The organism is Pseudomonas sp. IT-P12, assembly GCF_949767465.1.
In the GTDB taxonomy this organism is placed as follows: Bacteria; Pseudomonadota; Gammaproteobacteria; order Pseudomonadales; family Pseudomonadaceae; genus Aquipseudomonas.
In genome coordinates this window covers 114241-169188 of record NZ_CATKPY010000011.1, presented here as the reverse complement: position 1 = coordinate 169188, position 54948 = coordinate 114241, and the positions used below count along the sequence as shown (strand labels likewise).

At 61.2% G+C, this 54948-nt stretch carries 57 protein-coding genes and 1 pseudogene (1 of these 58 only partly in view); 35 read left to right on the top strand and 23 right to left on the bottom strand.

What is annotated here, in order from left to right; translation table 11 throughout:
• The 3 genes from ACM6IM_RS04045 to ACM6IM_RS04035 form a co-directional block, all read left to right on the top strand.
• Positions 1-762: the 3' portion of an NAD(P)/FAD-dependent oxidoreductase gene (locus ACM6IM_RS04045; protein ID WP_192303278.1), read on the top strand. It extends 444 nt beyond the left edge of the window; only the last 762 of its 1206 coding nucleotides appear in the window; its start codon lies beyond the left edge, outside the window; its stop codon occupies positions 760-762.
• 92 nt (positions 763-854) lie between these two features.
• Complete coding sequence (locus ACM6IM_RS04040) at positions 855-1115, top strand: transmembrane sensor/regulator PpyR (protein ID WP_414864262.1); 261 nt, start codon at positions 855-857, stop codon at positions 1113-1115.
• Positions 1116-1330: 215 nt separating this feature from the next.
• Positions 1331-2002 (top strand): class I SAM-dependent methyltransferase, encoded by a 672-nt coding sequence (locus ACM6IM_RS04035; protein WP_414864261.1) that lies wholly within the window; start codon positions 1331-1333, stop codon positions 2000-2002.
• Between the two features lie 39 nt (positions 2003-2041).
• Here ACM6IM_RS04035 and ACM6IM_RS04030 read toward each other — a convergent pair whose 3' ends face one another.
• The gene (locus ACM6IM_RS04030) at positions 2042-2866 is read right to left on the bottom strand and encodes an alpha/beta fold hydrolase (protein WP_414864260.1); all 825 of its coding nucleotides are present in this window, start codon (positions 2864-2866) and stop codon (positions 2042-2044) included.
• Positions 2867-3079: 213 nt separating this feature from the next.
• On the opposite strand from ACM6IM_RS04030, the gene ACM6IM_RS04025 reads away from it, so the two are divergent.
• Positions 3080-3490 (top strand): helix-turn-helix domain-containing protein, encoded by a 411-nt coding sequence (locus ACM6IM_RS04025; protein WP_414864259.1) that lies wholly within the window; start codon positions 3080-3082, stop codon positions 3488-3490.
• 10 nt (positions 3491-3500) lie between these two features.
• Here ACM6IM_RS04025 and ACM6IM_RS04020 read toward each other — a convergent pair whose 3' ends face one another.
• The 5 genes from ACM6IM_RS04020 to ACM6IM_RS04000 form a co-directional block, all read right to left on the bottom strand.
• Positions 3501-4448, bottom strand: coding sequence for a helix-turn-helix domain-containing protein (locus ACM6IM_RS04020; RefSeq protein ID WP_414864258.1), 948 nt, complete (start codon positions 4446-4448; stop codon positions 3501-3503).
• A gap of 133 nt (positions 4449-4581) precedes the next feature.
• The gene (locus ACM6IM_RS04015) at positions 4582-5142 is read right to left on the bottom strand and encodes a cysteine hydrolase family protein (protein WP_201190119.1); all 561 of its coding nucleotides are present in this window, start codon (positions 5140-5142) and stop codon (positions 4582-4584) included.
• Positions 5143-5217: 75 nt separating this feature from the next.
• Positions 5218-6681, bottom strand: a complete 1464-nt coding sequence (locus tag ACM6IM_RS04010) for a catalase (RefSeq protein ID WP_414864257.1) — start codon at positions 6679-6681, stop codon at positions 5218-5220.
• A gap of 156 nt (positions 6682-6837) precedes the next feature.
• On the bottom strand, positions 6838-8193 hold the full coding sequence (locus ACM6IM_RS04005; protein ID WP_414864256.1) for a dicarboxylate/amino acid:cation symporter: 1356 nt from the start codon (positions 8191-8193) through the stop codon (positions 6838-6840).
• A 109-nt stretch (positions 8194-8302) separates the two neighbouring features.
• Complete coding sequence (locus ACM6IM_RS04000; protein ID WP_414864255.1) at positions 8303-9358, bottom strand: tartrate dehydrogenase; 1056 nt, start codon at positions 9356-9358, stop codon at positions 8303-8305.
• A 136-nt stretch (positions 9359-9494) separates the two neighbouring features.
• Between ACM6IM_RS04000 and ACM6IM_RS03995 the strand changes: the two genes are divergently transcribed.
• On the top strand, positions 9495-10418 hold the full coding sequence (locus ACM6IM_RS03995) for a LysR family transcriptional regulator (protein ID WP_414864254.1): 924 nt from the start codon (positions 9495-9497) through the stop codon (positions 10416-10418).
• A gap of 182 nt (positions 10419-10600) precedes the next feature.
• Positions 10601-12727, top strand: coding sequence for a TonB-dependent receptor family protein (locus tag ACM6IM_RS03990; RefSeq protein ID WP_414864253.1), 2127 nt, complete (start codon positions 10601-10603; stop codon positions 12725-12727).
• 32 nt (positions 12728-12759) lie between these two features.
• Here the strand turns inward: ACM6IM_RS03990 and ACM6IM_RS03985 are convergent, their stop codons facing one another.
• Positions 12760-12921 carry a DUF2986 domain-containing protein gene (locus ACM6IM_RS03985; RefSeq protein WP_414864252.1) on the bottom strand — a complete coding sequence of 54 codons (162 nt, stop codon included), beginning with the start codon at positions 12919-12921 and terminating at the stop codon, positions 12760-12762.
• Between the two features lie 385 nt (positions 12922-13306).
• On the opposite strand from ACM6IM_RS03985, the gene ACM6IM_RS03980 reads away from it, so the two are divergent.
• Entirely contained in the window at positions 13307-13546 is a 240-nt protein-coding gene (locus ACM6IM_RS03980; protein WP_414864251.1) for a hypothetical protein, read from the top strand.
• A 60-nt stretch (positions 13547-13606) separates the two neighbouring features.
• Here the strand turns inward: ACM6IM_RS03980 and ACM6IM_RS03975 are convergent, their stop codons facing one another.
• Positions 13607-14533 carry a Gfo/Idh/MocA family protein gene (locus ACM6IM_RS03975; protein ID WP_414864250.1) on the bottom strand — a complete coding sequence of 309 codons (927 nt, stop codon included), beginning with the start codon at positions 14531-14533 and terminating at the stop codon, positions 13607-13609.
• A 215-nt stretch (positions 14534-14748) separates the two neighbouring features.
• Between ACM6IM_RS03975 and ACM6IM_RS03970 the strand changes: the two genes are divergently transcribed.
• Positions 14749-15849 carry an acyltransferase family protein gene (locus ACM6IM_RS03970; protein ID WP_414864249.1) on the top strand — a complete coding sequence of 367 codons (1101 nt, stop codon included), beginning with the start codon at positions 14749-14751 and terminating at the stop codon, positions 15847-15849.
• Between the two features lie 18 nt (positions 15850-15867).
• On the opposite strand, the pseudogene ACM6IM_RS03965 reads toward ACM6IM_RS03970, so the two are convergent.
• A pseudogene (locus tag ACM6IM_RS03965) lies at positions 15868-16305 on the bottom strand (winged helix-turn-helix transcriptional regulator); the annotation flags it as partial.
• A gap of 128 nt (positions 16306-16433) precedes the next feature.
• Here ACM6IM_RS03965 and ACM6IM_RS03960 point away from each other — a divergent pair.
• Positions 16434-17675, top strand: a complete 1242-nt coding sequence (locus ACM6IM_RS03960; RefSeq protein WP_414864248.1) for an MFS transporter — start codon at positions 16434-16436, stop codon at positions 17673-17675.
• Entirely contained in the window at positions 17672-18562 is an 891-nt protein-coding gene (locus ACM6IM_RS03955; RefSeq protein WP_414864247.1) for an EamA family transporter, read from the top strand. The genes ACM6IM_RS03960 and ACM6IM_RS03955 overlap by 4 nt, the downstream gene beginning before the upstream one ends.
• Before the next feature lie 77 nt (positions 18563-18639).
• Here the strand turns inward: ACM6IM_RS03955 and ACM6IM_RS03950 are convergent, their stop codons facing one another.
• Positions 18640-19152, bottom strand: a complete 513-nt coding sequence (locus ACM6IM_RS03950) for a nuclear transport factor 2 family protein (RefSeq protein ID WP_414864246.1) — start codon at positions 19150-19152, stop codon at positions 18640-18642.
• A 21-nt stretch (positions 19153-19173) separates the two neighbouring features.
• Positions 19174-20244: an aldo/keto reductase gene (locus ACM6IM_RS03945; protein ID WP_192303317.1), complete on the bottom strand. Its 1071-nt coding sequence runs from the start codon at positions 20242-20244 to the stop codon at positions 19174-19176.
• Positions 20245-20393: 149 nt separating this feature from the next.
• Here ACM6IM_RS03945 and ACM6IM_RS03940 point away from each other — a divergent pair, with 149 nt between their 5' ends.
• On the top strand, positions 20394-21278 hold the full coding sequence (locus ACM6IM_RS03940; protein ID WP_414864245.1) for an AraC family transcriptional regulator: 885 nt from the start codon (positions 20394-20396) through the stop codon (positions 21276-21278).
• Here the strand turns inward: ACM6IM_RS03940 and ACM6IM_RS03935 are convergent.
• The 3 genes from ACM6IM_RS03935 to kdgD form a co-directional block, all read right to left on the bottom strand.
• The gene (locus tag ACM6IM_RS03935) at positions 21275-21646 is read right to left on the bottom strand and encodes a hypothetical protein (RefSeq protein WP_414864244.1); all 372 of its coding nucleotides are present in this window, start codon (positions 21644-21646) and stop codon (positions 21275-21277) included. The two genes, ACM6IM_RS03940 and ACM6IM_RS03935, sit on opposite strands and share 4 nt — an antisense overlap.
• Positions 21647-21663: 17 nt before the next feature.
• Positions 21664-21804: a hypothetical protein gene (locus ACM6IM_RS03930; RefSeq protein ID WP_414864243.1), complete on the bottom strand. Its 141-nt coding sequence runs from the start codon at positions 21802-21804 to the stop codon at positions 21664-21666.
• Positions 21805-21993: 189 nt separating this feature from the next.
• On the bottom strand, positions 21994-22902 hold the full coding sequence (gene kdgD / locus ACM6IM_RS03925) for a 5-dehydro-4-deoxyglucarate dehydratase (RefSeq protein ID WP_414864242.1): 909 nt from the start codon (positions 22900-22902) through the stop codon (positions 21994-21996).
• Positions 22903-23261: 359 nt separating this feature from the next.
• On the opposite strand from kdgD, the gene ACM6IM_RS03920 reads away from it, so the two are divergent.
• The 5 genes from ACM6IM_RS03920 to ACM6IM_RS03900 all read left to right on the top strand — a co-directional run bounded on the left by ACM6IM_RS03920 (position 23262) and on the right by ACM6IM_RS03900 (position 27798).
• The gene (locus ACM6IM_RS03920) at positions 23262-23768 is read left to right on the top strand and encodes a TRAP transporter small permease (RefSeq protein WP_192303327.1); all 507 of its coding nucleotides are present in this window, start codon (positions 23262-23264) and stop codon (positions 23766-23768) included.
• A complete protein-coding gene (locus tag ACM6IM_RS03915; protein ID WP_192303328.1) occupies positions 23768-25051 on the top strand; it encodes a TRAP transporter large permease subunit in 1284 nt (427 codons plus the stop codon). Before ACM6IM_RS03920 ends, ACM6IM_RS03915 begins: the two co-directional genes overlap by 1 nt.
• Positions 25052-25076: 25 nt before the next feature.
• Positions 25077-26075 (top strand): TRAP transporter substrate-binding protein, encoded by a 999-nt coding sequence (locus ACM6IM_RS03910; RefSeq protein WP_414864241.1) that lies wholly within the window; start codon positions 25077-25079, stop codon positions 26073-26075.
• Positions 26076-26156: 81 nt separating this feature from the next.
• The gene (locus ACM6IM_RS03905) at positions 26157-26960 is read left to right on the top strand and encodes a carbon-nitrogen hydrolase family protein (protein WP_192303332.1); all 804 of its coding nucleotides are present in this window, start codon (positions 26157-26159) and stop codon (positions 26958-26960) included.
• A 37-nt stretch (positions 26961-26997) separates the two neighbouring features.
• Entirely contained in the window at positions 26998-27798 is an 801-nt protein-coding gene (locus tag ACM6IM_RS03900) for an HpcH/HpaI aldolase family protein (RefSeq protein ID WP_414864240.1), read from the top strand.
• Between the two features lie 84 nt (positions 27799-27882).
• On the opposite strand, the gene ACM6IM_RS03895 is transcribed toward ACM6IM_RS03900, so the two are convergent.
• The gene (locus ACM6IM_RS03895) at positions 27883-28782 is read right to left on the bottom strand and encodes a LysR family transcriptional regulator (protein WP_414864239.1); all 900 of its coding nucleotides are present in this window, start codon (positions 28780-28782) and stop codon (positions 27883-27885) included.
• 112 nt (positions 28783-28894) lie between these two features.
• On the opposite strand from ACM6IM_RS03895, the gene ACM6IM_RS03890 reads away from it, so the two are divergent.
• From ACM6IM_RS03890 to ACM6IM_RS03875, 4 genes are all read left to right on the top strand, one after another.
• Positions 28895-29566, top strand: a complete 672-nt coding sequence (locus ACM6IM_RS03890) for an RraA family protein (protein ID WP_414864238.1) — start codon at positions 28895-28897, stop codon at positions 29564-29566.
• Between the two features lie 71 nt (positions 29567-29637).
• A complete protein-coding gene (locus ACM6IM_RS03885; RefSeq protein WP_414864237.1) occupies positions 29638-30693 on the top strand; it encodes a TRAP transporter substrate-binding protein in 1056 nt (351 codons plus the stop codon).
• 66 nt (positions 30694-30759) lie between these two features.
• Positions 30760-31377: a TRAP transporter small permease subunit gene (locus ACM6IM_RS03880; RefSeq protein WP_414864236.1), complete on the top strand. Its 618-nt coding sequence runs from the start codon at positions 30760-30762 to the stop codon at positions 31375-31377.
• The gene (locus ACM6IM_RS03875; protein WP_414864235.1) at positions 31378-32658 is read left to right on the top strand and encodes a TRAP transporter large permease; all 1281 of its coding nucleotides are present in this window, start codon (positions 31378-31380) and stop codon (positions 32656-32658) included. It abuts the gene before it with no gap.
• Positions 32659-32788: 130 nt separating this feature from the next.
• Here the strand turns inward: ACM6IM_RS03875 and ACM6IM_RS03870 are convergent, their stop codons facing one another.
• Positions 32789-33994 (bottom strand): MFS transporter, encoded by a 1206-nt coding sequence (locus ACM6IM_RS03870; RefSeq protein ID WP_414864234.1) that lies wholly within the window; start codon positions 33992-33994, stop codon positions 32789-32791.
• A gap of 107 nt (positions 33995-34101) precedes the next feature.
• On the opposite strand from ACM6IM_RS03870, the gene ACM6IM_RS03865 reads away from it, so the two are divergent.
• Complete coding sequence (locus ACM6IM_RS03865; RefSeq protein ID WP_414864233.1) at positions 34102-34746, top strand: TetR/AcrR family transcriptional regulator; 645 nt, start codon at positions 34102-34104, stop codon at positions 34744-34746.
• Between the two features lie 5 nt (positions 34747-34751).
• Here the strand turns inward: ACM6IM_RS03865 and ACM6IM_RS03860 are convergent, their stop codons facing one another.
• From ACM6IM_RS03860 to ACM6IM_RS03845, 4 genes are all read right to left on the bottom strand, one after another.
• Entirely contained in the window at positions 34752-35387 is a 636-nt protein-coding gene (locus ACM6IM_RS03860) for a helix-turn-helix domain-containing protein (protein WP_414864232.1), read from the bottom strand.
• On the bottom strand, positions 35384-35716 hold the full coding sequence (locus tag ACM6IM_RS03855) for a type II toxin-antitoxin system HigB family toxin (protein WP_201190150.1): 333 nt from the start codon (positions 35714-35716) through the stop codon (positions 35384-35386). The genes ACM6IM_RS03860 and ACM6IM_RS03855 overlap by 4 nt, the downstream gene beginning before the upstream one ends.
• Before the next feature lie 194 nt (positions 35717-35910).
• Positions 35911-37113 carry a GGDEF domain-containing protein gene (locus tag ACM6IM_RS03850; RefSeq protein ID WP_414864231.1) on the bottom strand — a complete coding sequence of 401 codons (1203 nt, stop codon included), beginning with the start codon at positions 37111-37113 and terminating at the stop codon, positions 35911-35913.
• Between the two features lie 339 nt (positions 37114-37452).
• Positions 37453-38823, bottom strand: a complete 1371-nt coding sequence (locus ACM6IM_RS03845; protein WP_414864230.1) for a PLP-dependent aminotransferase family protein — start codon at positions 38821-38823, stop codon at positions 37453-37455.
• 133 nt (positions 38824-38956) lie between these two features.
• On the opposite strand from ACM6IM_RS03845, the gene ACM6IM_RS03840 reads away from it, so the two are divergent.
• From ACM6IM_RS03840 to ACM6IM_RS03810, 7 genes are all read left to right on the top strand, one after another.
• Positions 38957-40243 carry a hydroxymethylglutaryl-CoA reductase, degradative gene (locus ACM6IM_RS03840; protein ID WP_414864229.1) on the top strand — a complete coding sequence of 429 codons (1287 nt, stop codon included), beginning with the start codon at positions 38957-38959 and terminating at the stop codon, positions 40241-40243.
• On the top strand, positions 40243-41160 hold the full coding sequence (locus tag ACM6IM_RS03835) for a hydroxymethylglutaryl-CoA lyase (RefSeq protein ID WP_414864228.1): 918 nt from the start codon (positions 40243-40245) through the stop codon (positions 41158-41160). The genes ACM6IM_RS03840 and ACM6IM_RS03835 overlap by 1 nt, the downstream gene beginning before the upstream one ends.
• Positions 41161-41224: 64 nt before the next feature.
• Complete coding sequence (locus ACM6IM_RS03830; protein WP_371048240.1) at positions 41225-41701, top strand: hypothetical protein; 477 nt, start codon at positions 41225-41227, stop codon at positions 41699-41701.
• Positions 41698-43086 carry a tripartite tricarboxylate transporter permease gene (locus ACM6IM_RS03825; RefSeq protein ID WP_414864227.1) on the top strand — a complete coding sequence of 463 codons (1389 nt, stop codon included), beginning with the start codon at positions 41698-41700 and terminating at the stop codon, positions 43084-43086. The genes ACM6IM_RS03830 and ACM6IM_RS03825 overlap by 4 nt, the downstream gene beginning before the upstream one ends.
• The gene (locus ACM6IM_RS03820) at positions 43086-44147 is read left to right on the top strand and encodes an SMP-30/gluconolactonase/LRE family protein (RefSeq protein WP_414864226.1); all 1062 of its coding nucleotides are present in this window, start codon (positions 43086-43088) and stop codon (positions 44145-44147) included. Before ACM6IM_RS03825 ends, ACM6IM_RS03820 begins: the two co-directional genes overlap by 1 nt.
• Before the next feature lie 372 nt (positions 44148-44519).
• Positions 44520-45353, top strand: a complete 834-nt coding sequence (locus tag ACM6IM_RS03815; protein ID WP_414864225.1) for an oxidoreductase — start codon at positions 44520-44522, stop codon at positions 45351-45353.
• Positions 45354-45391: 38 nt separating this feature from the next.
• On the top strand, positions 45392-46300 hold the full coding sequence (locus ACM6IM_RS03810; protein ID WP_414864827.1) for an AraC family transcriptional regulator N-terminal domain-containing protein: 909 nt from the start codon (positions 45392-45394) through the stop codon (positions 46298-46300).
• Positions 46301-46373: 73 nt separating this feature from the next.
• Here the strand turns inward: ACM6IM_RS03810 and ACM6IM_RS03805 are convergent, their stop codons facing one another.
• Positions 46374-46808 (bottom strand): GFA family protein, encoded by a 435-nt coding sequence (locus ACM6IM_RS03805; protein WP_414864224.1) that lies wholly within the window; start codon positions 46806-46808, stop codon positions 46374-46376.
• A 105-nt stretch (positions 46809-46913) separates the two neighbouring features.
• Here ACM6IM_RS03805 and ACM6IM_RS03800 point away from each other — a divergent pair, with 105 nt between their 5' ends.
• The 4 genes from ACM6IM_RS03800 to ACM6IM_RS03785 all read left to right on the top strand — a co-directional run bounded on the left by ACM6IM_RS03800 (position 46914) and on the right by ACM6IM_RS03785 (position 49719).
• Complete coding sequence (locus ACM6IM_RS03800; RefSeq protein WP_414864223.1) at positions 46914-47792, top strand: LysR family transcriptional regulator; 879 nt, start codon at positions 46914-46916, stop codon at positions 47790-47792.
• 232 nt (positions 47793-48024) lie between these two features.
• Entirely contained in the window at positions 48025-48501 is a 477-nt protein-coding gene (locus ACM6IM_RS03795; protein WP_414864222.1) for a hemerythrin domain-containing protein, read from the top strand.
• Between the two features lie 291 nt (positions 48502-48792).
• A complete protein-coding gene (gene alaE / locus ACM6IM_RS03790) occupies positions 48793-49266 on the top strand; it encodes an L-alanine exporter AlaE (protein WP_414864221.1) in 474 nt (157 codons plus the stop codon).
• Positions 49267-49383: 117 nt separating this feature from the next.
• Positions 49384-49719 carry a hypothetical protein gene (locus ACM6IM_RS03785; RefSeq protein WP_201190176.1) on the top strand — a complete coding sequence of 112 codons (336 nt, stop codon included), beginning with the start codon at positions 49384-49386 and terminating at the stop codon, positions 49717-49719.
• Between the two features lie 199 nt (positions 49720-49918).
• Here the strand turns inward: ACM6IM_RS03785 and ACM6IM_RS03780 are convergent, their stop codons facing one another.
• Entirely contained in the window at positions 49919-51919 is a 2001-nt protein-coding gene (locus ACM6IM_RS03780) for a peptidase U32 family protein (protein WP_414864220.1), read from the bottom strand.
• Between the two features lie 181 nt (positions 51920-52100).
• Between ACM6IM_RS03780 and ACM6IM_RS03775 the strand changes: the two genes are divergently transcribed.
• From ACM6IM_RS03775 to ACM6IM_RS03765, 3 genes are read left to right on the top strand one after another with little or no spacing between them, the layout of a single operon-like run.
• On the top strand, positions 52101-52841 hold the full coding sequence (locus tag ACM6IM_RS03775; protein ID WP_201190180.1) for an AzlC family ABC transporter permease: 741 nt from the start codon (positions 52101-52103) through the stop codon (positions 52839-52841).
• On the top strand, positions 52838-53164 hold the full coding sequence (locus tag ACM6IM_RS03770) for an AzlD domain-containing protein (protein ID WP_414864219.1): 327 nt from the start codon (positions 52838-52840) through the stop codon (positions 53162-53164). The genes ACM6IM_RS03775 and ACM6IM_RS03770 overlap by 4 nt, the downstream gene beginning before the upstream one ends.
• A 41-nt stretch (positions 53165-53205) precedes the next feature.
• Positions 53206-54072, top strand: coding sequence for a hypothetical protein (locus ACM6IM_RS03765; RefSeq protein ID WP_414864218.1), 867 nt, complete (start codon positions 53206-53208; stop codon positions 54070-54072).
• Here the strand turns inward: ACM6IM_RS03765 and ACM6IM_RS03760 are convergent.
• Positions 54069-54842: an SDR family oxidoreductase gene (locus ACM6IM_RS03760; protein ID WP_414864217.1), complete on the bottom strand. Its 774-nt coding sequence runs from the start codon at positions 54840-54842 to the stop codon at positions 54069-54071. The two genes, ACM6IM_RS03765 and ACM6IM_RS03760, sit on opposite strands and share 4 nt — an antisense overlap.
• Between the last annotated feature and the right edge of the window lie 106 nt (positions 54843-54948).

Genomic DNA, 54948 nt, shown 5'->3' with positions numbered 1-54948 from the left:
CCAAGCACCCCGGCGCGCAACACCGTCGTCGTCTGCGGCGGTGGCTTCACCGGGATCGAAACCGCTACCGAAATGCCGGCGCGCCTGCGTGCCGCGCTGGGCGACGACACGCCGATCCGCGTGATTGTGGTCGACCGCGCCCCAACCCCGGGTGCGTCGCTGGGCGACGGTATCGGCCCATCGCTGATCGAAGCCTCGGAACACCTGGGTGTCGAGTGGGTGCTCAACGCCTCGGTCGCAGCAGTGGACGCCGGTGGCGTGACACTGGCCGACGGCCAGCGCATCGAATCCAACACCGTGATCTGGACCGTAGGGTTCCGCGCCAGCCCGCTCACCGAACAAGTGACCGGCACCCGTGACCCGCAGGGTCGCCTGCACGTTGACGGCAACCTCAAGGTGCTCGGCCATGCCGACGTCTATGCCGCCGGCGACACCGCGTACGCCGCCACCGATGACCTGGGCAACTACGCCGCCATGTCCTGCCAGCACGCCATCGCGCTGGGCCGTTATGCCGGCAACAACGTCGCGGCGGATCTGCTGGGCGTCGAACCGACTCCTTACAGCCAGCCCAAGTACGTGACCTGCCTGGACCTGGGCGCCTGGGGCGCAGTATTCACCGAAGGCTGGGACCGCCAGGTGAAGCTGGTCAGGAAAGAAGCCAAGGACCTCAAGACCCAGATCAACACCGTGTGGATCTACCCACCGGCGGCTGATCGCGCCACGGCACTGGCGGCGGCCGACCCATCGATTCCAGTGGCCTGAGTCGCCAGGCGTGCTCACGGCACAGGGAGCCCTTCGCGTCCCTGGCCGTGCGCACTCGATGTGCTGGACCGTGCAGTACCAGGGGGTTCGACATGTTTGGTTTTTTCGACGATCCGCATCGCGTGTTGAAGTTATCCCATCTGTTGCTGGTTGGCGGGCTGTTCATGTTGATCGCCGGGATAATGCTGGCGTACGGACTGGATGCCTACCTGAATCTGCCACAGTTGGTCTGCGCCCACGCCTTGACCATTCTCGGCCCGACCGCCATCAAGCTGGGCTACGTGATGCGCCTGCTGTCCCTCAATCGGTTGCGCCTGGAAGGGCTCGTCGCCGGCAGCGGTGCCACTGCTTGATGTAAAGGCTGTTGCCGATCCGGTTCGCGCGCTCCTTGCTGAACCCACACTTCCCAAAAGCCCGCCACGCGTTTTTTGTGGCGGGCTTTTTTTGCGCGCGGGCGTTCTCCCGTGGGAGCGAACCCTGCGCGCGATGCTCGGCGCCCACGGATATCCGCGATCCTGCGAGGATTCCTGTCCTATCCTGTGTTCAACACCCGCTATTGGACATCGTCATGAGCACCCCCGAAGCCGCCCTTCTGCACAGCTGGCAGCGCAACGCCCGAGCCTGGATCGAGGCGGTGCGCGGCGGCGCCATCGACAGCCGCATTCAGGTCACCGACCAGGCCATCCTGCTGGCCATCATGGGTCGACAGCCCGCGCGAGTACTCGACCTCGGCTGTGGTGAAGGCTGGCTGTTGCGGGTGCTGGCCGAACGCGGCATCACGGCAGTGGGTGTGGACGGCGACGCCACGCTGGTTGAGGCGGCCAGGGCGGCGGGATCCGCCACGGTACACCTGGCAACGTACGAGCAGTTGGTGGAAGCCCGCGTAGACGTCGGCCGTGATTACGAGCTGATCTGCGCCAATTTCGCCTTGCTGCACCAGGACATCATCCCGTTGCTCGCGGCCATGAACGCCCTGCTCACGCCAGACGCAACGCTGGTGATCCAGACGCTGCACCCATGGGTAGCCGCCGACGGCGATTACCAGGATGGCTGGCGAGAAGAAACCTTCGCCGGTTTCAAGGGACAATGGCAACCCATGCCCTGGTACATGCGCACCCTGTCCAGCTGGATCAATGCGCTGGACATGGCCGGTTTCAGGTTGGTGGGCCTGCAGGAACCGCAACACCCGCAAAGCGCCATGCCGCAGTCATTGTTGCTGATGGCCGGACAACAACGATGAACGCCATGGCGCCCTGCAGGTAAGGAGAACGCCCGCGCCTCAGGACCTTACGAAGGCCAGCAAGTCGGCATTGAGCCGTTCCTTGTGCGTGTCGGTAATGCCGTGCGGCGCCCCCTCATAGACGATCAGCTTGCTGTGCTTGATCAGCTTTGCCGACGCACGGCCGGCGGCGTCGATGGGGACGATCTGATCATCGTCACCGTGGATGATCAGGGTCGGCACGTCGAACCTGGCGAGATCGTCCCTGAAGTCGGTTTCGGAAAACGCCTTGATACTGTCGAAGGTGTTCTTGTGCCCCCCGCGCATGCCCTGCAACCACCAGGCATCGATCACCCCTTGCGACGGCGTGGCGCCCGGGCGGTTGTAGCCAAAGAACGGGCCACTGGGGATGTCGATGAACAGCTGCGAGCGGTCAGCCAGCAACCCTGCGCGAATCTCGTCGAACACCGACACCGGCAGCCCACCGGGATTGGTCTCGGTCTTGACCATCAGGGGCGGCACCGCCGATATGAGGCCGATCTGCCTGACGCGGGCAGTCCCGTGACGCCCGACGTACCGGGCGACCTCACCGCCCCCCGTGGAAAACCCGAACAAGGTTGCATCCCTGACATCCAGGTGTTCGAGCAATTGCGCCAGGTCGTCGGCGTAGTGATCCATGTCGTTGCCGTCCCACGGTTGGCTGGAGCGCCCGTGACCCCGTCGGTCATGGGCAATACAGCGACAGCCGTTGGCGGCCAGGTGATACATCTGGGATTCCCAGCTGTCGGCATCGAGCGGCCAGCCATGGCTGAAGACCACAACCGGGCCCTTGCCCCAATCCTTGTAATAGATGTCTACGCCGTCTTTGGTGGTGAAGGTACTCATGGTTTGTGTACTCCTGAGCTTTCGCGATGACCGCAGGTTGAACAGCATGGGTAAATCGATCAGGACGAACTACGTAAATCCGGCAGGCTGGAAGATGGCATGAGTAAATGGCAGTCCTGTGTCCGACGTTGATGAATTTGCCTGTTTTACGTAGTGCGGCCGCCCCGTTAGAGGGAACCTTGATGACCTGACCGAGCCTGAAAGCAGGTGGAAATGAAAAAGTCCCCGGTCCCGCCGTCGAGTCCAGATTGCGCGCCAGCCGCCGCGCCGGGTCGCTGGCAGCGAGCAAAGCGCCGGGCCAATATCGCCAAGGTGCTGGAGCTGCTGCAACGTTACGACGAACAACCGGTGCGGCTCTGCGAGTTGTGCCGCCAGGCCCACGTCAGCGAACGCACGTTGCGCTCGATCTTCAACGAGGTGTTCGGTATCGGGCCCAATCGCTATTTGCATGTACGCCGTCTGCACCGCGTGCGGGCGGCGCTTTCGATTGCCAACCCGAATACCGAGACGGTCAATCGTATTGCCCTGCGCTTCGGCTTTTCCGACCCAGGCCGCATGGCGGCCGATTACCACCGGCTGTTTGGCGAATACCCCAGCACCACCCTGATGCGCTCACGGTTTTGAACCCGGCCGCTCAGAGGTGCGTCAACGCCTTGGCCGCTTTCAGCGATTGTGCCGGCAGCAGCCCGAAGTACTGGCGATACAGGCTGGCGAACCGACCGAAATCCCACACGCCGAAGCGTGCACAGATCGTGGTGATCGTGTCTTGCGGACCGGCGTGACGGATGGCGTTCCGAATACCATGCAAGCGACGGATCATCAGGTACCGATGCGGGCTCATGCCCAGGTATTCATTGAAGACATTACGCACCGTGCGTTCCGAAGAGCAGGTCGCCCGACAGATGTCTTCGATGTAAACGGCCTGGGTCTCCAGCGTGTCCAGCAGCTCAAGGGCACGCCGCAGGATCTCCTTGTGATCGCGATGGTGTCGCGGTGCGGCCGGCAGCGGATCAACGGGCAAGAGCATGCGGAACACCACATCCATCACCTCCTGGCGCGCAGCCTCCTCGCCGCTTTCGGCGTGCAGACCTTCAGGTGCATTGGCGTCGATATGGAACAGGCGACGGGCCAGCCACAACAGCGGACCGAGGTGACGCCGGGCATTGCTGACCATGTTGCGATGCAACACGGAAAAATCGAATTCATCTTCACGCACCGCGGCCCAGCGCAACACCCGTTCGCACGACATCGCCACCGTCAGCCAGCTGGCCGGGCTTTTCGCGTTGATGTGAAACATGGCATTGGGCACCATCCAGCCTATTCGTCGGCGATTGAAGGCATGACCATCCACGGCCGTGAATTCATGGCCGGTCAACGGCAGGAAAATATTGAAGTAACCGGGCAGGCCGATGCCGGTGTACACCGTCCCGGCGCCCTCGCGACCGCTCATCAGTGCCACGCCGTTCAGGTCGACCACGTTGAGTTGCCAGTCACGCTGTTGCCGCGTACGCAGCACGTAGCGGCCCTGTACCCCGTACAACGCTTCTTCGAATTCATCGAAATCCGGACAGACCAGCCGCATCGGCGCACCTCACTGATCTCGAACAGTTGCAGGCAGCCTCCTTGCCGGATGAGTCCAGGCCAATGAGGATAGACCACGAATACGGCCGGTGATGGACAGCCGTGACCGTCCATCGCCCGCCTCCTCCCGTGCTTTAACGTTCCAGGTACTCGGAAGTGGAAATGACCGGTGCGTAACCGAAACTCAGTGCCGCCATGAACGCCGCATGCACTTGCGCGGCGGGCACCTTGACCCCGTTGAACTCAAGGTCGAGCGTCGCGCAGGCATCGTGCAGCACCGTGGTGGTGTAGCCGAAGTCCACTGCGGCGCGTGTCATGCCATCCACGCACATGTGGCTCATATTGCCGACCACCACCACTTCGTTGATTTCATGCCGGTCGAGAATGGCCTTGAGTTCGGTTTCGCGAAACGAATTGATGTAATGCTTGAGCACCACCGGCTCATCGCTGCGGTTCCTCGCGCTGTCGTGGATTTGCGCGCCTTCGCTGCCCGGGCGGAAGAATGGCGCATTTTCGTCTTTGAACTCATGACGGATGTGCACCACCAGGTCCCCTTTTTCGCGGAACCGGTCAATCACCCGCGCGGCTTGCGCGGCAGCGGCCTCGACGTTGGAAAGTGTCCATCTGCCTCCTGGAAAATAGTCGTTCTGAATATCAACGACCACCAGGGCCTTCTTGTTCGAACCAGTGCTCATGATCTTGCTCCCACTGAGGTTGCCGAATGAGACGGCCGGTGGCCGGGTCCTTCCGATCCGTCGTACGCCCCGGATTCAATTGCTCGTCAGGGCTGGCACCTGCACTTGCAGGCCCAGCGCTCTGGCCACACCGGCACCGTAGGCCGGATCGGCCCTGGAGCAGTTGGCGATATGCCGATGCTTGATCATCGCCGGTGCATCGCCCATCGCCCGCGCGGTGTTGTCGAACAGCAACTGCTGTTGAGCCGGGGTCATCAGGCGAAACAGGTTGCCGGGTTGTTCGTAGTGATCTTCGATAACGCTCTGATCCCAGTGACCGGCGTCGCCTTCAAGCGGCAATGCCGGTTCGTGCAGCTGCCGATGGTCCTGCCACTCTCCGAAACTGTTGGGGTAGTAGGACAACGTCGAGCCCAGGTTACCGTCGGTGCGCATGGCGCCGTCACGGTGATAGCTGTGGAAAGGACAGCGTGGGGCGTTGACCGGGATGTGATTGAAGTTCACCCCGAGGCGATAACGCTGGGCATCGCCATAGGAAAACAAGCGTGCCTGGAGCATCTTGTCCGGCGAAAAACTCACGCCCGGAACGACATTGGCTGGAGAGAACGCGGCCTGTTCGACTTCGGCGAAATGATTATCGGGATTGCGCTCCAGTTGCAGGATACCCACTTCCTGAAGCGGGAAATCGGCATGCGGCCAGACCTTGGTCAGGTCGAACGGATTATGCCGATGCGCACGCGCCTGGTCTTCGGTCATGGTCTGGATGCACAACTTCCAGCTTGGAAATTCCTGGCGTTCGATGCATTCATAGAGATCACGCAGGTGGCTTTCCCGGTCATTGCCGACCATCTGCGCCGCTTCACCGTCGCTCAGGTTGGTAATTGCCTGCTGGCACACAAAATGAAACTTGGTCCAGACCCGTTCGTTGCGCTCGTTGATCAGGCTGAAGGTATGGCTGCCGAAACCGTGCATGTGCCGGTAACTGGCGGGAATGCCCCGGTCACTCATGACGATCGTCACCTGGTGCAACGCTTCAGGCAGCAGCGTCCAGAAATCCCAGTTGTTGGTCGCCGAACGCAGCCCGGTGCGCGGGTCGCGCTTGACCACGTGGTTGAGGTCGGGAAACCGCAGAGGGTCGCGGAAGAAAAACACCGGCGTGTTGTTGCCGACGATGTCCCAGTTGCCCTCATCGGTGTACAGCTTCACGGCGAAGCCACGGATATCGCGCTCGGCATCGGCGGCACCGCGCTCTCCCGCCACGGTGGAAAAACGCACGAAGGCCGGCGTCTGTTTACCGACCTCGGCAAACAGGCTGGCCTTGCAATAGCGACGGATGTCAGCGGTGACGGTGAAGGTGCCGTAAGCGCCCGCACCCTTGGCATGCATGCGCCGTTCGGGAATCACTTCCCGGTCGAAATGAGCCAGTTTTTCCAGCAGCCAGATGTCCTGCAACAACGCCGGCCCACGCGGCCCGGCGGTCTGGCTGTTGAGGTTGTCGACCACCGGGGCACCGGTGGCATGGGTGAGATTCTTGTCGTTCATCAGGGCGACCTCTCGAGGCACTTGCGCAACCACTCGTCTCGATCACCCGCAGCAAAGGCTGGGTGACCGCCCGCATGATCTGTAAATGCCCCGTCGAGGACTACGTAAAAACGGCAAATTGTCCGGACGTCCGGCTGAGCAGTACCTTCGATTCCCCTAGGCCCGGGAGGCCTTTTTCAGGTTTGGCAGCCCTGGCCCGTCTTCCACTGCCGAATGAGCAAACACACGCTCGACCTGAACCGCCACGTTTTTCGGCGCTTCGATGTCACCCTTGAGCGCGCGATTCAATTTGCCGGTGTCCAGCGCCCCGACCCATTTGGCAATGGCCAGGGTGCCGACGCCATTGCCGATGGTGTTGGTGATCGCTCGCGCTTCCGACATGAATCGGTCGACCCCTAGCAGCAAGACCATGCCCGCCACCGGAATGGTGCCCAGTGACGACAGGGTCGCCGCCAGAATGATGAACCCCGAGCCCGTGACGCCCGCCGAGCCCTTGGACGTGAACATCAGTACCGCCAGCACGATCAGTTGATCGGTCAGGGTCAACGGCGTGTTGGTCGCCTGGGCGATGAAGATCGCGGCGATGGTGTAGTAGATCGCCTGCCCGTCCGGATTGAAGGTCAGGCCCGAGGGAATGATCATGCCGGCGACAGGTTTGGACACCCCGGCCTTTTCCATCTTGGCAATCATCTGCGGCAGTACCGACTCCGAAGAGCTGGTGCCCAGGACAGTGAACAGCTCTTCCTTGATGAACTTCAGGAACTTCCACAGGCTGAACCCGCTGTAGCGGCATATCGGCCCCAGCACGAAGATCACGAACACGGCGCAGGTCAGGTACACGCAGGCCATCAGCTTGCCGAGCGAGAACAGCGAACCGAAACCATATTTGCCGATGGTGAACGCAATGGCCCCGAATGCGCCGATCGGAGCCAGGCGCATGACCATGTTGACGATGCGAAACATGCCCTGCATCAGGCTATCCAGCGTATCGACGAACGCTTTGCCGCGGGGGCCGACATGCGCCAGGGCGATGCCCAGCAGAATGGAAAACAGCAGGATCTGCAGGACGTTGCCCTTGGCGAAGGCATCGACGATGGTGTCCGGGATGATGTTCATGACGAAATCCATGAACGATGCGTGCTTCACCGCCGACGTGTAGGTGGCCAGACTGGAGGTATCGAGGGTGGCGACGTCGATGTTCATGCCAGCGCCGGGTTTGAACACATCGACCACCACCAGGCCGACCACCAGTGCCAGGGTCGACACCACTTCGAAATAGAGCAGCGCGCGGAAGCCGACGCGCCCCAGTTCCTTCATGTTTTCCATGCGGGCGATGCCCGTGACCACGGTCAGGAAGATGACCGGGGCGAGGAGCATCTTGATCAGTTTGATGAAAGCATCGCCCAGGGGTTTGAGCGCAGCGCCGGTTTCGGGAACGAACACGCCGACGACCGCGCCAAGGATGACGGCGATCAGTACTTGTACATAGAGTTTGCCAAATATTCTTTTCATGACAGGGCCCTGATTTTTTATTGTTGTCAGGAAATGCCCTGGGGTCAGGTCAGGTGACCTGCCCCCCGGGCGTTGTGCCGCAGTACTACTTTGAATCGCTGGTGCAGGATCAGCGGTTGATCAACGCGATGACCGCCTCCGTGATCTGGCGTGTGGTGGCGTTGCCGCCGAGATCAGGGGTATGCAAACCGCTCTCGGTGACGGCTTCGATTGCCGACATCAACTGCTTGGCCGCTGTTTTTTCGCCGAGGTGTTCAAGCATCATGGCCGCCGTCCAGAACGTTGCGATCGGGTTGGCAACGCCTTTGCCGGTGATGTCGAAAGCCGAACCGTGGATCGGCTCGAACATCGACGGGAACTTGCGTGACGGGTTGAGGTTGGCGGTCGGCGCGATCCCCAGGCTGCCGGACAGCGCTGCCGCCAAGTCGGAGAGGATATCGGCGTGCAGGTTGGTGGCCACGATCACGTCCAGGGTCGATGGCTTGAGCACCATGCGCGTCGTCACCGCGTCGACCAGCTCCTTGTCGATCCTGACGTCCGGAAAATCCTTGGCCACTTCGTAGAAAATTTCGTCCCACAGCACCATGCCATGCCGCTGGGCGTTGGACTTGGTCACCAGGGTCAGGTGCTTGCGCGGACGGCTTTGCGCCAGCTCGAAAGCGAAGCGGTGGATGCGTTCGACCCCGGCACGGGTGAACACCGAGACTTCAGTGGCGACCTCCTCCGGCAGGCCACGGTGCACCCTGCCGCCGTTGCCGGAGTACTCGCCTTCGGAGTTTTCCCTCACGACCACCCAATCGATCTGATCGCCGTTGTGCAGCGGGCTTTTCACCCCCGGCAGCACCCGTGCCGGACGCACGTTGGCGTATTGGTCGAAACCCTGGCAGATCGGCAGGCGCAAGCCCCAGAGGGAAATATGATCCGGTACGTTGAGCGCGCCCACCGCACCAAAGAAGATGGCGTCGAAGGTTTTCAGCTCCTCCAGGCCGCCCTCGGGAATGTAGTCGCCGTTTTTGAGGTAGTTGTCCGAGTTCCAGTCAAAGTGCTTGAAATCCAGCTGGAAGCCGGTTTTTCTCGACAAGGCCTCCAGCACCTCAACACCGGCGGCGATCACTTCGACACCGATGCCGTCACCTGGAACCGCTGCAATTCTGTATGCGCTCATGCTCAACTCCACTCTCTTGATGTTCTTGTTTTGCCTGTCGAACGGACTGTTCAAGCAGGGGGTGAGCGGAGTATATGTAGTGAATAATTAGGTGTGAGTTACTCAAAATCACTACATAAATAACTTTGAGTTACGAATGAGCCAGACCCTGGATTTGTCTTTTTTTTATCTGTTGGCCAACAAGGGCAGCCTCGCCGCGACCGCCCGGGAGCTGGGCATCACGCCTCCGGCCGTGAGCAAGCGCCTCAGCGCGCTGGAGGCTCGACTGGGCATCCGCCTGGTCAATCGCACCACGCGCTCGATGAGCCTGACCGCTGAAGGCGAACTGCTTTTCTCCCATGCCGCACGCATCCTGACGCAGATCGATGAGGTCGAGCAGTTGATCAACAGCACTCGGGCCACCCCCAAGGGACTGATCCGGGTCAACGCTTCCCTGGGCTTTGGTCGTCGCTACATCGGCCCTGCCCTCGGCGCATTCTTCGCACAGTACCCGGAGGTTGAAGTCCAGCTGGAAATCAGCGATCACCCCCTGGACCTGGCGACGCACGGATTCGACCTGGGCATCCGGTTTGGCACGCTGCCGGATGCGGCCTTGCATGCCCGCAAGATCGCGTCCAACCGCCGCCTGTTGTGCGCCTCGCCGCTCTACCTTGAAAAGCACGGAGTGCCGCAGCGGCTGACGGACCTGCAACAACACAACTGCATCTTTCTGCGACAAAACGAAACGCCCTACGGCGTGTGGAGCTTCACCAACGGTGGCCGCACGCAAAACGTCAAGGTGCGCGGTGCGCTGGGTTGCAATGACGGTGAGGTGGCGCTGAACTGGGCGCTGGAGGGGCACGGCATTTTGTTGCGCGCCGAATGGGACATCGCCCGCTATGTACGCAGTGGCCGCCTGCGCCTGGTCCTGGAAGACCAGACACCGACCCGCGCCGATGTCTACGCGGTGTACCCGCAACAGCTGTACCTTTCCGCGCGGGTACGCCGTCTGATCGACTTTCTGGTCGACCGTTTCAAGCACATCGATCATCTGGATGAAACGGCCGGTCTCCACGACTGAAACGCACAGGCCTCGACGCACGCCGGCAAACCCGCGAAAGCCGGTTGCTGGGGTTTTTCCTGAGAAGCGCGGAACGGCAAAGCCCCGCTCCTGCAAAAAAACAAAATTCCCATGTGTTTCCTTCGTTCCTCCCTGCGTCGCAGTTCTTCATGGCCTATTCCCGGACGTCTGGAGTTCTCTCAATGCCCTCGCCCAAATCCCTGCCCGCTGCGTTGCTGGGCCTGGCGCTCGTGTGTCCAACCCTGGCCGAGGCCCAGGGACTGGAATTGGCAGAAGTGCTGATCGGGGCCGAAGAACCGGGCAGCGAAGATCAATCCATCGAAGACGCCAACGCCCGGCTTGCCGAGGTGCCGGGCGGCACCAACGTGGTGGACCTGCGTCGTCCCCTGCAAGGCCGGGTGGCCAGCAACCAGGACGTGCTGGCCTATCAGCCGGGGGTCTACGCGCAGTCGGCGGGCAATGAAGGGGTGAAGATTTCGATCCGTGGTTCAGGGATCAACCGCGCACCGGGCGCCCACGCTTCAGGGCTGTACACGATGCTCGATGGCCTGCCGCTGACCGGCCCGGGCGGCACACCCTATGAATTGCTCGAACCGCTATGGCTCGATCACGTGGAAGTGTTGCGCGGTGCCAACGGCTTCGACCGCGGAGCCCTGGCGCTGGGCGGCGCCATCGATTACGTCAGTCACACCGGCTACACCGCGCCCCGCTTGCAAGTGCGCTACGCCATGGGCAGCCACGGCTATCAACAGCGTCAGGTCAGCTCCGGGCAGGTGCTTGGCGATTTCGACTACTACCTGTCTTTGACCGACTCGCGCGCCGACGGTTATCAGGATCACACCGCCAGCGAAAGCCAGGGGATCATCGCCAACGTCGGGTATCGCTTCAATCCGAACCTGGAGACGCGCTTCTACCTGCGCTACCGCCAGACCGACAACGAACTCGCCGGACGGGTCACCCAGCAAGCCATCGAACATGATCCGCGAGCGGCGAACCCCGCCTACGTCGCGCGCGATGACCGTCGCAAGCAGCCGGGCAGCACCTTCATCGGCAACAAGACCACGTTTTATCTCGATGACGACTCAAGCATCCAGACCGGCCTGGCCTATCACGACTACCCGATGGACCTGCGCGAAGGCCCCAACCGCCTGAAGGTTGCCTACACCGACGTCAGCGGCACCTTCGACTACAAGCGTCGCGACACGCTCTGGGGGCTGGAAAGCCACAGTACGGTGGGCCTGCGCGTGACCAAGCACCTGCCCAACGCCGGGGCCAGCGAGCAGGTGCGCATCCCCGGTGGCAACACCGCCGGCTACGCGCCCGGCACGCACATGCGCAACTTTACCTATCAGGGTTCGGACACCGTCCTGCATGCGGGCAATGACCTGGAAATCGCCGAGGACCTGTGGCTGACCACGGGCCTGGCCGCCATCTATACCCGTCGCGAAAGCGCGGTGACCTACCCCGACGGTGGTGGCAAGACCAGCCTGGGGGATTGGGACTACGCCCCGCGCCTGGGGCTGCGCTACCAACTGACGCCCGACCTGCAGGTGTTCGGCAACCTCAGTCGCTCGGTCGAAGGACCGCATCCGTGGTCGCTGATCTACAGCGCCAACCAGCGCTTCCCGGCCGGCAGCGGCCCCGCCACCGGAACCCAGCGCGATCCGGTCGAACTGCAAAATCAGACCGCCACCACCCTGGAACTGGGTGGCCGCGGCGACAGTGGCATCGGACAATGGAGCCTGGCCTGGTACTACGCGCAGGTACGCCACGAGTTGCTCTCGGTGCTGCCGGATGCGAACGCCACCACGCCCTACGAACTCAACGCCAGCCCCACGGTGCACCAGGGGGTGGAAGCCAGCCTGCAAAGCACCTTGTGGTCGCCAGACGACGGCGGCAAGCTGAGCCTGCGCCAGAGCTACACCTTCAGCGATTTCCATTACCGCGACGATGACCGCTTCGGCGACAACCGCCTGCCCGGCCTGCCAATGCACTACTACCAGGGCGAACTGCGCTACGACTGGCCGCAAGGGTTCTTTGCAGCGGTCAACACCCAGTGGGTGTCCAGGGTCGCAGTCGATTACGCCAACAGCTATTACGCCGACCCTTACGCCATTTTCGGCGCCACCCTGGGCTACAACGCGCCCAAGGACGATTGGCAGACCTGGCTGGACATCCGCAACCTGACCGACAAACGCTACGCCGCCACCGTGACGCCGGGCTACGACGACAAAGGCCTGGACGCCGCGCGATCCACGCCGGGCGAAGGTCTGGCGGCCTATGTCGGGGTGTCGTGGAGCTGGCGCTGAAGCCTTCGGCTCAACCCATGCAGCGGGCGTGATCAGGCCTCGGACGTCAAACTCGGGGCGTCTGGGGTCTCAGCCTCCAGCTTCAAGCGGTCAGCCTTGCTGATGTACCTGGGCTTGTTCTTCGGCGCCAACTTGGCATTGGCCTTTTTGGCGTGGGCTTCCAGCAGCTGTTTGATCTTTTTACGGCGATTCATCTTGTCCACTCGGTTTTGCCGACGTTGCGAGCCGGCGGGTGAACCCGCATTGTCCCGCGTTATTCAAACTTGCACAGCCCCTTTCCAAATACATCCTTGGCGCTCGCGTGGGGCCAGCCAGGAAATTGCAGGTTTTCGGAGCGGTGGGTGATGCCCACGTCAGCGAGCTGGCGTGGAAACTGACAATGCAGACGGCGTCACCGGGCTTGACGCTGAACCGCAGCGGCTTTTTCTGCTCGGCGGTCATGAGGATACATCGGCACCCACGGCCGCCCCTGAAGCAGAACTTGCGTTTCATCATCCCGCGGATTATTTCTAGCAGGACTTGCGCGCCGTCACCGCGAACGCACAGCCCATAAAACCAAGATTTCATGAGGAACGCTGCTTGAGAACCTTTGACTTGATCCGCGATGCCGTTTTACCTGAATACCGTGATCGGGTGGCCGAGTACCTGGTCCAGTACGAAACCATCCTGGTGCACGAGCGTGCGCCCGATCCCGAGCTCGTCCAGGCCGCTGCTCAGCAGTTACGCGGTTATCTGCGCGGCTTGAACACCACCCGGGTGTTAGGCATGGCGGATTGGGAGGAGCTGGATCGTCGGGTGATCAACACCTGGCTCGAATGACCGGCCCGACCGGCGCCGCAGCAGGTTGCAACCTGCCGCAGCGTTGACCCCCGGCGGCGACTAATCGTAGAACGGTTCAACGAGGGTGCGACTGCCGACAAAAAAGCTGTCGGCCACCAGTCGCAGTGGCTGCAGGTCCAGGTCGCTGGCCTTGTCGGCGATCAGTTGATGAAAATGCCGGTACACCGCCGCATATTCCCCCTCTTCCGACACGGCCTGGCGCACGCCGTCGATGCTTAACAACGCCCCCCCGTTATCCAGGCGCAGAGTGCCTTCGCTGCAGCGGACCTCGATGCTCCAGAGCTCATCGTGGCCGTGGTCGAAATCGAACTCGGCACGCACATCGAGCTGGCGCGCATCGGACATCCTGATCGAAGCGGCAATCGGCGATTGGCAGTTATTTGGCACCCGCAGCTCGGCAGAGGCGACGAACAGCGGCAGCGCCAACAGGTGGGTGGCAATCGACAAGGCATTGATACCGGGATCGAAAACGCCCAGGCCGCCAGGCTGCCAGATCCATGTCTGGCCGGGGTGCCATTTGCGCACATCTTCCTTCCAGTCGATCTGCACACTGTTCAAGGTACGGCCAGCCAGCCAGTCACGGGCGGCCTGGATGCCGGGCGCATACCGCGAGTGCCAGGCGAACAAGGCGCTGATCCCCTGTTCGCCGGCCTGATCGGCCAATGCCATCGCTTCACCCAGCGTGGCACAGGGCGGTTTTTCAACCAGCACATGCTTGCCCGCCGCCAGCGCCTGCTGCACCAGCGCGAAGCGGCCCTGCGGCGGGGTGCAAAAGGCAATCGCATCGACAGGCGGGCCATTTTCCAGCAACTCACCCAGCGACTTGAAGTTCTCTACCCCGGCGCAGGGCTGACCCTGCGTTGCGACGGACACCAGCTGGAACGCGGGGTTGGCCTTGATCGCCGGCACGTGTTGATCCTGGGCGATCTTGCCGTAACCCACCAGGCCGAGACGGATCGGTTGCATCAAATGACTCCTTGTTGTTTGTCTTGTTTGGATCGGCGAACGGGCAAGATACGTCTGTATCGCGGGGAAGTCATGGGTGGCGTGCTGCCCCTGAGACAAAAATGTCGCCGGCCGGGTTCGCCGGCTTGACAGGCGCCGGCAGATGCTAAGCTTTCGGCACAGTGGTCGCATTACTGAATGATCGGTATCCGTGGCAAGCGAAGGGAGTAGCGGGAATGAATGTAATCACCACTGACGACAGGCATCGCCTTGCCCTGGTTGACGCGTTGCGATGCTTTGCGGCCTTTTGGGTGGTGCTGTTCCATCTGTCCGAAGGCAGCCACATCCCGACGCTGCTTGCGACCATCCCCTCCTGGTTGAAATATGCAGTCTTCGATGCCGGTCACCTGGGCGTCCCGGTCTTTTTCGTGCTGAGCGGCATCGTCATGGCGACTACCACGTCTCGGGTGACGATGAACAATGTCAACGCTGCACATTTCGTCGCGCGCCGGCTGATTCGCCTGGCACCGCCCTACTATGCCGCCATTGCACTGGGGGTGGCCGTGATTGCCACCAAGCGCCTGTTCGGCCAACCGGCAATCGAGATGCCAGGCGTCACGGACATTCTGGCGCACCTGGTGTTTCTCCAGGATATCCTCGGCATCAAGAACATCATCACGGTGTTCTGGACCCTGTGTATCGAGGTCCAGTTCTACATCGCCTTTGCCCTGCTGCTGTGGCTCGCCGATCAGGCCGCCGGCAGCGAAGTGTTCAAGTCGCGCAACCATTTCATCTGGGCCAGTGCACTGCTGGCGCTGCTCTGGCCCACCGAGATCATTCACTCGATCGGCTGGAAAGGCGGGTTCATCGCATTCTGGTACAGCTTCATGGCTGGCGTGCTGTGCGCACAGACCCTTTCCGGCACGGCGCAAAGCCGCTTCGTCGCCATGGCCTATTGCGCACTGATATTGCTGATCGGCGTGGTTGGCGACGACTCATTTGCAATGGCGGCTGGATTGACCGGCCTGGCGTTTTGCCTGCTGATCAATCGCTCCGTCACGCTGGGCTTCCTGACCAGCTACCCCGTGCAAAAAATGGCGCTGATTTCCTACAGCCTGTACTTGTTCCATGCCCCGGTGACGGGCACCTTCATGCGCATTTACCGGCGTTTCATGCCGGCCGGGCTGGCTTCGGACGCGCTGGCGACGGTCCTGATCATCGCCAGTTGCATCGCCTTCGCCGCGATCGCCTACGTCCTGTTCGAACGCCCCGCCATCGCCTGGAGCCGACGCATCAAGTTCAGACGCACGGACGCCGCGGTGCTCAATCAATTGTAATCCCGTCCACGGCTCAGACCTCAGGCGATGACAGTCGGACGGCCCGAGCTTCTGGCCGCTGGCGGAACGAACCTCAATCGGCATCAACGGCTCACCCCGCTCATCGTCCAGCAGCAGGGAGCGCGTCTCGTGGGGCTCGAACAGAAAACGCTCGCCCCACTGTCGCAGGCTGACGACAATCGGAAAGATCTCCCGGCCCTGTTCCGTCAGGACGTACTCCTTGTAGGCGCTGCCATCCGACGCCGGTCGAACCTCGAACACCCCCACCTCGACCAGCGCTTTCAATCGCGCGGTCAGAATATTCCTGGCCACCCCCAGGTTCTTTTGAAATTCGCTGAACCGGCGAATGTCATCGAATGCGTCGCGAACGATCATCAGCGACCAGCGATCGCCAATGGCCTCCAGCGCTCGGGCCACCGGGCATTCACGGGCGGAGGGTGAAGCCTCTTCGATCATCGTCTTTCCCCTTTTTTTGATCGGCCCAGGCCAATCTCTTCGACCAATGTGGTTGCAATTTGAAACTTGATTGAGCAACATCCGAATCAAGTTTTGATTTGAAACCAGTTTACCCCAGGGAGATTCACATGACAGCCGATGCCGACTGCACCCGCCAACCATTCGTCCGGCATGCCGGCGACTCTGTGGGGCTTTGCCCGTCGCTCACCCTGCTGTTTTCCGTCACCTGCGCGCTGGCGGTCGCCAACGTTTACTTCGCCCAACCCCTGCTCGACTCCATGGCCCGCAGCCTGGGCGTCAGCCCTTCCCTGATCGGGATGGTGGTGACGGCGACCCAGGTGGGTTATGCGCTGGGTTTGTTGTTCATCGTGCCATTGGGCGACTTGCTGAACCGCAAATGGCTGATACTGACGCAAGTGCTGCTGTCTGCGCTGGCGCTCATCGCGGTCGGTGCCGCGTGGCAATGGTGGGTGCTGTTGGCCGCCATGATCGTCGTCGGCGTGCTGGCCGTGGTAGTGCAGGTGCTGGTGGCCTACGCCGCCGTGCTGGCGACACCGGCACAACGTGGCCAGGCCGTGGGAACCGTCACCAGCGGCATTGTCCTGGGCATTTTGCTGGCCCGGTTGAGCGCCGGGATGATCGCGGACCTGGCGGGCTGGCGCACCGTCTATTTCGTTTCCTCGGGGTTGATGCTGACCCTCGCCATCGTGTTCTGCAGGGTCCTGCCATCCACCGCAGCGCCGCGCAATCACTCCAGCTACACAGGGCTTATCCGCTCACTGTTCATGCTGTTTCTGACCGACCCGATCCTGCGGATCAGAGGTTTGCTGGCCCTGCTGATCTTCGCCGCTTTTTCCGTGCTCTGGACCGCCATGGTGCTGCCCTTGAGCGCCCCACCGCTGTCGCTGTCTCATACGGCCATCGGCCTGTTTGGCCTGGCCGGCATCGCCGGTGCGCTGGCAGCCCGGCGCTCCGGTCGATGGGCTGATCAGGGACATGGGCAACGGGTCACCGGGTGTTCGCTGGCCATCCTGACGCTGTCCTGGTTGCCCATTGCGCTGGCCGAGACGTCGTTGCTCGCGCTGGTCTTCGGCGTGATCCTGCTCGACTTCGCGGTACAAGCGGTGCACGTCACCAACCAGAGCCTGATTTTCGCGGCGCGGCCCGACGCGCACAGTCGCATGGTCGGCGCCTACATGTGCTTTTACTCGGTGGGCAGCGCACTCGGCGCCGCCGCCGCGACCCAGGTGTACGCGCTTTGGGGTTGGCCTGCGGTCAGCCTGCTGGGCGCCTCGATCAGCGCAACGGCACTCGTGCTGTGGTTTTTCACCGTACATTCCTCAACGACCGATCAAGGACCATCAGCATGAAGACGCGGCACCTGCTGCTCGCCATTTCGATCACCGCCATCTGGGGCCTGAACTTCTCGGTGATCAAGCTGGGGCTGGGTACGGTCGACCCCCTGATTCTTGCCGGCCTGCGCTTTACCCTCTGCGCACTTCCCGCGATCTTTTTCATCCCCAGACCCGACGTGCAATGGCGCTACATCGTGGGTTACGGACTGATCTTCGGTATCGGGCTCTGGGGTGTGGTCAACCTGGGCATCAAGGCTGGACTTTCAGCAGGCATCGCCTCGCTGGTGCTGCAGTTCAGCGCGTTTTTCACCCTTCTGCTCGGCGCGTGGGTCTTCAAGGAAGCGATCTCCCGCTATCAACTGGCAGGCATGGGCCTCGCACTGTGCGGCTTGTTGAGCATTCTCTCCATTGTCGATGGAACCGTCACCAGCGCCGGGTTGATCCTCGTGCTGCTCGGCGCACTGGCCTGGAGTGCGGCCAATATGATCAACAAAAAGGCTCGAACCACACAGGTATTCGCGTTCCTGGTGTGGTCCAGCGCGTTTTCGCCGATCCCGCTGTTTGCGCTTGAGTACGCGGTGAACGGTTCGACAGGCTACAGCGCACTGGTCAATCAACTGGACAGTCGCGCCATCCTGTCGATCCTGTTCCAGGTCTACCCCAACACCTTGTTCGGCTATTGGGTGTGGAACTCGCTGCTCAAACGATACCCGGTGTCCACCGTCGCCCCCTTGTCCTTGCTGGTGCCGGTGTTCGGCTTGCTCGGCTCGGTGGTGATGTTCGACGAGCACCTGTCGCTCAACAAACTCGTTGCCGTGGCGCTCATCGTCTCGGGGCTGGGTGTCGGCCTGTACGGCCAGCGGTTGCTGAACGCGATGCTCAGGCATCGCTGCCCGTCTTGAAGTCACGGCTCGGCTTTCCTTTGTCGAACCACTGACCTCGGACAACGCGCGGGGTTCACCGATAGCCTGCCGCCTGATTACTCCCGCGCAGGCTCGGGAATACGCCGCAACACATCATCGTACGGCGCCAGATCGAGAAACGCCGTGGCCTCGAAGACCTTGCCGTCGCGCATGTGGAAGACCCAGGCATAACTGTTGTTGTAGGCCTGGCCATCACGCGCTGTGCCGACACCCTCCCATTGGATCACCACGTGATCGCCATCCGCCCAGACCTGCTTGCGCACCGGTCGCACCGGGCTCGATAAACGCGAGACAAACGGCCGCACGGCTTGCTCGACGAAAGCATCGACGCCTCGATAAACGCCGGCACTGGGGCTGGAACCCTTGATGGTCCAGACCACGTCCTGGGTCAATAGGTCGCTGAAGAACGTGGTGCCGCCTGCGGCCCAGCGGTCGAAGGCTTCGCTGACCTGTTTTTTGTTGCGTGCTTCGACGGCGGAATTGGCATGGATCGCGCCGGACCAAAGCCCCATGCCCACCAGCACGGCGAGGGCTAACCAACGCGTCTTTTGAAAAAGTGATGAGTACATGAACATGATCTCCTCTGCAGATCACACCCGGGGCTGCAACCGGGTGCCGCCGAATATCAATTGTTGAACCATCGGGCGCGACACAAATCGACCGGGGAAAACAGGATCAGGCGCACTGGCGTCAGTCAATTGAGCGATGTGCTCGTCTTCCAGTTGCAGGCTCAATGCCCCCAGATTGTCCTCCGCCTGCGCCAGCGTCCTGGCCCCCATCACGGGTGCGACAACCGCCGGATTGAGCAGCGTCCACGCCAGGGCTACCTGGGAAGGTGTCGCGCCAAGTTGGGCGGCGACGTTCGTCACCACGCTGGCGATCTGCAGTGAGCGTTCATTCATATGGCCCGAAGAGCTGATCACGCCTTTGCGTGTCGAGGAGACGCCTGCTTCGCTGGCCTGGCTCAAATCATCGCGGCTGTATTTGCCGGTCAGGATGCCGCCGCCCAGCGGCGACCACGGCAAGACGCCCAGGCCCATGGCTTCGGCCATCGGTATCAATTCGTGTTCGACACTGCGTTCCACCAGGCTGTACTCGATCTGCAACGCCACCAGAGGCGCCCAGCCACGCAGGGTTGCGAGGGTTTGCAGTTCTGCGACTTTCCATGCCGGGGTGTTACAGATCCCGAGATAAAGCACCTTGCCAGCGCGCACCAGGTCATCCAGGGCGCGCATGACTTCCTCGGCACCGGTGGTGAAATCCCAGGCATGCAGGTACAGCAGTTCGACACGGTCGGTGTCCAGTTGCTTCAGGCTGGTCTCCACCGAACGCATCAGGTTCATGCGGTGATTGCCGCCCGAGTTGGGATCGCTTGGGTCACGAGCCATGGTGTACTTGGTCGACACCACCAGACGGTCACGCTTGCCCTTGAGGAATTGGCCAAGCATGCGCTCGGAGGCGCCGCCGGTATAGTTGACGGCGGTGTCGACCAGATTGCCGCCCCGATCGACATAGGCATCAAAAATCTGCCGCGCCTGCGCTTCATCCGAACCCCAGCCCCAGTCGGCACCAAAGGTCATGGTGCCAAGGGCAAGCGGCGAAACGCGCATACCTGATCGTCCGAGCAGGCGGTAGTGGTCGAGCGCTGTGATTGTGGGCATGATGGCCTCCTTACAGAAGTGGGGTCTGACCTGTAGGAAAGAGTCTGCCCGCCAGGGTGCGCTCACTCGTAGACGGATCGTCCTGGGTTCTTGCACGATTATCCGGGTGAATGGGTTGCGCATTTCTTTCGACAATCAACGGGGTACACATGGACGCTCTGCAAAGCCTGATCGACCTGATCAGTCGCCATGCGGCGACTGACGGCATCCACGACACGCCGATTGCCGGCGTCAGCCTGGTTCGCTCAGGCCAGCCCACGGTGCCCATGCCCGTCGTGTACGAACCCACACTGTGCCTGATTGCCCAGGGCCGCAAACACGTGGTGGCCGGCAGCGCATCGTATGTCTACGATGCCGCCACTTATCTGGTGGCCTCCGTGGGCATCCCCGTGATGGGCTCGGTCATCGAGGCGAGCGAGCAGGCGCCCTATCTGTGCCTGGTCCTCGACCTGGACATGAGCGCCTTGAGTGACCTCGCCCTGCGACACCCCACTCCCGATGAAACCCGCGATTTGCCCGTGTCGGGCATCGAACTCAACACGATCACCCCGCCCTTGCTGGATGCCGCCGTCCGGCTCGTCGGCCTGCTGGATACGCCGGCTGACATCGGCGAACTGGCGCCGCTGATCATTCGCGAGATGTTGTACCGCCTGCTCATCGGCAACAGTAACGGCGTCATCCGGCAGATGGCCAGGGCAGACAGTCGCCTTAGCCAGATCGCCAGGTCCATAGCGTGGTTACGCAGCCATTACCACGAAAGTTGCAGGATCGAGGACATGGCCGACATCGCCGGCATGAGCCGTTCCACCTTTCACGAGCACTTCAAAGCCGTCACCGCCATGACCCCGCTGGAATTTCGCAGCCAGTTGCGGTTGCAGGAAGCGCGACGTTTGATGGTGGCGCAGGCCTTCGATGCCGCAGGAGCCGGGTACCGTGTGGGCTACGAAAGCCCCTCTCAGTTCAGCCGCGACTACGGGCGAATGTTTGGCTTGCCGCCAGGCAAGGATGCCGAGCGGCTGCGGCGAATGACCTAGCGATCGCTTCGGGTCGGCAGGGTCCAGTCGCCCGGCCTCTTGTCATGAATCGACGGCTCCCGCGAGTGGCCTTCGTAGCCGAACGACACCAGATACACCGCCAGTGCAAACGCTGCCAATGCGGCGCGGCCGAGTGGATGTGCATCCCTGGACAAGCCGCCACCCGCCGCTAACTGGACCGTTCCCCCTCGCAGATAGGCAAACACGACCTGGCCGAAATAGGCCTGCAAGAGCAGGACGGTCCAGAAGCTCTGCCAGTGCCCGGTGAAACGATAAAAGGCGTTCACCAGTGAGGCGGCAATCATCAATGCCAGTATCCAATACCGATGCTGCCTCAGGAACATCAGGGCATTGTTCTCCATTTCCATGAAACGCTGCCCTCGCTTCAACGCTTTGAACGCTGTGACCACCCGATCACCATGAAGACCAGCCCGATGATCCAGAAACCCGGGTTCGCAGTCGCGATGCCGATTGCGAAAAACGGTATTCCGATGACAAACATTGGCTGTTTGAATGCGTTTTCCATGACTCAACCACTCCCTTGAACATTGACCTCAGTAAACCACGAAACGATGTGCCGATCCCGTCGGCAAACAAAACGCCGCGCAGGAACAGGATTCCTGCGCGGCGTCGCACTGTCCAGTGATCAAGGGGTCAAGGGATCAAGGGATCAAGGGATCAAGGGATCAAGGGATCAAGGGATCATCGAGGGTGATTACTTGCCGTGCTTATCAATCAGCGCAGCGAGCATTTCGTACTCTTGTGCAGTGAGATCGGTCAGCGGTGTGCGGACCGGGCCTGCGTCATAACCGACAATTTTTGCACCGGCCTTGACGATACTGACGGCATAGCCCGCCTTGCGGTTGCGGATATCGAGGTACGGCAGGAAGAAATCATCGATCATTTTGCCAACGGCCATGTGATCGTCCCGGGCAATCGCCTGGTAGAAATTGGTAGCCAGTTGCGGCACGAAGTTGAACACCGCCGACGAGTAAACCGGAACGCCCAGCGCCTTGTAGGCAGCGGCGTACACCTCTGCCGTCGGCAGGCCGCCCAGGTACGAGAAGCGATCACCGAGGCGGCGACGGATCGACACCATCAACTCGACATCGCCCAGACCGTCCTTGTAGCCGATCAGGTTCTCGCAGCGCTCGGCCAATTGCTCAAGCAACGGAGCGGTCAGGCGGCAGACATTGCGGTTGTAGACCACCACGCCAATCTTCACCGACTTGCACACGGCTTCGACGTGGGCCGCGACGCCCTCCTGACTGGCCTCGGTCAGGTAGTGAGGGAGCAGCAGCAAGCCCTTGGCGCCCAGACGCTCGGCCTCCTGCGCGTATTCGATCGCCTGGCGCGTCGAGCCGCCGACACCCGCCAGAATCGGCACGCTGCTGGCGCAGGTATCGACGGCGGTCTTGATCACGGCGCTGTATTCGTCCGCGGCCAGGGAGAAGAACTCGCCGGTGCCGCCCGCCGCAAACAACGCACTGGTGCCGTAGGGCGCCAACCATTCCAGGCGTCGCGCATAACTGGCCGCGTTGAATTCGCCTTGCGCGTCGAAATCGGTCAGCGGAAAAGACAGAAGCCCGGAAGACAGGACAGATTGAAGCTCGGAAGGAGTCATCGTGTTTTCACCTTTTTTATTATCAAGGAATAGCAATTGAATTTATACGACATCATACAACTGCACTTAAAACAATCCCCGTGACGTTTAAAGTTGGATAAACAACCTTCAACTTTACAGTGATCAATATCCTTTATCTGACCAATAAGAAGTTTGACTCAGGCAAAACACTGAATCGCGTTGACATCAATCGGACGAAAAGAAAGACTCACTTCAAGTCATACGACGACGTATAACTAATAATAAAAGGTGGTCAAACTTATGCTCCGTTCGCATTTGATTGCAGCGCGCTCCTGGCGGTTCAGCGGGCCATTGCACCCAACGATTCCCCTGCACTTCGTCAACCGGGTGCACGCCTCATGAACTCATTCCTGAATCTCTATTTCCTGGCGCTCAAAACACTGATCGTGGCCTGCCTGGTGTGCATTACCGGGTTGATCTTCACCAACGTCGTTCTGCGTTATGGCTTCAACTCCGGTCTGTTCTTCAGCGAAGAAATTTCCCGGCTGGCATTCGTCTGGCTGGTCTTCGCCGGCTCTCAACTCATGCTGCATGAGAACGGTCATATCGGCGTCGATATCCTGACCAGCCGTGTCTCGGCCAAAGTCGCCAGACACCTGCTGACCCTGACTTACCTGGTCATGCTGTTCGCCACCTGGCTGTTCCTCCAGGGCAGTTGGAAACAGACACTGATCAACCTGAATGTGGGCGCCCCTTCCACAGGCATTTCCATGGGCCTGTTCTATGGTGCCGGCCTGGTGTTTTCGATCCTGAGCAGCCTTCTGTTGTGCGTTCAACTGTTCAAACACCTGACCACTGCGACGGGCGAGCAGCTGCCTTCCACCACACATGGGGTACTCAAGTAATGGCCCTGGGCGTATTTGTCGGCGTGCTCATGGCCGCCATCCTCATCGGCGTTCCGATCGCCTATGCACTGATCCTCTGCGGCGTGGCACTGATGTGGCTGCTCGGGCTGTTCGACGGCCAGATCATCGCGCAGAACATCATTAACTCGGCGGGCAGTTTCCCGCTGCTGGCCATTCCCCTGTTCATCATTGCCGGCGAGGTCATGAACAGCGGCGGTCTGTCCAAGCGCATCATCAACCTGGCCATTTCCCTGGTCGGTCACCTGCGTGGCGGCCTCGGCTACGTCACCATTTTCGCCGGCGTCCTGCTGTCCAGCCTGTCCGGTTCGGCATTGGCCGACGCCGCGTCGCTGACGGCGCTGCTGCTGCCGATGATGGTGATTGCCGGTTACAACCGTAACCGCTCCGGCGGCCTGATCGCTTCGGTGTCGGTGCTGGGCTCGATCATTCCACCGAGCATCGGCTTTGTGGTCCTGGGGGTCGCTTCGGGCCTGTCGATCACCAAGCTGTTCCTGGCAGGCATCGCCCCGGGGTTGATGATCGCCCTGGCGCTGGTCGTCGCCTGGTGGCTGGTGTCGCGTCGGGACAACGATGTGCAACTGAGCCCCAAGGCGTCCGGCAAGACACGCATGAAAGCCTTCGTCGACAGCACCTGGGCGTTGATGTTGCCGGTGATTATCGTCGCCGGCCTGCGCTTCGGCGTGGTGACGCCGACCGAAGCCGGTGCCGTGGCGAGCGTCTATGCGTTGCTGGTGTCGTCGCTGATCTACCGCGAACTGAGCCTCAAATCCCTCGGTGAACTGTTGCTGCGCGCCGGCAAGACCACCGCCGCCGTGATGTTCCTGGTCGCCGCCGCTTCGATACCGGCCTGGATGATCACCATTGCCGATATCCCGGGGCAAATCATCGACCTCATTCAGCCGGTCATGGACAACCCGAAACTGCTGATCGTGGTGTTGATGCTGCTGATCCTGGTGATCTCCATGGTCATGGACCTGACCCCCACCATCCTGCTCCTGGCGCCGATCCTCGTGCCCGTGGTCACCGCAGCGAACATCGACCCGATCTACTTCGGTGTGCTGTTCATGATCAATTGCTCCATCGGCCTGATAACGCCGCCCGTGGGCACGGTGCTCAACGTGGTGTGCGGCATCGGCAAGATGCGCTACGAGGCGCTGCTCAAGGGGACCTTCCCGTTCCTGATCGCTGAAATCATCGTGCTGTTCCTGCTGGTGATGTTCCCCGATCTGGTCACCGTCCCCGCCCAATGGTTCGCCCACTAAAACTCCAACAAGAACAGGAATGACCATGAAGACACGTCTGACCGTATTGGCTGCCCTGCTGCTGGCCAGCAGCCTGAGTTTCGCCGCCGAGTACAACAGCCGCACCCTCAAGTTCGCGGCAACCAGCCCGAAAGGCACGCCACCGGCCATCGGCATGGAGCTGTTTGCCAAGAAAATCAACGAACGCAGCGGCGGCAAGATCAAGGTTCGCACCTTCCCCAACGGCGTGCTCGGGGGCGACGTACAGGTGCTGTCGTCGTTGCAGGGCGGCGTGGTGGAAATGATGACCTGGAATGCCGGGCTGATGCTCAATCACGTGACCGATTTCGGCATTCTCGATTTCCCCTTCATCTACACCGACACCGCCAAGGTCGACGCCATGCTCGATGGCGAAGTCGGCAAGATGCTGATCGACCAGTTGCCGCAGAAAAACCTGGTCGGCCTGGCATTTTGGGAGTTGGGCGTACGCAACCTGACCAACAATGTACGGCCCGTGCAGAAGCTGGAAGACATCGCCGGCCTGAAGATTCGCGCACAGCAGTCCCCGCTGTTCCTTGATGTGTGGTCGGCACTCGGCGCCAACCCCACGCCCCTGCCCTTCACCGAAGTGCATACCGCCCTCGAGACCGGCACCGTGGATGGCCAGGAAAACCCGGCGGCACTGATCCTCGCCTCCAAATTCAATGAAGTGCAGAAGTTCCTGAGCCTGACGCACCACAACTACAACCCGCAGATCGTCCTGATCAGCAAACCCTTCTGGGACACACTCAATGAGGACGAGAAAGCGTTGCTGACCGAGGTCGCGATGGAAGTGCGCCTTGAGCAGCGCAGGATTTCCCGCGAGGCCGACAGCCAGGCGATTGCCGAACTCGGGAGTTCCGGCATGAAAGTCAACGAACTGCCCCCCGAAGAGGTCGCGCGAATCCAGCAGAAAATCCGCCCGGTGATCGAAAAGTACGCGGCGCAGATCAATCCCGAACTGGTCAAGAAAGTCTACCAGGCCGTGGACTACGTACCGGAGTGACCCCAGCCAGTCACGCAGCCGGCCAGGGCTGGCTGCGACCTGTGGCAGCCGCCTGCCTACCCATCAAGAGGAACCTGTTTCATGAAAATTTCCGTCGCACAGATCCACCCGGTTGCCGGCAACCCGGCGCAAACCATCGAAAAAGTTGCCGGGCTCACCCGTCAGGCCGCCAGTGAAGGGTCGCGCCTGATCGCGTTTGCCGAATGCCTGTTGACCGGTGGTGCCTTCGACAGCCGTGAAGACCTTGAAAAAAGCGCCATCAGCGTCGATGCACTCGCTCCCCTGCTGAAGGTCACGGCAGAAACCGGGATCTACCTGGTCGTGGGCTTTTACGAAAGACACGCCGACTCGATTTTCAATACCGCTGCGCTGATCGGCCCCAAAGGCATCGTTGGCCTGCACCGCAAGCGCCATTTGCCGTTCATGATCGGCGATCGCTTCACCGACCGCCCGGACGAATGGACCGCACCGGTATTCGAGACCGACATCGGTCGCATCGGCCTGGCGATCTGCTACGAAATCCGATTCCCCGAGGTCATCCGCACCCTGGCCCTGGAAGGCGCCGACATCGTCGTGCTGCCCGCTGCCTGGCCTGAGCAGGCACGCATGCTGCCAGACATTTTCAGCACCGTGCGCGCGGCCGAAAATATCGTCTATTTCGTGGCGCCCAACCGTAATGACATGGACGGTGGCATGCAGTTTATCGGCATGAGCCACATCATCGAACCCTCGGGCAAAACCCTGACGCGGGCAGGCGAAGAAGACGGTGTGTTCAGCGTCGAGATCGACCTGGAGAAGGCGCGCAACAAGTCGTTGATCCGCGACCCGGGCGTGTTCGAGATCCACCCCTTCCGCGACCGCCTGCCAGAGACCTATCGCCTCTGATGGCGACAGCCAATCCTCACGCTTTCAGGTAATTGCAATGCACAACAAGATCAGCTCATTGAAGGATCGGATGGCCAAGGGTCCGACGTTCGGAATGAACATCTACAGCACCGCCGGCATGGCCATCGAAGTGGCGGGAAACTGGGGCCTGGACTTTGTCTTCATCGATGCCGAGCACACGGCGCTGGGTGTCGACAAAGACATGGAGAAACTGATTCTGGCTGCTCACTACGCGGGCATCCATGGCTTGGTTCGCGTGCGCGGCACCCTCGAGTGGGACATCCGCAAGTCGCTGGAAATGGGCGCTTCGGGGATCATCGTTCCGCAGGTCCACAACGCTGCACAAATGCGCGATATTGTGCGCTACAGCAAGTTTCCGCCGTTCGGACGCCGTGGGGGCGACAGTTCGGTCCGCTCCGCGAACCATGCCGGACCGGGCTTCGACTGGGCCCGGTACACCCAGGAGGAAAACGCCCGCAGCGTCATTGTGCCAATGGCCGAAAGCTACGAGTTCTTCGACAACATCGACGAAATCCTCGATGTCGACGGCATCGATGCCGTGCATTTCGGTCCCGCCGATTACTCGCTGTCTCGCCAGTTGCCGGTGGACTATCGACTGGGCAATCCCGAAGTTCGCGACCGCCTGGCGCTGCTGATCGAGAAATGCCATGCGCGTTCGATTCAGGTCATGGTGCCCTGCTTCCCGGCCGACACCGAAACAGCGAGGCGTCTTCTGGAAATGGGCAGTGACATGTTGCTGATGGGCAGTGATCTGTCCTGGCTCAACCAGGCGGGACAACAGATCGCTGCCATCCAGAAGAGCGTTCAGGCCCCCTGAGCGGTTTCCCGACAGACACAGGTAAATGGAACAGGTAATAGCCGATCAATTAACTTGCTTCGGCTTTTACTTCCAGCGCGAACATCAACTTACCAGGAAATTCTGTCGCATTAAAGTTGCTCGCGTCAGTGCAACTAACTGCTCCAGTTCGACATCGGGTCTTTCCGTTAAATAAGACAAACAGAATCGAGCCGGTTCTATCGGTGGATTGCACGGTAATACTTTGAGCAAATCAACGGCCAACATATCCCGTATCAATGGAACGGGAAGAATACCGATGGCATGCCCGGCCGATATCATCTTGGCGATAAAGGCCAGGGAGTTGCTGGAATGGAAAGCCTCGGACACCCCGCCACCCTCTTTCAGCCACCGCTCCACCACGGAATACAAGGTCGAAGGTGCCGAATGCGTCACGATCGGATAGGCACACGCCTGCTCCGGCAGAAACGAATCCCCTTCGATATCCAGGTGCGCGGCCGCCACCCACTGAAAAGTCATCCAGCCCAGAAAGATATCGGTCACTTCATCCCGCGTCATTGGATTGGTCAGCAGCGCCAGATCCAGCTCGTGATCATTGAGCTTGCGATTGAGCTCGGCCCCTACGTCAATGGTGATTTCCAGGGTGATTTCAGGGAAGTGCGCCTTGATCTCGGCAATGACCGCTGTCAACCCGACCATGGCTGAACACTCGTCGGCGCCCACACGCAACCGGCGATTCTGCTTTTGTTTAGCGGCAAACTGCTCCAGCCGGATGCTGTTGTTCAGCGCCAACTCCGCATGTTGCAGGGCAATCAATCCGTCGGCGGTGATGGTCATGCGCTGCTTGCTGCGGTCAAAAAGCTTCACGCTCAGCAAGGACTCCATCTCCCGGATGCGAGAGGAAATGGCCGGCTGGGTCAGGTGAAGGTGTCGAGAGGCGGCATGCACCCCTCCCAATCGGGCCGTCCAATAGAAAGCCTCGATCTGCATCAAGGTAATTCTCATGATAAAAATTGTCCCGCCACTGAGTCGTTTATTTTTATTATCCCGTAAAAAACACGCTTGTTAGGATGGACTCAATGTAACAGACATTCCTCCAGGACAAGTCAATTCCGGCATGTATATTATCCAGGAACTACCACAGCAAATCGCCACGGAAGAACTTGAAGTTCTTCTCGCGGCAGAACCGGCAACCATTGGCCACTTCATAACCCAAGGCATTGTAAGCAGCAATATAAAAGCGCACTTGCAGGATGTCAGGGCGGTGGGCACGGCGATCACCGTGAGAATGCCAGGTGCCGACGGCGGTATCCTGCATCACGCCATGGGCTGCGCCAGGCCCGGGGACTTCCTTATCGTGGATCGCTGCGGCGAACGGGTCACCGCCGCCATGGGTGGGGCCATGGCCTACGCCGCCAAACAGGCTGGAATTGCCGGGATCGTCATCGACGGTTTCGTCACTGACCTGGGTGAACTGCGCGCCTACGGTGTCCCCGTCTGGTCCTGGGGCGCGAGCGCCATTACCACCCGGGTCAAGGGCGAAGAAGGCGAATTCTGTACGACGATCCAGTGTGGCGGTGTCGTGGTAAATCCCGGGGACGCCGTGGTCGCCGATGAAAACGGCATCGTGGTGATCACCCCGGGGCAGGTGCTCACCCTGGCACGACGGGCCATCGAATTTCAGGAGCGGGAAAAAACCACCCTGGCGCGCCTGGCCAACGGCGAGAAATTCCCGGACGTCGTGGGCTCCAGGGCGATCATCGACGCCGCCATCCATGGTCGGTCCTGAACAATAAAACATCCGCTTCAGTGCTTTCCGTTTCTGCCATGTAGCCTGCTCTAAACAATAAAAGGACTAGCATGAAACCGCATCAGATTGCGCCCTGGATCGTCGCCATGCTCAGTGGCCTGATCGGGCCCGCCGCCCTGGCGGACACCGTGCCACCGACCCACTTCAATGTGATCGGTGGTGGCAGTCACAACTACACCTACCGCGCCGTGGAGAAACCGTTCTGGAACACCACGCTGCCCGCCAGTTCTGGCGGGATGCTGACGGCCAGCGTCAGGGGCCTGTCCGAAAGCGGCCTCAAAGGTGCAGAGATGGTGCGCCTGATCCGCGCCGGCGCGGTTGAAATCGGCATGGGGGTTTTCGCGTTCGTCGCTGGCGATGACCCGTTTTTCGAAGGCATCGACCTGCCGGGCATGGCGGTCGATATCGAAACCGCCCGTCGAGTCTCGACAGCTTTCAAACCGGTATTGGCCGAACGCATGGCCGAGCGTCATGGCGTCAAGCTGCTGGCGACTGTCCCCTATACGGCGCAAGTGTTTTTCTGCCGTGAGCCCATCACGTCACTGGATGACCTCAAGGGACGCAAGATTCGCGTGCGCGGACGCAACATGTCCGACATGGTCAAGGCACTCGGTGGCGCCCCCATGACGCTGCCATTCGCCGAGGTGGTGACCGCGATGCAGACCGGGGTGATCGATTGTGCGGTATCGGGCATCGGCTCAGGCAATGCTGCCCGTTGGTACGACATCGCCAACCACCTCTATAACCTGCCGGTGGATTGGTCGATCGGTTTCTATGCCATCGGCCTGAAACGCTGGCAGGCACTGCCCGAGCCGGTGCAACGCCTGCTCGAACAGCAATCCCGGGTACTGGAAGATCGGCTGTGGGAAGAAACCGCCCGAGAGAACCGCTCGGCCCTGGCCTGTAACATCGGCGCGCCCGATTGCCAGATTCATCGACCCGCAAACATGCAGGCCCGCGCGCCGACGCCCGCCGAAAGACAGGTTCTGCAAAATGCCGTGCTGACCATCGCCAACAACTGGGGCAAACGCTGTGGCGTGCCGTGCGTCGAGCGCTGGAATGCCACAGCCGGTGCGGCCCTGGACGTGAAGCTGCAAACACCCTGATGGCGCTTGCGAGATGAACCCTGCCGCGCGCCCTGAACTCACCCCGTTTGCGGAGACTTACCGCTGATGAAACCCACCGAATCTTCTGCCATCAGGTTTGTGAACAGCGTCGCTCGGCTCAGCGCCTGGGTCGGGGGTGTCGCACTGATGGGCACTGCGTTGATGATCGGCGTCGACCTGATCCTGCGCAAAACCATCGGCGTATCCATGGGCGGTGCCGATGAAATAGCCGGGTACGTTCTGGCCATTGTCAGCACCTGGGCCTTTCCCATCGCCCTGTTGAAACGCTCCCACATCCGCGTCGATATCCTCTACTCGCGCCTGTCGCTGAAAAGCAGAGCCTGGCTGGACCTGCTGGCCCTGGGCGGTATGGCCCTGTTCGTCGGCACCTTGCTGTTCCACGCATCCGGCGTGCTGGGGAACACCCTCAAGTTCCACTCAACCTCGACCACCCCGCTACAGGTCCCGTTGTGGCTGCCGCAATCCATCTGGCTGGCGGGCTACCTGTTCTTTGCCGTGACCATCGTGGTGCTGGCCTGCACCAGCCTCAGCCGTTTGCGTCGACAGCGATGGGCGTCGATCAGCGGTCTGATCGGCATCAATTCCGTCGAAGAAGATATCCAGGAAGAAATCCACCGTCCCGTGCCGGGGCTCACGCCTTCCCCTGCCAATGGAGAACACTGAATGCTGGTCTTTACCCTCTTCACACTGCTCTTCCTGCTGGGCTTGAGCGTGGCCGCAGCGGTCAGTGTCGGCCTGCTGGGCATGTCGTTGTCGGAGCTGTTTTCGACGCTGCCCCTGAGCAACGCCATGGGCGAAATTGCCTGGAGTACCAGTGCCGAGTTCCTGCTGGTGGCCATTCCGCTTTACATCCTGATGGGCGAGTTGCTGGTGTGCTCAGGCGTTGCCGGGCGCATGTATGGCGCGGTCTCCAAGTGGCTTTCGTGGCTGCCGGGGGGCCTGATGAACGCGAACATCGGCGCCTCGGCATTGTTTTCGGCAACCAGTGGCTCCAGCGTGGCAACCGCCGCCACCATCTCGACCCTGGCCCTGCCGGAGCAGGAGCGAAAAGGCTACCCGGCGCCGCTGTTCCTCGGTTCGGTTGCCGCTGGCGGCACGCTTGGCATCTTGATTCCGCCGTCGATCAACATGATTCTATTCGCACTGATCGCCAACCTGTCGGTGCCCAAGCTCTACTTGGCCGCGACCATTCCGGGGATTCTGCTGAGCTTGATGTTCATGGCGATGATCGTCATCGCCTGCCTGTTCCGACCGGAACTGGGCGGCAAAAAGGAACACGCCACCTGGGCTGAACGGCGGGAGAGCATCGCTGACCTGTTACCCCCTTTGGCCATTTTCGTGCTGGTGGTCGGCGCTATCTACAGCGGCTTCGCGACCGCCAGTGAGTCGGCGGCGCTAGGGGTGATCGCAGCGTTTTCTCTGGGGCTGTGGCGACGTGCCTTCACCTGGCAAAGCCTGAGACAAGCCTTTGAATCCACGTTGCGCACCACCGGGATGATCCTGTTCATCACCCTGTCGGCGTTCTTCCTCAATTTCGTGCTGTCGTCCATCGGGCTGACCTCAACCCTGGTCAGTTTCGTGACCGACCTCAACATGTCGCCGATGGGCACGCTGCTGGCCATCATCCTGTTCTACATCATCCTCGGCTGCTTCATGGATACGCTGGCCATGTTGATCACCACGGCACCGCTGGTGGTGCCGGTCATCGTGGCGCTGGGTTTCGATCCACTGTGGTTCGGCGTGATCCTCATCATTCTTTGCGAAATGGGTCAGATCACTCCGCCGTTCGGCATGAACCTGTTCGTGGTGCAGAGCATCCGTAACAAGGGCAACTTCCTCGACGTGGTGTACGGCGCGCTGCCATTTTGTGTCGTATTGCTGCTTTTGATCGCCCTGCTGATCGCGTTTCCGCAAATTGCGCTCTGGCTGCCGAGTGTTGCCTGAGGATGGCTGAACACCGTCAGGTCCCGATGGCCAGCCAAGGCAGGCTCGTCATCGGTCCCTTCCCTTCACGGATGCGACGCAGAACACGCCAGCGCTTTTCGAACTGGATGCCGGTCGAATGACTGGAGCCTCAATGCCCGACGACCACCTGGCCGTGCCTTCGCTCCCCTCGCGGAAAACCGTGCACATGCGCTCGGGAGGCAATGGCCAGGCTGACCAACAGCAGCAACATCAACACCCAGGGGAAGGAACCTGCGCCCCACTGGTCGAGCAGTACACCGCCCATCAGGCCACCCGCGGCGATAGCGCTGTTCCACACCACCACATTCATCGAGAGCGCCACATCCGCGCCCTCTCCGGCAGCATCAGCCAGCGCAGTTTGCAGAAGGGTCGCGGCCCCGCCGAAGGTCAGCCCCCAGATCAAGACACCGGCATAAATGGCGGCCGCAGAACCTGAGAAAAAGCCGAAAAAAATCGAAACGGCGGCAAAGGTGGCGAGGCTGGCAAGCACCGACGTGCGCAGATGCCGATCGACCAGGCGGCCCGTTATCCAGATCCCCGCCAACGCCGCCACGCCGAACACCAGCAGCACCAGGTCGACGTCACCGGCCAGCCCGGCCGTGGCAACGAAAGGCGCAATGTAGGTGTAAAGGATGTTGTGTGCCAGCATCCAGGTCACCACCACGCCCAACACCGAACGCACGCCCGGGGTGAACAGCACCTGACGCAAGACCTTGCGCTGTGAGGATGACTGTCCCGGATAATCAGGCACCTTGATCAAGACCCAGGCGATCAGGAGCAGGGTCAAACCGGACATCACGCCAAAGGCCATGCGCCATCCCATGATCCCGCCCAGCCAGGTGCCGAGCGGCACACCGAGCGACAAGGCTACAGGGGTTCCGACCATCGCTACCGCCAGCGCCCGGCCCTGCAATGATGGGCTGACCATGCGTCGGGCATAGCCTGCAATCAGGCTCCAGGCCAGGCCTGCAGAAACACCGGCGAAGAACCGGGCAACCAGCGTCAGCCAATAGTTCGAGGACAACGCGGTGAAGGAGTTGAACACCAGGAAGCCGACAATCGTCAGCAGCAAGACCCTGCGGCGCCGCCAGGTCTGCGTGGCAATGGTCAGCGGAATCGCGGCCAACAACGAACCCAATGCATAGACTGTCACCATCTGTCCTGCCAGTGACGGCGAGATGCCCAGACCGGTACCGATCCCGGGCAGCAAACCTGCGGGCAATGTCTCCGTGACGATGCAGATGAATCCTGTCATCGCCAGCGCCAGCAATGCCCCGAGTGGCAGCCTTTCCCCTTGCTGTTTTACCTCAGTCATCCGAACCTCCAATTAATATATCGATCGGTACAAATATAGGAGCCAGACACCAGCTGGTCAACAACTTATGTATCGATTAGTATTTATGTAGTGGAGAGGAGGTTTTCATGGCACAGATGGGACGTCCGCGCACGTTTGACCGTGACGTGGCAATCACTCAGGCAATGCATTTGTTCTGGGAGCACGGCTATGACGCCACCTCGCTCAGCCAGCTCAAGGCCCATATCGGCGGTGGCATTACCGCCCCCAGCTTTTATGCTGCCTTCGGCTCCAAGCAAGCCCTGTTCGGCGAGGTGATGGAGCGCTACCTGAGCACCCATGGCAGGGTGACGGAAAGCCTGTTCGACACTGCCCTGCCGCCCAGGGAGGCCATCGAACTCACCCTGCGGCGCTCAGCACAAATGCAGTGCGAAGAGGATCACCCAAAGGGCTGTCTGGTGGCCTTGGGGATGATGAGCAGTTGTTCGGACGAGAGCCGAGTCATCTCACAGCCACTTTCACAGGCAAGAGCCTTGAACCGCGCGGGGATGGTCGCCTGTATCGAGCGTGCAATGGCTTCGCAGGAACTGCCGGCAACGATCGAGCCACAAGCATTGGCCACGGTGTTCGACAGCTTTCTGCTGGGGCTTTCGCCCCTGGCGCGCGATGGCGTGCCGCATGCGACGCTCGATGCGGCGGTGACGCAGATCATGGGGGTCTGGGACAGCTTGCGAATCGATGAACGCATCGACCGGGGCGCTTCAGGCGAATAGTTGCCCTAGCCCTTGGCCGAGTTTTTACCTGTTTGCCTGCGCCCTTTGGCAGCGGCGGTTTTGTATTCGCCGCTGCCCTCTTCCAGCGCGCATTCGGCCAGCGCACTGCCACGAGCGCGGTAGGAATCCAAGGCTTTGTCGAGCGCCGGGCGAGGTGTTTTTTTATCGGTCGACTTTGCAGGGGCCGAGGCGAGAAAAGCACTTGGCTCCATCGCAAATCGCTCGGCCAGCGCGTACGCCATCTTGTGACTGATCGGGCGATCCCCACCGAGCACCTTGGAGACGGCGGTTTTATCGCCGATCTCGGGGAGGTCGGAGCCGGTGAGCCCGAGCGTCGACATGAGGTCCTTGATCAATTGCACAGGCGTGCACGTGGCCTCGAAAACAGCATTCGAATCGCGAAACTGCTCGGAGTCTCGCTGGTAAGCCAGCAATTCTTCCTCCAGCTCGACGAGAATCTTCTCCTCGACCTTGCTCAGCTCACGTCCGTCGGTAAGCTCGTCAAGCAGGCCGGTGGCTCGCTCGTAATCGGCGGGCGTCTTGATGCCGTGCACAAACTCACCGCGCAGGCGCTCCACGACCGCGTGCAATTCGCCGAGCGTGGCGATCATGCTTTGAAAATCGTCTCGGGTTGGGTTCATCGTTTTACCCCTTTGTTTCGCGCATACCAAACGTTGGCGACGTCGTACTCGGCATGCGTGTAGACGTGTTTGACGTAGAACTTCTGCCGGGTGTAGTTGACCCCGCCTATCACCCTGAGAGCGTTACCGCCGACGTCGATCACCACCCAGTTCATTGCAGCTCTCGGCTTGAACAGGTCGACGCCGTGGGCACCGAAGAGTCTTTGCAGGTCCGAGAACTGTCGCGGCCGCGCCACCTTCAGCAAGCGCAGGCAGCGATCAAGACCGGCCTTGTCGTTCGGGTACAGGATCCCGGCGTCGGCAAATCGTGATGGCGTGAGTATATCCATGGGCGTCCTTGTCTTGGGCCGATGCTACGCCAGTTGTGTTTTTTAACAACTGCTATTCGTCGGCAGCAATGGGTTGGGGTCATGCGGGTCAGCCTGCAAAACCCGTCCCTTCACAGTTTATCCGGGGCTGGCGGGCTGTCCTGCCTCCATCACTGCCAACCTGTATCCTGTTGTTTTTTTTACCAGGAACCCCTTCATCCACTCAGGGTTTGCGACCTGTCGCGGGTACGGGCGTCGCTGCGCTGAAACCCCGCAGGCGCCATTCGCAACGTGTTACGCCCCAGATCCTTGGCTTCGTACAGTGCCGCGTCCGCCCTGGCCAGCAGGCTGGCTGTGGTGTCTCTTTCCCCCGGCACGACGCAGCACACCCCGATGCTGATACGCAGCTCGATACGGGTCTCGCCATACCTTGCCGGCGAGTCCACCAGGGAAGCGCGCACGTCATCGAGCACCGCCACGGCGCCTTCGGGCCCCGTGTCGGGCAACAACAGCAGGAACTCCTCACCGCCATAACGACCGATACTGTCCGATTGACGAAGGCGCCGGGTGAGGTGGTTGACGCAATGACAAATCACTTCATCGCCCGCAAGATGGCCATGCACGTCGTTGATCTGCTTGAAATGGTCGATGTCGACCATCGCCACCGCCAGGAACGAACCCTCCCGGCGCGAGCGTTCCAGCTCCCTGGAGAACTGCTCGAGGATCGCCCGACGATTGAGAATGCCCGTCAGGACATCGCGCAGCGCCAGGCGCTGAAGCATTGACTCACTGCGCTCCTTGGACAACAGCACCAGGCCGAGAGAAATCATCATCGCGGTAAAGGTGCCGATGCTCACCGAGATGGTTTGCTTGAGGTTGCTGACGTCATAGCGCATCTCGGCCGCGCCGCCGCCAAGGATGGCCACGACCCGCATGCCCAGGCCGATCAGGCTGATGCTGGAGCCGATGATCAACAACATGCGCGCACGGCCCCGGGCGGGAATGAAGCAACACGTCCAATAGATGATCAAGGTGCATTGCACCATCAACACAAGCGTGGCGGCGAGCATGCGCGGTTCCAGGGTGTCGATCAGGCCGACCATCGACACCAGCATCAGCACCATCGGCGCGAACACCCGCCACCAGGGCACCGGCAACTCGACAATCCTGAACAGGCTGGCGCCATAAAAGGCCAGGGCCACCGAGAGCAAGGTGTTGGCAGCGCCATAGGTCAACCACAACGGCGCATGTCCATAGAGGGTGTAACCGACATAGGCCAACGCATGCGCCAACAAGCCCGAGCCGATGGTGAGCAAACCGTCGCGCCGATTGAACTGGCCGACCAGGATCAGACAAAACGCCATGATCGTCGCCACCAAAGCGACACAGGCAAACAGTGTGGGGGTATGGGCAATCATGGCGTCTCACTGGGCGCGGTCGAGAAACTCTGACCGCAAGTCTAGTTGAGCAGGGCCAATTCCGGGCTGTTGATTCGCCTGACCGCCCCAGGAGGTTTGCCCCGATCCCTCCCGGCACACTCCCCGCCCCTCGACGACCTGTCCTCTCCCTGCTTGAACCTATCAGACCCCAATCCCGATTCCCCGGTCAACCACGTGCCAGGTTGGCGCCGCTGACGGACTGCAAGACCTGGCATGCCGGCGTCCGGACAGTTTCCTGCCAGGAGGAAGCGCTCATGATCACAGCGTGACGAACAGAGCAGATGTCCACAGCCGGGAACGCCCTGGCACTCCAGGCCATCAACCTCTCAACACCGCTTTCAACAACGGGTCATTCAGATAAGCCACATTCAGCCGCGTCCACGGACTGATGCGCGACTGCTCGGGGGAGAAGATGTGCCCGGGGGCAATCATGAATCCCTTGGGCAGCAACTGGCGGGTCAGTTCCCTGGCATCATCGATGTGCGTGAACTTCGCCCACAGATACAGGCTCTGCTCCGGTCGAGAGAACACCTCTGCGCCTATCTCGTCCAGCACTTGCAAACCTGTAACGGTCGCGCTGCGCAGCCGCTCCTGCAACCGTACGAGATGGCGCAGGAAATGCCCCTCGCCAAGAATCACATCGACGGTGCGCTCGCAGAACTCCGAGGTGCTGGTGTGCAGCAGCATCTTCACATCGCCCAATTCGTCGATGACGTCCTTGCTTCCGGCGATGAAGCCCACCCTGAGCGCTGCCGAGACCGACTTGGAAAAACTGCCGACGTAGAGTGAGCGCTTCAACTGGTCCAACGCGGACACCTTGATGGCCGATGCCGATTTGAAATCGCCCAGCGCGTCGTCATCCACCAGGATGAACTGATGCGCTTCGGCCAGTTGAACCAGGCGATGTGCCTTGCCCGGAGAAATGTCAGAGCCGGTCGGGTTATGCCCCACCGACTGGATGAAAAACAGTTTGGGCTTGTGTTCGCGCAGCAAGCGCTCCAACACCTCGATGTCGGGGCCATCCGGCAGTCTCGGGACGGCGAGCATCCGCGCGCCCTGCAACTGCAACTTGCCAAAGAGCGGGTAATAGCCCGGGTCTTCCACCAGTACGCAATCGCCGAAGCCGATGAAGCGGCGGATGATCAAGTCGAGCGCGTGGTTGGCCCCATGGGTGGTGACGATCTGGCGTGGACTGGCGGTGATCGAATAGCTCGCCAGCTTCTGCGCCAAGTGTTGCCGCAAGCCGGCATTGCCCAGACGATTGCCGTAGCGAAACAGCGTTGTGACACCGGTGCGCATGATCTGGCGGGTGAATTTGTCCAGGCGCATGTCCATCAGCCAGTCCACGGGCGGAAACCCTTCGCCCAGCGGCGAGTGCCCCGGCTCGCGAACGAACTGCTGACGCATCAACCAGATCGTGTCCATCGCCCGCGCATAGGGGGGTGGCTCTTCCGGCTCGGGCTGGTTGCAGGCGCCTCGCTTGACGAAGAAACCCTGGCCATGCCGCGCCTCGACCAGCCCCTGGGACGCCAGCGCTTCGTACGCATTGATCACGGTATTTTTCGAATGCCCCAGCAAGCGCATGCATTCGCGCAACGAAGGCAAGCGGTCGCCTTCGCGGTAGGTACCGTTATCGATCTGCTCGACCAGTGTGGCCGTCAGTTGCTGGGCCAGCGTCAGGCGCACCATGGCTCATCGTCCCGAGTGATTTGAAGACAAGGGTACAGCTTGGGTACTGTCTGTCCAAACTGTACCTTCTTTGCAGGCACAGAGCGCATTAGGGTGACGCTATTCGAAAACAATAAACGTCACAGGATCACCCATGAGTATCGATTCGCGCCTCCCGAACTTCCGCAGCCTTTCCCCTGCCCAACGCCTTGAACACCTGCAGCAACTGCTCCAGCTACCCGGCGAAGACGTTGCCTTGCTGAGCGATGCCGGCGCCCTGCCGCTGGAAATCGCCGATGGCATGATCGAGAACGTGATCGGCACATTCGAACTGCCCTATGCGGTGGCAAGCAACTTCCAGATCAATGGCCGCGACGTGATCGTGCCGTTGGTGGTCGAGGAGCCTTCAGTGGTCGCCGCGGCCTCCTTCATGGCAAAACTGGCCCGCGATGCCGGCGGTTTCATGACGTCCAGCAGCCTGCCGCTGATGCGCGCCCAGGTGCAGATCGTCGATATTGCCGACCCTTACAACGCGCGCCTGAGCCTGATGCGCCGCAAGGAGGAAATCATCGAGCTGGCCAACCGCAAGGACCAGCTGCTCAACAAACTGGGAGGTGGTTGCCGGGACATCGAAGTCCACACCTTCGCCCAGAGCCCACGGGGACCGATGCTGGTCGCGCACCTGATCGTCGACGTTCGCGATGCCATGGGCGCCAACACGGTCAATACCATGGCCGAAGCCGTGGCGCCGCTGATGGAGGAAATCAGCGGTGGCAAGGTTCGCCTGCGAATCCTGTCCAACCTTGCCGACCTGCGCCTGGCACGTGCCCAGGTGCGCATTGCACCCGAACTGCTGAGCACCTCCGAGTACAAGGGCGAAGACGTGATCGAGGGCATCCTCGATGCCTACAATTTTGCCGTCGTCGACCCCTACCGCGCCGCGACCCACAACAAGGGCATCATGAACGGCATCGATCCGTTGATCGTCGCCACCGGCAACGACTGGCGCGCAGTGGAAGCCGGAGCGCATGCGTACGCCTGTCGCAATGGGCATTACGGCTCGCTGACCACCTGGGAAAAGGACGCTCAAGGCCACCTGGTCGGCACCCTGGAAATGCCCATGCCGGTCGGCTTGGTAGGCGGTGCCACGAAAACCCACCCGCTTGCCCAATTGTCGTTGCGCATACTGGGGGTGAAGACCGCGCAGGAGCTCGCCGAAATCGCCGTGGCCGTCGGCCTGGCGCAGAACCTCGGTGCGTTGCGCGCCTTGTCCACTGAAGGCATCCAGCGCGGACACATGGCGCTGCACGCCCGCAACATCGCGCTGTCGGCGGGTGCGCGGGGCGACGAAGTGAACTGGCTGGTCAAGCAGATGGTTAAAGCCAGGGACGTGCGCTCCGATCATGCCGCCCAGCTGCTGAAGCAAAAGCGGGCGTTGTGATGACCCGGCTTGAGGACAGCGTCCGGCTGGTGGAGGTCGGCGCCCGGGATGGTTTGCAGAACGAACAACGCACCCTGCCGCCAGCGATCCGCGCACAATTACTGACCCGACTGGCAGACGCTGGCCTGCAGGCGCTGGAGGCCGGTGCGTTTGTTTCACCTCGCTGGGTGCCGCAGATGGCTGGCACCGACGAGGTGTTCAAGGCTCTGCCTGCCCGCCCCGATGTCACCTGGACGGCGCTGGTGCCCAACAGTCAAGGCCTGCAGGCGGCCCTCGATGCCGGGTGCCGCGAAGTCGCGGTGTTCGCCGCCGCCTCCGAAGCGTTTTCGCAGAAGAACATCAACTGCTCGATCGCCCAGAGCCTCAGTCGTTTTCAGGAGGTCATGGTACGGGCCCGTGAGGCCGGCGTGAGGGTGCGTGGCTATGTGTCCTGTGTCCTGGGCTGCCCGTTCACCGGCCAGGTCAACGTCCGCGACGTAGCCACCGTCAGTGCTGCACTGTATGGCATGGGCTGCTATGAAATCAGCCTCGGCGACACCCTTGGCACAGGCACGCCCTCCGCCACCCGGGCCTTGATCGAGGCCTGCGCCGAGGAGGTCCCGCTCAGCGCACTGGCGGGTCACTTCCACGACACCTACGGCATGGCCATCGCCAACATCTGTGCGGCGATGGACGCCGGGGTACGCGTGTTCGACAGCTCAGTGTCCGGATTGGGCGGATGCCCGTATTCTCCGGGCGCAACGGGCAACGTTGCCACCGAAGATGTGGTCTACCTGCTCGACGGCATGGGTGTCCGGCATGGGGTGAACCTTGATGCACTGATCGACATCGGCACCTGGATCGACGCGCAACTGGGCCGGGATACGGCGTCCAGCGTCGCCCGCGCAGTGCTCGCCAAACGTCGTTCGGGAGGCTGAACGAGCGTCTTGTCTCTTCACGTTCATAACAATAAAAGCCCGTAAGGGCGGTGGGAGAACTCTGTTGAAACCCGAACTGTATGAAGTCTGGGGTGACACCGTAGACGGTCGTCACCTGATCTGCTCCATCGCGATTGGCGCAACGGTCAGCCTGAGCGCCTTTTTCGCGGCCCAGGAACTGCTGTCCCATTGGGTTGCCTCGCCACAAATGGCCCGTGCCTACGCCATGCTGGTGGGCATCGTTGGCTGCCTGGCAGGCGGCGCCATCAGTGCTGCGTTGTTCAAACCCAAGCGCCACGTGGTCGAACAACAGGCCGATCCCGCCTGGCGTTCAGAAGTGCTGAAGGAACTGCAGAGCGAATTCGGTGATCTCGGTCGGCTGTCGGACCTGCCACCGGAAACACTGGCCGAACTGCGCGAAATGGACCTCTACGACCTGTTCGCAGAACACGAAAAAACCCTCGCGGCACCTGCCAGGGCCAGCGACATGGCAAGCGCAGCCGAGCGGCCCGCCGTGGCGATCAATGGGGGCAAGTCATGATGACCGTCCTGTTGGATCAAATCCTGATCGCCCTGGGCATGGGAATTCTGGGCGCCGTGATCTTCGCCGGGATCGGCCTGATTTCCGGCAGCGACGAAACCACCACCCTTGCCCCACTGACGTTGCTGGTGGTGTTGCTGGGGGTGCCCGCGCCCGGTGTCCTAACGTTTTTCCTCGCCGGAGCCGTCGCCAAGCACATGACCCACGCGGTGCCGACCGCACTGCTGGGCATCCCCGGCGACACCATGGCAACCCCGTTGATGCGCGAGGCCAACTTCCTGCGCAACCTTGGTGTGCCACACATTGCCCTGCGCAAGATGATTTCCGGTGCGGTGATCGCCGCGCTGATCGCGGTGCCCATGGCCGTCCTGTTTGCCGTGATGCTCGCGCCGTTTGGCGACATGATCAAACACGCGGCGCCCTGGGTGTTCCTCGCGGCCGCCGTCGCCATCGCCTGGTTCTCCAAGGGGCGTCTGGCAGCCGTCTTGGCCCTGGTGCCGTTCGTGATGGTCATCGTCGGCCTGCAGAGCATCACCGGTCAGTACGGGGTCAAGCTCAGCGTCAGCTACTTCCTCGGCATTGCCATCGGCCCCTTGATCGCAGCGCTGTTTTCGATGCTGGCGCCGGCCGAGCGGGCAAAGATGCAACGCCAGGAGGTTCGCAGCTTCTCCCTGTCACCCGACGTAAAGAGCTGGGGAGGCTTCTTTCCCAACCCGCTCAAGGTCCTGGATCGCAAGCAAAGCCTGTGGACGGCAGCCACCGCAGCGGTTTCCAGCGCCACCTTTGTCTTCAGTCCGGTCGCCATGACCGTGATCATGGGCGAAGTGGTCGGTGCTCGCGTCAAGCACGTCTACCTTCGCTTGACGACGGTGATCACCGCCCGCAACGGTGTGACCGAATCGACCTACATCGCCGAAGCCCTGATCCCGCTGATTGCCTTCGGCCTGCCATTGAGCCCGGTGGCTGCAGGCCCGGCAGCGCCGCTGTTCAACGCGCCGCCGCGCTTCACCGTCGACTCCGCCACCGGGCAAGTCCACAACCTGCATTCGCTGCTCAGCACTTGGGAGTTTTTCGGCTACGGCATGCTGGCGGTGGTGGTCGCGATCCTGGTGGCCTACCCCTTCACCATGAACTACGCACACCGAGCGGCTTCATACGTGACGCGCAAGATCAGCCATGAAGCCGTGATCGCCACGTTTGTCGGCCTGATCCTGGTGATCGGCATCTGGGAAGGCGGCTTGCTGGGCCTGCTGGTGATCATCACCGTCGGCCTGCTGGGTGGTTTCCTGTCACGTTTTCTGGGCTTCAACATCGGTGTGCAGTTCATGGGGTATTACACCGCCGTACTCACGGTGCCGGCATTGATTGCGCTGATGGGCGCTTGATGCTCCGCAAACATAACAACAACAGGCAGGTGATCACTGTGCAGAACAACATCCTCGTTTCCATGCTCTTCGTGCTGAGTGCCGCAACCACCCTTGCCCAGGCACAAGGCCCCATTCCTGCGCTCGCCTACGCCAGGGAAGGCCGGCAGTTGCAAGCCATTCCCGGTCCGGAACAGAACCTGCCCACCATCACCGCGCAACAGTGGTTCAAGGTGTCGGACAAGGGCCTGCAACTGGAGGGACCTTCGTTTGATCGCGACGGCAACCTGCTGTTCGTCGAGGTGTTCGGTGGTCAGGTGCTGAAACTCGACACCCAGAAAAAGCTCAGCGTCGTCGTCGAAAAAAACCCGCTGGGCTCCGCCGGCCTGGCCATCCACAAGGACGGACGCCTGTTTGTCGCGGGCCTGGGTAATTTCAAGGACACGGGCAACCTGACGGCCTACAACGCCGACGGCTCAGACCCGCAGGCGATCATCGCCGACGCCAGGAATTTCCTGGTGGATGACCTGGTTTTCGACAACACGGGCGGTTTCTATTTCACCGACTTCAAAGGCACCTCAACCGAGCCGACTGGCGGTGTTTACTACGTGGCGCCCGGCAGCACGGCCATCGTCCCGATCCTGCCCAAGCTGGCCATCGCCAACGGCATTGCCCTTTCCCCCGACGGCAAGACCCTGTGGGTCACCGAATTCGCAACGGGCCTGCTGCACCGCATCGAACTGAAGGATGCGCAGACGATCGCGCCGTTTGGCGAGGCCGTGGTCTATCGCTTCAATGGTCCCTCCCCCGACTCGATGCGCGTCGACGAAGACGGCAATCTCTACGTGGCCATGTACAGCCAGGGACGAGTGCTGGTGCTCAATCCCAACGGCCAGCCGATCGGACAGATCCTGATTCCCGGACGGGAGAACGGCCACTTCCTGCGGTCGACCAGCATGGCGCTCAAACCCGGAACCAACGAGGTGTATCTGGTGGCCAGCGACGGGGATCTGGGCGAAGGCAGCGCGATCTTCCGCGCACAGGGCTTTACCAAGGCGCTGAAGCTTTACTCACACCAATAGCTCGGTGCCTGCGCGCGCCCAAATCCCGCCCTGCAGAGCTGAGAAGGAGCGGATCGCGTCGACCTTGCCGACTCGATCCGTGCGTCTTATGCCAGCCCCAGGAAGGACAGGACCACCGCGATGACCACGACCAGACCGACGATGTAGATAATGCTGTTCATGTTCTTGCCTCTCTGTGTGAAGGGAATTGCACTGCAAAGGTGTGCGTGCCGGGCACTGAACCTTGGCTCGTATTGCAAGTGACAACAGCCGGGCGAAATAACTCCTTCGATTTCACCTGATAGGAATAGGCAAGGCTCGAAGAGGAACCGGCATGGGGCAGCGGTTGGCCGATCGCTACCATGGCCTCACACCTACCGACAGGAACTCGCCATGCCCCGTATCCAGACCCTTTTCATTACCGGCGTCAGCAGTGGCTTCGGCAACGCGCTGGCCCGTGAAGCGCTTGCTGCCGGTCACCGCGTCATCGGCACCGTACGCCGTGAAGCCGACTTGCAGGCCTTCCAGGCGCTGTCCCCGGATCACGCCCACGGCGTGATCCTGGATGTCACCGACTTCGAACGGATCGAAGGCGTTGTCGCCGATGTCGAAGCGACCCACGGCCCGGTCGACGTGCTGATCAACAATGCCGGCTACGGCCACGAAGGCATCCTCGAGGAGTCGCCACTGCAAGACATGCGTCGCCAGTTCGACGTCAACGTGTTCGGCGCGGTCGCGGTGATCAAGGCGTTCCTGCCCTTCTTCCGCAAGCGTCGCCAGGGCCGTATCCTCAATATCACGTCCATGGGCGGCACCATCACGATGCCGGGAATCGCCTACTACTGCGGCAGCAAGTTTGCGCTAGAGGGCATCTCCGATACGCTGAGCAAGGAACTGCAACCCTTCAACATCTTTGTCACTGCCGTGGCACCGGGTTCGTTTCGCACCGAGTGGGCCGGTCGTTCGATGCGGCGCACGCCGAGAAGCCTTGCGGACTACGACGCCAGTTTCGATCCGGTGCGCAAGGCGCGTGAGGAGAAAAGCGGCAAGCAACTCGGCAATCCACACAAGGCGGCGCAAGCGATGCTGCAGATCATCGCCAGCCCCAACCCACCGGCGCACTTGCTGCTGGGCAGTGACGCACTGGGCCTGGTGCGTGACAAACTGCAACGCGCCGCCATCGAGATCGATCAATGGGAAGCACTGACTCGCTCCACCGACAATTGAGCGCCCACCTGGACCCGGCCGACGCGAACAGCACACGCATGGTGCACCTGCTGGAAAGACTCGCGCCGGTCGAGGGTTACAACCTCAGTGCCCTGGAAGACGTGCGCTTTCTGCGCTCCAACCAGCCACTGACCCGAACGCCGGTGCTGTATGACCCCGGGATCGTCATCCTCTGCCAAGGGCGCAAGCGCGGCTACCTGGGCGACGATGTCTACGTGTACGACGCGCAGCACTATCTGGTGGTGTCCGTCCCCCTGCCCTTCACCATGGAAACCGACGCCAGCGAGGACGAGCCGATGCTCGCGATCTACATGCGCCTGGATTTCCAGATGGCCAGCGAGTTGATGCTGCAAGTGGATGAGGTGCACGGCCCCAGCGATGCCCCGCCCAAAGGCATGTACGCCTCGCCCATGGACCACTCGTTGCGCACTTCGACGCTGCGCTTTCTCGAGGCCATGAGCCTACCGGGCGAAGCGCAGATCCTGGGGCCGGCGCTGGTGCGGGAAATCTATTACCGCATCCTCATCGGCGAGCAAGGCGGCTCCATGCGCGCCGCGCTCAATCGCCAGGGGCACTTCGGCAAGGTGACGCGGGCGATCCGCAAGATCCACAGCGGCTACCAGCAGCACCTGGATGTCGAGCAACTGGCCCGGGAAGCGAGCATGAGCGTGCCCAACTTCCATCTGCACTTTCGCAGCGTGACGGACACTTCACCCATGCAGTACCTGAAGTCGACACGCTTGCATCAGGCGCGCTTGTTGATGCTGCGTCAGTCCATGACCGCCTCTGCCGCCGCCTTCAACGTCGGCTACGAAAGTGCCTCGCAATTCAGTCGCGAGTTCAAGCGCTTCTTTGGCCGAACACCACAGGCAGAGATTGAATGGATGAGAGCCACCTATGCGCTGCCGGCACCGGCAACGCCTTCGATGTATGTGTCTTCGCACTAGTGGCGTGCGTGGCAGGAGGGCCGGATCTGCCGTGAGTCACCGACGATGCTCCCGAGCTTCAACCGACCCTTTGTCACCCCAACAGCGCCCTGCCGAAATCTTCCGGCGTGGGGCTTTCCTGCCACTGGGGAACATCCTCCGGCAACACCAGCCAGGCCTGCTTGCGCCGGACCCAGATATGCGCCCGGGGTGTCCACTGATCGGCCCCGTCCAATACGCCTGCGCGCACCACCCGCATGCCCGGTGCCGCTGTGGTTTCATTGAACAGCCGGGTAAAACACGCGCCGCAGGCGTACTGGGTGGAGGCCTGCCCGGCGTGTTCATGCACGTGGGTGCTGGCTGTGCCCGTTATCTGCACGGCCGATGCCGCGCACAGCATGTGCAGGCCGAACGCACTGCCGCTCCAGCGTTGGCAGTTCAGGCAGTGGCAGGCATATAACGGCGGAAGGCTTTGAGCGATGATCTCAAGCTTGAGTTGCCCGCATCGGCACTGACCGGTGAAGCGCATGGTGTGACTCCTTATAATGACGTCCCAGGAAAACAGGGGCGCATGATCCCCGTTCAATCGCCCAGGTAAAAGCGTAAAAATGGAACAACTGTTGGTCAGAAATGTATGAGCGGTCTCGAATGGGAAAACCAGCGGGTGTTTCTCGCCGTGCTGCGTTCAGGCAGCCTGAGCGGGGCCGCGAAGCTCCTTGGCATCGCACAGGCCACGGCCCGACGACGGCTGGAGGCGCTGGAGCGCTCGCTGGACGTGAGTCTTTTCACAAGGACCCCGGCCGGCCTGACACCCACCGATCCGGCACGTCGACTGATCCAGCATGTCGAGGCGATGGCCATCGCCGCGCAAGCGTTCAACCGCATGGCCAGCGCCGAAACGGATGTGGAACACGGAACCGTCAGGATCACCTGCGGCGACTTGCTGGGCGTCGAGGTATTGCCCGGCCTGCTGCGCGACTTCCACCATCGCCATCCGGGGTTGAAGCTCGAACTGAGCATCAACGACCCGCTGGAAGACATCGCCCGGCAACAGTCGGACATCGCCGTGCGTTTGGTCCGCCCCACCGAAGCCGATATCGTCACCAGGCGCGTCGGCGCCCTGCGTGTCGGTCTTTACGCCAGCGCCGAGTGCCTGGCGCGGCATGGCCGGCCGGACAGCCTGGAAGCCGTGCGCCGTGGCCCGCTGATCGGCCCCGACCGGCGCTCGGCGGACTTGCGCCGACTCGTGGAGGCAGGTTTGTGCGAAGCCCACCAGCCTTTTGCGATTGCCACCGACAACCACCTCGCTCAACTCGCCGCACTCAAGGCCGGGCTGGGATTTGGTCTGTGTCCATCGAGCATTGCACGTGCCCATGGCCTGATCGGGATCCTGCCGGACAGCTTTGGCTTCGAGATTGATGTCTGGCTGGCGATGCATAACGACCTGCGCAGGATCAGGCGTATCGCCAAGACCTTCGAAGTACTGAGCCAGGCGCTGCACGAATACCTGTAATGGCTCGACCGACGCAGGTCGAAGGCCGCACAGGCCGTGAACTGCACTACTCACCGTGCCCTTTTCAGGCAGGCTGCACGAAGGCGATATGCCTTCAATCACGTAACCTTTTGATCCGGCAAGATAATTTTTCTGCCCCTGGTTGGCACGAGCTATGCGGAGGCTTAAGGGATCGCACAGAGCCGTGAGACAACGGCCTGTATTCACCCCCGTGACAGCAGAGGCCACACCCATGAACGCCATCGACCTACTGAAAGCCGACCACGAAAAAGTAAAAGGGATTCTGACCCAACTGAGCGAATCGACGGATCGGGCGCTGAAAAAACGTTCCGACCTGTTGGGCAAGCTGGAAATGGAAATCTCGATCCACACCCGCCTGGAAGAAGAGATTCTCTACCCGGCCTTCAAGGAAGCCGGTGGTAAAGAACAGGACGTCATGTACTTCGAAGCCAAGGAGGAACACCGTACCGTGGACTCCCTGGTGTTGCCTGACCTGAAGCAGACCGACCCTGGAACGCCGGAGTTTGCCGGTCGCGTGAAGGTGGTCAAGGAACTGCTGGAACACCACATCGAAGAGGAGGAAACGGAGATGTTTCCTCAAGCGAAGAAGCTCCTGGGCAAGGCCAAGCTTGACGAACTGGGGCAGCAGATGGAAAAGATGAAAGCGGATCACATGAAAAAGATCGCAGCCGGCAAACTGGCGGCGTGATGTTTTGATGTATCGGGCCCGGCAAATGCCGGGCTTTTTTTTGACCGCCAATCTGGGCAGGTCAGTTGCAGCGGTGGGAGCTTTGTCGAGTCTGCGTTCAACCAGTCACAGCTCCTGCAAAGTGCGGGGTCTCGCTAAAAACTCGATCGGCCGCTCGATGAGGCATTTGAGCAAACCGTTTGGACAAAAGGACACCGGGCGTGGTCAGAGCCATTGATCGTCCCGCTGAATCCTTTGGTCCTGCCGATCGATGCCACCCTGTCGGGATGAAACACACTGGAGGCCCGCGATTTGTCCAGTTCAACCCGAGCGTCAAGTGACCGGTGGCGATCATTCGCGGCCGATACGCTGGCATTGATTGTGTTCTTTACCGCCACGGGCATTCTCAACGAACGGTTCATTGCGGGGATGACCTGGGAACAGGTGCTGGATGCACGGCTTCTGGGCGCCGGGCTGATGGTTGTGTCGGGTCGCCCCTATGGTCTTTGGCGAGACTGGGTCATGCGCTTTTCCGGGCCCCGTCGAGGCTCGCGGATCGCCTGGGACGCTTTGGCGCTGGTGAGCTTCCAGGTGCCCATCTATGCCGCCATCCTGGCGATATCCGGTGCTGACAGTGACGCGTTGTTGCGCGGTTCGTTGGGCGTGACCGTCATCATGCTGGCGCTGGGAAGGCCCTACGGGGCGTTCCTGAACCTCGTCAGGCGTCGCTTCGGTCTGCCGGACGGCGGAGACAAGCCCATGTCGCTGAACGTGCAGAACCACTGATACGAGCTCATCATTGACTGCGTCAATAACAACCATTAATTCAATGAAGTTTTCATATTTCTATTGCGGCGTAACATCAGCTCCATACCCACTCAGCACAACACGGAGCACACCACCATGAAACGCCAAACCATCCTCGGCATCGCCTTCTCGATCTTCGCACTGAACGCTTTTGCCGCGACCGAAACCGACCCACTGTTCAGCGATGCGGTAGCCGCGACTGAGACCGACCGTCTGTTCAGCGACGCCGTTGCAGCGACCGAAACCGACCGTCTGTTCAGCGATGCCGTTGCCGCCACTGAAACTGACCGCCTGTTCAGCGATGCCGTAGCTGCCACTGAAACCGACCCTCTGTTCAGCGATGCCGTCGCTGCCACTGAGACCGACTCGCTGTTCAGTGATGCCGTTGCCGAAGGTGGTTCAGACCGTCTGATCGAACGCCGTGTTGCCTGAATGCAGGGTTTCACCGCAGGACTCGACAAGAAGCCTGGCCTTGCCCGCCGGGCTTTTTTACGTCTGCACCCTGTGCAGGAGCGGGCTTGCTCGCGAAAAATCTCCGGACAGCTCTCGCGAGCAAGCTCGCGCAAACACAAAAATGCCCGGCTGATCGACCGGGCATTTTCGTGTTTGCTGCAGGCGTTATCCGCCGACGTCAGTGCGGCGCGCGAGGGATGGTTTTCAGCAGGTCTTCCGGGCTGATGTGACCGACGATGGGCTCCGCGACGCTGCCCGGCAATGGCAGGCCGAGGATGTGCCCCTTCATCTTGCCGATGACGTGCATTTCGCAAGGCTTGCAGTCGAACTTCAGGGTCAACACCTCGTTGCCATGTACCAGTTGCATCGGCGCGACCTTGGTGCGAACCCCGGTGACGCCCTTGGCTTGCTTGGGACAAAGGTTGAAGGAGAAGCGCAGGCAGTGCTTGGTGATCATCACCGGCACTTCCCCGGTTTCCTCGTGGGCCTCGAACGCGGCGTCGATCAGCTTGACCCCGTGACGATGGTAGAAATCCCGGGCCTTTTGGTTGTAGACGTTGGCCAGGAACGACAGGTGCGATTCCGGATACACCGGCGGCGGACTGGTCTCGGCCTTGCGACTGCCCCGCGGGTGGGCGGCCACACGCGCCGCAGTCAAGGCGTCGATCATTTCGCGGCGAAGGGCCTTGAGTTGCGAGTTGGGGATGAAGAACGCCTGCGGCGCATCGAGCCTGATGTCCGTGGCGTGATACTCGGTGGTGCCGAGCTGACCGAGCAGGTCACGCAGTTGCTCCAGCGCCTGCTCCGGCTTGTTGGCCAGGCCGAACGGGCCGTCCAGCGCCACACTGGCGCTGATGCCCTCCTCGCTCGTGGCGGTCAGTTGCAGGCGTTGTTCATCCAGTTGCGCCAGCCAGCTCAAGCCGATGCGCCGCTCGGCGGAGGTCTTGAGCAATGCCTGCTGCCAGTTGTGGTCGAGGTTGCGACTCAGTGGATGGTTGGGCCGCAGCTTGTGCATCCCGTCCGGCATCTCGTTGGGTTCGACGCGATAGCGATAGCGCTTCTCGCCCTCCTCCTCGAACTCGCCCCTGGGCTCGGCGATGTTGGCGCGGAAACCCACCACCTCACGCTTGACCAGCACATTGAGGCCGTCGCCGTTGGACAGAGGCTCAGTGGTCACCACCTGCATGTCGCGCTTGCCGACCTTCTCCACCACGCCCACCGGCAAACCGGTGAAGGTCGGTGAGTCGAAGGCGCCGATGTCGATCTTGCGCTCGCTGACGAAGTAATCGGTGCTGCCACGGTGGAAGGTCTTTTCCGGGTCGGGCACGAAGAAGTGCGCGGTACGACCGCTGGAGGCACGGGCCAGGTCCGGGCGATCCTCGAGCACGGCGTCCAGGCGCTGACGGTAATAGGCGGTGATGTTTTTCACATAGCCCATGTCCTTGTAGCGCCCCTCGATCTTGAACGAGCGCACGCCGGCTTCGACCAGGGCGCGGATGTTGGCGCTCTGGTTATTGTCTTTCATCGACAGCAGGTGTTTTTCGTAGGCGATCACACCCCCCTTTTCGTCTTTAAGGGTGTACGGCAGACGACAGGCCTGGGAACAGTCGCCACGGTTGGCACTGCGGCCCGTCTGCGCGTGGGAGATGTTGCACTGGCCGGAGAACGCCACGCACAACGCGCCGTGGATGAAAAACTCGATGGCGGCATCGGTTTCATCGGCAATCGCGCGGATCTCTTTGAGGTTCAGTTCACGGGCCAGCACCAGCTGCGAGAAACCGGCCTGATCGAGGAACTTCGCCCGCTCCAGGGTGCGGATGTCCGTCTGGGTGCTGGCGTGCAGCTCGATGGGCGGAATATCCAGCTCCATCACCCCCAGGTCCTGGACGATCAGCGCATCCACCCCGGCATCGTACAGTTGATGAATCAACTGGCGCGCCGGCTCCAGCTCGTTGTCGTGCAGGATCGTGTTGATGGTGGTGAACACCCGGGCATGGTAGCGACGGGCGAATTCCACCAACCCGGCGATTTCACTCACCTCGTTGCAGGCGTTGTGGCGGGCGCCGAAGCTCGGGCCGCCGATATAGATCGCGTCAGCGCCATGCAGGATGGCTTCGCGGGCGATGCTCACGTCACGGGCGGGGCTGAGCAGTTCCAAGTGGTGCTTGGGCAAGGACATATGTTTTTATCTGGTTTGGCACGGTTGAGCTGCGCATTGTACCGGCCAAATGCCTGATCGGCACCGGGGCGCGACCGAATGCAGTCAAACGGGCACTTGCTTCGGTGAGATCTCGTGCCGGCGGGAACCTGAGAGTGCAGCCGGATTGACGTCACCAGCACAGGAACGACAAGGAAACGACATGCAGTATCGAACGGGTACGGACGCTTTTCTGCACGGCATTCGAACGCTCATGCCATTGACCCCCGGAGTGATTCCTTTCGGGCTGGTGACCGGCGTGATGGCCATCGAAATGGGCATGTCGCCCGGTACGGCGATGGGCATGACGATGCTGTTTTACTCGGGGTCTGCGCAGATGGTTGCACTGCAGCTGCTGCACAACGGTGTCTTGCCGGTGGCCATCGTGGTCACTGCCTTGATCATCAACTTGCGCTTCATCATGTACAGCGCGTCACTGGCCCCTCACCTGCATCACTTGCCTCGTCGCTGGACATGGCCCCTGTCCTACCTGCTCTCCGATCAGTCGTTCGCGCTCTACAGCCTGAGGTTTTCAGCGGGGCAACCCGATCGCTTCGGGCATTACTTCTATGCCGGCACCGCCATTGGCATGTGGCTAGCCTGGCAGCTCTCCGTTCTGGCCGGGGTCTTTCTGGGCGCCAGCATCCCGGAGTCGTGGTCCCTGAGCTTTGCCATCCCCCTGTCTTTCCTGGCGCTTCTCGTCCCCAACCTGCGCAGTGCCGCGAGCCTGGGAGCCGCAGCGGCTGGCGGGTTGATCGCGGTGTTGGCAATCGATATGCCCTACAACCTCGGGTTGGTCATGGCTTCGACAGGTGGCGTTCTTGCCGGGCTATTGATCGAGAGGTTTCGTCGAAGCACTGTGAACACGATGGACGCTGACGATGCCGAACGGGAGACACCATGAGCGACCTGGCGTTGTGGGGACTGTTTGTGGCAGTCGGCGTGGGTACATTCGTGATGCGCCTTTCGTTCGTCGAACTCTATGGTCGATGGCGAATTCCCGAAGTGCTCGATCGAGCCCTGCGCTACGTACCGGCAAGTGTGCTGGCGGCGTTGGTGCTTCCGGCGGTGGTGTATCCCAACGGGCACAGTGAATTCGTGCTCGGTAACCCGCAGATCCCCGCCGCTGTGGTCGCTGCCTGGGTCGCCTGGAAGACCCGGAATACAATCCTGACACTGGCGGTGGGGATGGGCGCGCTTTGGGCGTTCAAGTTCATGGGATCATGAAGCGCTGGCCTTCGTGGCTGGCCGGTTGAATCCACAACCGAGTGAAAGGACTGACGATGCCGACCTTGATACCGTTTGACGAAAACAGCTGGCTACCGACCGTTGATGCGCTGATTGCCAAGTACAAGGCGTGCACGGTGCCGTTTTTCATCGATGCGCTGAGTGCCGCAGGACAACCCACGGGCGATGCGCAGCTGTTGGGCACCGGCTTTTTTGTCACCTGCCGCCAGCACGTCTTTCTGGTAACCGCCGCGCACGTTCTCAAGGACCTGGACCCCAGACGCGTGCTGGCGACAAACGTGAAGGGCCAGGCGGTGCTGCTCGGTGGTTTGCCCTTTCTCCTTTGCCACGATAACGATCTGGCGATTACCCTGCTCCCGCAGGACTGGCTGGCAAACACAGGCCTGCCGAGCATCAATAGCATTGTCCTCGATGAAACCTGGGAGGGTTACGAGTCCCTTGAGTTCTGGATCACCGTTGGGTATCCGGGTTCGAAGAATGGCATATTCCCCAAGCTCGGCAAGCATGCCATCAACAGTCATGGAACCAGTTTCACTGAAGTGATCGAGAAGCCCACCGCGGCTGCACATATATCCAACCCGGTCGGCTTTCGCTTCGACAAGAAAAAGGCCGTGGACTCCGCAAACAAACGCGCCAACCCGCCGTCGTTCAGTGGAACGAGCGGCAGCCCTGTCCTGGAAGTCATCGCCCGAGTCGATCCAGCCGGCAACATTTCGCTGCGTTGCACGCTCAAGGGCGTTTTGCTCGGCTGGTACAAGCAAGAGAAAGAGGTGATTGCCGGCCGCGCGCAAGCACTGATCGACTTGATCGACGAGTTGCTGGACCTTCTGCACGCGGAACGTCAGCAAACGGCAACCACCGCTTCCCTGCAAATGCCCCCCACCTAAGCCGTCGGAATCGTCCCGCCATCGATGACAAACTCGCTCCCGGTGATGGACGCCGCCCGAGGCGAAGCCAGGAACGCGATGAGGTCAGCCACCTCGGATGGTTTTGCAGGCCGCCCGAGCGGGATGCCGCCCAGTGAATTCATGATGATTCGCTTGCCGCCTTCGTAATCGGTACCGGCCTCCTGTGCCAGCCTTTCGGCCAATGCAACCGAGGCGTCGGTTTCGACCCATCCCGGAGACACGCGAACCACACGCACGCCCTGGGGCGAGACTTCCTTCGACAGACTTTTGCTGTACGTCGAGAGCGCCGCCTTGGCCGCGGCATAGGCCGTGGTGGCTTCGGGCAACGGCAGCCGGCCCTGAATCGACGTCACATGGACGATCACACCCGCCCCACGTTCCAACATGTCCGGGAGCAACGCACGGTCCAGGCGTACCGCCGGAAACAGGTTCAGGTCGAGCTCGCGTTGCCAGTGCTCGTCGCCCAGCGCAGCGAATCCGCCACCGGGCGACGAGGAGCCACCCAGCACATGGATGATGATGTCCACGCTGCCCAGGCTGTGCCTGATCGCGCTCACCAGCGCATCGCAACCTTCGCCGGTCGAGAGATCGGCCGGGATGAACAGGGCATCGGACAGGTCGCTGCCCGGGTGTCGGGCCGCGGTCACCACCCTCGCCCCTTCGGCGAGGAGCTGTTTGACTACAGCCTGTCCGACGCCTTGGGTGCCGCCGGTCACCAGGACCCGTTTGCCGCTCAATTCGAGGTTCATGGCGCAATCTCCAGGGAGCGGGCACGGGCATTCTCAAACACCAACGCGTGGTCGAACTGAATGGGGCTGCCGGGGATATGGCCGGTAAAACTCATGACGGGGTCTC

Bases quoted from the DNA above. Each gene is read 5' to 3' on its own strand.
- ACM6IM_RS04040 (WP_414864262.1), top strand. From the start codon at position 855: ATGTTTGGTTTTTTCGACGATCCGCATCGCGTGTTGAAGTTATCCCAT.
- ACM6IM_RS04035 (WP_414864261.1), top strand. From the start codon at position 1,331: ATGAGCACCCCCGAAGCCGCCCTTCTGCACAGCTGGCAGCGCAACGCC.
- ACM6IM_RS04030 (WP_414864260.1), bottom strand. From the start codon at position 2,866: ATGAGTACCTTCACCACCAAAGACGGCGTAGACATCTATTACAAGGAT.
- ACM6IM_RS04025 (WP_414864259.1), top strand. From the start codon at position 3,080: ATGAAAAAGTCCCCGGTCCCGCCGTCGAGTCCAGATTGCGCGCCAGCC.
- ACM6IM_RS04020 (WP_414864258.1), bottom strand. From the start codon at position 4,448: ATGCGGCTGGTCTGTCCGGATTTCGATGAATTCGAAGAAGCGTTGTAC.
- ACM6IM_RS04015 (WP_201190119.1), bottom strand. From the start codon at position 5,142: ATGAGCACTGGTTCGAACAAGAAGGCCCTGGTGGTCGTTGATATTCAG.
- ACM6IM_RS04010 (WP_414864257.1), bottom strand. From the start codon at position 6,681: ATGAACGACAAGAATCTCACCCATGCCACCGGTGCCCCGGTGGTCGAC.
- ACM6IM_RS04005 (WP_414864256.1), bottom strand. From the start codon at position 8,193: ATGAAAAGAATATTTGGCAAACTCTATGTACAAGTACTGATCGCCGTC.
- ACM6IM_RS04000 (WP_414864255.1), bottom strand. From the start codon at position 9,358: ATGAGCGCATACAGAATTGCAGCGGTTCCAGGTGACGGCATCGGTGTC.
- ACM6IM_RS03995 (WP_414864254.1), top strand. From the start codon at position 9,495: ATGAGCCAGACCCTGGATTTGTCTTTTTTTTATCTGTTGGCCAACAAG.
- ACM6IM_RS03990 (WP_414864253.1), top strand. From the start codon at position 10,601: ATGCCCTCGCCCAAATCCCTGCCCGCTGCGTTGCTGGGCCTGGCGCTC.
- ACM6IM_RS03985 (WP_414864252.1), bottom strand. From the start codon at position 12,921: ATGAATCGCCGTAAAAAGATCAAACAGCTGCTGGAAGCCCACGCCAAA.
- ACM6IM_RS03975 (WP_414864250.1), bottom strand. From the start codon at position 14,533: ATGCAACCGATCCGTCTCGGCCTGGTGGGTTACGGCAAGATCGCCCAG.
- ACM6IM_RS03970 (WP_414864249.1), top strand. From the start codon at position 14,749: ATGAATGTAATCACCACTGACGACAGGCATCGCCTTGCCCTGGTTGAC.
- ACM6IM_RS03960 (WP_414864248.1), top strand. From the start codon at position 16,434: ATGACAGCCGATGCCGACTGCACCCGCCAACCATTCGTCCGGCATGCC.
- ACM6IM_RS03955 (WP_414864247.1), top strand. From the start codon at position 17,672: ATGAAGACGCGGCACCTGCTGCTCGCCATTTCGATCACCGCCATCTGG.
- ACM6IM_RS03950 (WP_414864246.1), bottom strand. From the start codon at position 19,152: ATGTACTCATCACTTTTTCAAAAGACGCGTTGGTTAGCCCTCGCCGTG.
- ACM6IM_RS03945 (WP_192303317.1), bottom strand. From the start codon at position 20,244: ATGCCCACAATCACAGCGCTCGACCACTACCGCCTGCTCGGACGATCA.
- ACM6IM_RS03940 (WP_414864245.1), top strand. From the start codon at position 20,394: ATGGACGCTCTGCAAAGCCTGATCGACCTGATCAGTCGCCATGCGGCG.
- ACM6IM_RS03935 (WP_414864244.1), bottom strand. From the start codon at position 21,646: ATGGAAATGGAGAACAATGCCCTGATGTTCCTGAGGCAGCATCGGTAT.
- ACM6IM_RS03930 (WP_414864243.1), bottom strand. From the start codon at position 21,804: ATGGAAAACGCATTCAAACAGCCAATGTTTGTCATCGGAATACCGTTT.
- kdgD (WP_414864242.1), bottom strand. From the start codon at position 22,902: ATGACTCCTTCCGAGCTTCAATCTGTCCTGTCTTCCGGGCTTCTGTCT.
- ACM6IM_RS03920 (WP_192303327.1), top strand. From the start codon at position 23,262: ATGAACTCATTCCTGAATCTCTATTTCCTGGCGCTCAAAACACTGATC.
- ACM6IM_RS03915 (WP_192303328.1), top strand. From the start codon at position 23,768: ATGGCCCTGGGCGTATTTGTCGGCGTGCTCATGGCCGCCATCCTCATC.
- ACM6IM_RS03910 (WP_414864241.1), top strand. From the start codon at position 25,077: ATGAAGACACGTCTGACCGTATTGGCTGCCCTGCTGCTGGCCAGCAGC.
- ACM6IM_RS03905 (WP_192303332.1), top strand. From the start codon at position 26,157: ATGAAAATTTCCGTCGCACAGATCCACCCGGTTGCCGGCAACCCGGCG.
- ACM6IM_RS03900 (WP_414864240.1), top strand. From the start codon at position 26,998: ATGCACAACAAGATCAGCTCATTGAAGGATCGGATGGCCAAGGGTCCG.
- ACM6IM_RS03895 (WP_414864239.1), bottom strand. From the start codon at position 28,782: ATGAGAATTACCTTGATGCAGATCGAGGCTTTCTATTGGACGGCCCGA.
- ACM6IM_RS03890 (WP_414864238.1), top strand. From the start codon at position 28,895: ATGTATATTATCCAGGAACTACCACAGCAAATCGCCACGGAAGAACTT.
- ACM6IM_RS03885 (WP_414864237.1), top strand. From the start codon at position 29,638: ATGAAACCGCATCAGATTGCGCCCTGGATCGTCGCCATGCTCAGTGGC.
- ACM6IM_RS03880 (WP_414864236.1), top strand. From the start codon at position 30,760: ATGAAACCCACCGAATCTTCTGCCATCAGGTTTGTGAACAGCGTCGCT.
- ACM6IM_RS03875 (WP_414864235.1), top strand. From the start codon at position 31,378: ATGCTGGTCTTTACCCTCTTCACACTGCTCTTCCTGCTGGGCTTGAGC.
- ACM6IM_RS03870 (WP_414864234.1), bottom strand. From the start codon at position 33,994: ATGACTGAGGTAAAACAGCAAGGGGAAAGGCTGCCACTCGGGGCATTG.
- ACM6IM_RS03865 (WP_414864233.1), top strand. From the start codon at position 34,102: ATGGCACAGATGGGACGTCCGCGCACGTTTGACCGTGACGTGGCAATC.
- ACM6IM_RS03860 (WP_414864232.1), bottom strand. From the start codon at position 35,387: ATGAACCCAACCCGAGACGATTTTCAAAGCATGATCGCCACGCTCGGC.
- ACM6IM_RS03855 (WP_201190150.1), bottom strand. From the start codon at position 35,716: ATGGATATACTCACGCCATCACGATTTGCCGACGCCGGGATCCTGTAC.
- ACM6IM_RS03850 (WP_414864231.1), bottom strand. From the start codon at position 37,113: ATGATTGCCCATACCCCCACACTGTTTGCCTGTGTCGCTTTGGTGGCG.
- ACM6IM_RS03845 (WP_414864230.1), bottom strand. From the start codon at position 38,823: ATGGTGCGCCTGACGCTGGCCCAGCAACTGACGGCCACACTGGTCGAG.
- ACM6IM_RS03840 (WP_414864229.1), top strand. From the start codon at position 38,957: ATGAGTATCGATTCGCGCCTCCCGAACTTCCGCAGCCTTTCCCCTGCC.
- ACM6IM_RS03835 (WP_414864228.1), top strand. From the start codon at position 40,243: ATGACCCGGCTTGAGGACAGCGTCCGGCTGGTGGAGGTCGGCGCCCGG.
- ACM6IM_RS03825 (WP_414864227.1), top strand. From the start codon at position 41,698: ATGATGACCGTCCTGTTGGATCAAATCCTGATCGCCCTGGGCATGGGA.
- ACM6IM_RS03820 (WP_414864226.1), top strand. From the start codon at position 43,086: ATGCTCCGCAAACATAACAACAACAGGCAGGTGATCACTGTGCAGAAC.
- ACM6IM_RS03815 (WP_414864225.1), top strand. From the start codon at position 44,520: ATGCCCCGTATCCAGACCCTTTTCATTACCGGCGTCAGCAGTGGCTTC.
- ACM6IM_RS03810 (WP_414864827.1), top strand. From the start codon at position 45,392: ATGGTGCACCTGCTGGAAAGACTCGCGCCGGTCGAGGGTTACAACCTC.
- ACM6IM_RS03805 (WP_414864224.1), bottom strand. From the start codon at position 46,808: ATGCGCTTCACCGGTCAGTGCCGATGCGGGCAACTCAAGCTTGAGATC.
- ACM6IM_RS03800 (WP_414864223.1), top strand. From the start codon at position 46,914: ATGAGCGGTCTCGAATGGGAAAACCAGCGGGTGTTTCTCGCCGTGCTG.
- ACM6IM_RS03795 (WP_414864222.1), top strand. From the start codon at position 48,025: ATGAACGCCATCGACCTACTGAAAGCCGACCACGAAAAAGTAAAAGGG.
- ACM6IM_RS03785 (WP_201190176.1), top strand. From the start codon at position 49,384: ATGAAACGCCAAACCATCCTCGGCATCGCCTTCTCGATCTTCGCACTG.
- ACM6IM_RS03780 (WP_414864220.1), bottom strand. From the start codon at position 51,919: ATGTCCTTGCCCAAGCACCACTTGGAACTGCTCAGCCCCGCCCGTGAC.
- ACM6IM_RS03775 (WP_201190180.1), top strand. From the start codon at position 52,101: ATGCAGTATCGAACGGGTACGGACGCTTTTCTGCACGGCATTCGAACG.
- ACM6IM_RS03770 (WP_414864219.1), top strand. From the start codon at position 52,838: ATGAGCGACCTGGCGTTGTGGGGACTGTTTGTGGCAGTCGGCGTGGGT.
- ACM6IM_RS03760 (WP_414864217.1), bottom strand. From the start codon at position 54,842: ATGAACCTCGAATTGAGCGGCAAACGGGTCCTGGTGACCGGCGGCACC.